The 56,371-nt window shown below is 70.3% G+C and carries 50 protein-coding genes and 1 pseudogene (2 of these 51 only partly in view); 29 read left to right on the top strand and 22 right to left on the bottom strand.

All coding sequences use genetic code 11. From position 1 onward, the window contains the following. Positions 1-666 carry the 3' portion of a M14 family zinc carboxypeptidase gene (locus BKA14_RS40105; RefSeq protein WP_184955944.1) on the top strand. The gene continues 1,386 nt to the left of window position 1, outside the view, so 666 of the gene's 2,052 nt are visible here — the last part of the coding sequence; its start codon lies beyond the left edge, outside the window; its stop codon occupies positions 664-666. A 78-nt stretch (positions 667-744) separates the two neighbouring features. Next, positions 745-936 (top strand): hypothetical protein, encoded by a 192-nt coding sequence (locus BKA14_RS40100; protein WP_184955943.1) that lies wholly within the window; start codon positions 745-747, stop codon positions 934-936. On the opposite strand, the gene BKA14_RS40095 is transcribed toward BKA14_RS40100, so the two are convergent. The 3 genes from BKA14_RS40095 to BKA14_RS40085 are packed head-to-tail and all read right to left on the bottom strand — an operon-like array spanning position 933 to position 3,096. Next, on the bottom strand, positions 933-1,862 hold the full coding sequence (locus BKA14_RS40095) for a sugar kinase (RefSeq protein WP_184955942.1): 930 nt from the start codon (positions 1,860-1,862) through the stop codon (positions 933-935). The two genes, BKA14_RS40100 and BKA14_RS40095, sit on opposite strands and share 4 nt — an antisense overlap. Beyond that, positions 1,859-2,506 (bottom strand): bifunctional 4-hydroxy-2-oxoglutarate aldolase/2-dehydro-3-deoxy-phosphogluconate aldolase, encoded by a 648-nt coding sequence (locus BKA14_RS40090; RefSeq protein ID WP_184955941.1) that lies wholly within the window; start codon positions 2,504-2,506, stop codon positions 1,859-1,861. Before BKA14_RS40090 ends, BKA14_RS40095 begins: the two co-directional genes overlap by 4 nt. After that, complete coding sequence (locus BKA14_RS40085; RefSeq protein WP_184955940.1) at positions 2,503-3,096, bottom strand: hypothetical protein; 594 nt, start codon at positions 3,094-3,096, stop codon at positions 2,503-2,505. Before BKA14_RS40085 ends, BKA14_RS40090 begins: the two co-directional genes overlap by 4 nt. Positions 3,097-3,273: 177 nt before the next feature. Between BKA14_RS40085 and BKA14_RS40080 the strand changes: the two genes are divergently transcribed. After that, positions 3,274-4,179, top strand: a complete 906-nt coding sequence (locus BKA14_RS40080) for an NADP-dependent oxidoreductase (protein WP_184955938.1) — start codon at positions 3,274-3,276, stop codon at positions 4,177-4,179. Positions 4,180-4,191: 12 nt separating this feature from the next. Here the strand turns inward: BKA14_RS40080 and BKA14_RS40075 are convergent, their stop codons facing one another. Next, on the bottom strand, positions 4,192-5,097 hold the full coding sequence (locus BKA14_RS40075) for a TetR/AcrR family transcriptional regulator C-terminal domain-containing protein (protein WP_184955936.1): 906 nt from the start codon (positions 5,095-5,097) through the stop codon (positions 4,192-4,194). A gap of 80 nt (positions 5,098-5,177) precedes the next feature. On the opposite strand from BKA14_RS40075, the gene BKA14_RS40070 reads away from it, so the two are divergent. From BKA14_RS40070 to BKA14_RS40055, 5 genes and pseudogenes are all read left to right on the top strand, one after another. After that, positions 5,178-6,371, top strand: coding sequence for an FAD-dependent monooxygenase (locus BKA14_RS40070; protein WP_184955934.1), 1,194 nt, complete (start codon positions 5,178-5,180; stop codon positions 6,369-6,371). Between the two features lie 2 nt (positions 6,372-6,373). Next, positions 6,374-6,844 (top strand): NUDIX hydrolase, encoded by a 471-nt coding sequence (locus tag BKA14_RS40065; RefSeq protein ID WP_184955932.1) that lies wholly within the window; start codon positions 6,374-6,376, stop codon positions 6,842-6,844. A 73-nt stretch (positions 6,845-6,917) separates the two neighbouring features. Beyond that, positions 6,918-7,484: pseudogene (locus tag BKA14_RS45795) on the top strand (hypothetical protein); the annotation flags it as partial. A 768-nt stretch (positions 7,485-8,252) separates the two neighbouring features. Then, positions 8,253-9,731 carry an N-acetylmuramoyl-L-alanine amidase gene (locus BKA14_RS40060; RefSeq protein WP_184955931.1) on the top strand — a complete coding sequence of 493 codons (1,479 nt, stop codon included), beginning with the start codon at positions 8,253-8,255 and terminating at the stop codon, positions 9,729-9,731. 44 nt (positions 9,732-9,775) lie between these two features. Further along, positions 9,776-10,141 carry a VOC family protein gene (locus BKA14_RS40055; protein ID WP_184955930.1) on the top strand — a complete coding sequence of 122 codons (366 nt, stop codon included), beginning with the start codon at positions 9,776-9,778 and terminating at the stop codon, positions 10,139-10,141. Here the strand turns inward: BKA14_RS40055 and BKA14_RS40050 are convergent. Next, positions 10,130-10,762 carry a TetR/AcrR family transcriptional regulator gene (locus BKA14_RS40050; protein WP_184955928.1) on the bottom strand — a complete coding sequence of 211 codons (633 nt, stop codon included), beginning with the start codon at positions 10,760-10,762 and terminating at the stop codon, positions 10,130-10,132. The two genes, BKA14_RS40055 and BKA14_RS40050, sit on opposite strands and share 12 nt — an antisense overlap. A gap of 54 nt (positions 10,763-10,816) precedes the next feature. Between BKA14_RS40050 and BKA14_RS40045 the strand changes: the two genes are divergently transcribed. Further along, the gene (locus tag BKA14_RS40045) at positions 10,817-12,370 is read left to right on the top strand and encodes a CocE/NonD family hydrolase (RefSeq protein WP_184955927.1); all 1,554 of its coding nucleotides are present in this window, start codon (positions 10,817-10,819) and stop codon (positions 12,368-12,370) included. A gap of 56 nt (positions 12,371-12,426) precedes the next feature. Further along, complete coding sequence (locus BKA14_RS40040; RefSeq protein ID WP_184955926.1) at positions 12,427-12,573, top strand: hypothetical protein; 147 nt, start codon at positions 12,427-12,429, stop codon at positions 12,571-12,573. Here BKA14_RS40040 and BKA14_RS40035 read toward each other — a convergent pair. Next, on the bottom strand, positions 12,563-14,257 hold the full coding sequence (locus tag BKA14_RS40035; protein WP_184955924.1) for a glycoside hydrolase family 13 protein: 1,695 nt from the start codon (positions 14,255-14,257) through the stop codon (positions 12,563-12,565). The two genes, BKA14_RS40040 and BKA14_RS40035, sit on opposite strands and share 11 nt — an antisense overlap. Before the next feature lie 82 nt (positions 14,258-14,339). Between BKA14_RS40035 and BKA14_RS40030 the strand changes: the two genes are divergently transcribed. The 4 genes from BKA14_RS40030 (at position 14,340) to BKA14_RS40015 (ending at position 19,255) form a co-directional block, all read left to right on the top strand. Continuing rightward, positions 14,340-15,341, top strand: coding sequence for a glycosyltransferase family 4 protein (locus tag BKA14_RS40030; RefSeq protein ID WP_203722137.1), 1,002 nt, complete (start codon positions 14,340-14,342; stop codon positions 15,339-15,341). A 133-nt stretch (positions 15,342-15,474) separates the two neighbouring features. Beyond that, positions 15,475-16,623 (top strand): glycosyltransferase, encoded by a 1,149-nt coding sequence (locus BKA14_RS40025; RefSeq protein WP_184955922.1) that lies wholly within the window; start codon positions 15,475-15,477, stop codon positions 16,621-16,623. Beyond that, complete coding sequence (locus BKA14_RS40020) at positions 16,620-17,705, top strand: glycosyltransferase (RefSeq protein ID WP_184955921.1); 1,086 nt, start codon at positions 16,620-16,622, stop codon at positions 17,703-17,705. The genes BKA14_RS40025 and BKA14_RS40020 overlap by 4 nt, the downstream gene beginning before the upstream one ends. 8 nt (positions 17,706-17,713) lie before the next feature. Further along, entirely contained in the window at positions 17,714-19,255 is a 1,542-nt protein-coding gene (locus tag BKA14_RS40015) for a glycoside hydrolase family 130 protein (RefSeq protein ID WP_184955919.1), read from the top strand. Here BKA14_RS40015 and BKA14_RS40010 read toward each other — a convergent pair. Together BKA14_RS40010 and BKA14_RS40005 are read right to left on the bottom strand one after the other, a co-directional pair. Further along, on the bottom strand, positions 19,194-19,844 hold the full coding sequence (locus BKA14_RS40010; protein ID WP_203722139.1) for a response regulator transcription factor: 651 nt from the start codon (positions 19,842-19,844) through the stop codon (positions 19,194-19,196). The two genes, BKA14_RS40015 and BKA14_RS40010, sit on opposite strands and share 62 nt — an antisense overlap. Next, the gene (locus BKA14_RS40005; protein ID WP_184955918.1) at positions 19,832-20,935 is read right to left on the bottom strand and encodes a sensor histidine kinase; all 1,104 of its coding nucleotides are present in this window, start codon (positions 20,933-20,935) and stop codon (positions 19,832-19,834) included. The genes BKA14_RS40010 and BKA14_RS40005 overlap by 13 nt, the downstream gene beginning before the upstream one ends. 108 nt (positions 20,936-21,043) lie before the next feature. Here BKA14_RS40005 and BKA14_RS40000 point away from each other — a divergent pair, with 108 nt between their 5' ends. Continuing rightward, positions 21,044-21,706: a YqeB family protein gene (locus tag BKA14_RS40000; RefSeq protein WP_184955916.1), complete on the top strand. Its 663-nt coding sequence runs from the start codon at positions 21,044-21,046 to the stop codon at positions 21,704-21,706. Here the strand turns inward: BKA14_RS40000 and BKA14_RS39995 are convergent. Next, the gene (locus BKA14_RS39995) at positions 21,703-22,527 is read right to left on the bottom strand and encodes a methyltransferase domain-containing protein (RefSeq protein ID WP_184955915.1); all 825 of its coding nucleotides are present in this window, start codon (positions 22,525-22,527) and stop codon (positions 21,703-21,705) included. The two genes, BKA14_RS40000 and BKA14_RS39995, sit on opposite strands and share 4 nt — an antisense overlap. A gap of 150 nt (positions 22,528-22,677) precedes the next feature. Between BKA14_RS39995 and BKA14_RS39990 the strand changes: the two genes are divergently transcribed. Then, positions 22,678-22,803, top strand: a complete 126-nt coding sequence (locus BKA14_RS39990) for a type II toxin-antitoxin system Phd/YefM family antitoxin (protein ID WP_184955913.1) — start codon at positions 22,678-22,680, stop codon at positions 22,801-22,803. A gap of 239 nt (positions 22,804-23,042) precedes the next feature. Continuing rightward, on the top strand, positions 23,043-24,065 hold the full coding sequence (locus BKA14_RS39985; protein ID WP_184955912.1) for a Gfo/Idh/MocA family protein: 1,023 nt from the start codon (positions 23,043-23,045) through the stop codon (positions 24,063-24,065). Here the strand turns inward: BKA14_RS39985 and BKA14_RS39980 are convergent. After that, the gene (locus tag BKA14_RS39980; RefSeq protein ID WP_184955910.1) at positions 24,062-24,610 is read right to left on the bottom strand and encodes a TetR/AcrR family transcriptional regulator; all 549 of its coding nucleotides are present in this window, start codon (positions 24,608-24,610) and stop codon (positions 24,062-24,064) included. The genes BKA14_RS39985 and BKA14_RS39980 overlap by 4 nt on opposite strands. 52 nt (positions 24,611-24,662) lie before the next feature. On the opposite strand from BKA14_RS39980, the gene BKA14_RS39975 reads away from it, so the two are divergent. Next, positions 24,663-26,096 (top strand): MFS transporter, encoded by a 1,434-nt coding sequence (locus tag BKA14_RS39975; protein ID WP_184955909.1) that lies wholly within the window; start codon positions 24,663-24,665, stop codon positions 26,094-26,096. Between the two features lie 111 nt (positions 26,097-26,207). Here the strand turns inward: BKA14_RS39975 and BKA14_RS39970 are convergent, their stop codons facing one another. From BKA14_RS39970 to BKA14_RS39935, 8 genes are all read right to left on the bottom strand, one after another. After that, entirely contained in the window at positions 26,208-27,080 is an 873-nt protein-coding gene (locus BKA14_RS39970) for an alpha/beta fold hydrolase (RefSeq protein ID WP_184955907.1), read from the bottom strand. A gap of 68 nt (positions 27,081-27,148) precedes the next feature. Next, positions 27,149-30,691, bottom strand: a complete 3,543-nt coding sequence (locus BKA14_RS39965; RefSeq protein WP_184955905.1) for a galactose-binding domain-containing protein — start codon at positions 30,689-30,691, stop codon at positions 27,149-27,151. A 40-nt stretch (positions 30,692-30,731) separates the two neighbouring features. Next, positions 30,732-33,029: a discoidin domain-containing protein gene (locus BKA14_RS39960; protein ID WP_184955903.1), complete on the bottom strand. Its 2,298-nt coding sequence runs from the start codon at positions 33,027-33,029 to the stop codon at positions 30,732-30,734. 35 nt (positions 33,030-33,064) lie between these two features. Next, complete coding sequence (locus BKA14_RS39955) at positions 33,065-34,642, bottom strand: glycoside hydrolase family 13 protein (RefSeq protein WP_184955902.1); 1,578 nt, start codon at positions 34,640-34,642, stop codon at positions 33,065-33,067. A gap of 68 nt (positions 34,643-34,710) precedes the next feature. Continuing rightward, positions 34,711-35,583: a carbohydrate ABC transporter permease gene (locus tag BKA14_RS39950; protein ID WP_184955900.1), complete on the bottom strand. Its 873-nt coding sequence runs from the start codon at positions 35,581-35,583 to the stop codon at positions 34,711-34,713. A 4-nt stretch (positions 35,584-35,587) separates the two neighbouring features. Beyond that, positions 35,588-36,526: a carbohydrate ABC transporter permease gene (locus BKA14_RS39945; protein WP_239092661.1), complete on the bottom strand. Its 939-nt coding sequence runs from the start codon at positions 36,524-36,526 to the stop codon at positions 35,588-35,590. Between the two features lie 55 nt (positions 36,527-36,581). Then, a complete protein-coding gene (locus tag BKA14_RS39940; RefSeq protein WP_184955898.1) occupies positions 36,582-37,964 on the bottom strand; it encodes an ABC transporter substrate-binding protein in 1,383 nt (460 codons plus the stop codon). 187 nt (positions 37,965-38,151) lie between these two features. Continuing rightward, positions 38,152-39,138, bottom strand: a complete 987-nt coding sequence (locus tag BKA14_RS39935; RefSeq protein ID WP_184955896.1) for a LacI family DNA-binding transcriptional regulator — start codon at positions 39,136-39,138, stop codon at positions 38,152-38,154. Positions 39,139-39,383: 245 nt separating this feature from the next. Here BKA14_RS39935 and BKA14_RS39930 point away from each other — a divergent pair, with 245 nt between their 5' ends. Both BKA14_RS39930 and BKA14_RS39925 read left to right on the top strand, forming a co-directional pair. Continuing rightward, a complete protein-coding gene (locus BKA14_RS39930; RefSeq protein WP_184955895.1) occupies positions 39,384-39,791 on the top strand; it encodes a YchJ family protein in 408 nt (135 codons plus the stop codon). Between the two features lie 41 nt (positions 39,792-39,832). Further along, positions 39,833-40,687, top strand: a complete 855-nt coding sequence (locus tag BKA14_RS39925; RefSeq protein ID WP_239092662.1) for a tryptophan 2,3-dioxygenase — start codon at positions 39,833-39,835, stop codon at positions 40,685-40,687. On the opposite strand, the gene BKA14_RS39920 is transcribed toward BKA14_RS39925, so the two are convergent. Next, complete coding sequence (locus tag BKA14_RS39920; protein ID WP_184955893.1) at positions 40,684-41,262, bottom strand: QsdR family transcriptional regulator; 579 nt, start codon at positions 41,260-41,262, stop codon at positions 40,684-40,686. The two genes, BKA14_RS39925 and BKA14_RS39920, sit on opposite strands and share 4 nt — an antisense overlap. Before the next feature lie 193 nt (positions 41,263-41,455). On the opposite strand from BKA14_RS39920, the gene bdeA reads away from it, so the two are divergent. The 4 genes from bdeA (at position 41,456) to BKA14_RS39900 (ending at position 45,538) form a co-directional block, all read left to right on the top strand. After that, a complete protein-coding gene (bdeA, locus tag BKA14_RS39915; protein ID WP_184955892.1) occupies positions 41,456-42,349 on the top strand; it encodes a bis(hydroxyethyl) terephthalate hydrolase in 894 nt (297 codons plus the stop codon). Positions 42,350-42,460: 111 nt separating this feature from the next. After that, positions 42,461-43,069, top strand: a complete 609-nt coding sequence (locus BKA14_RS39910) for a DedA family protein (protein WP_184955891.1) — start codon at positions 42,461-42,463, stop codon at positions 43,067-43,069. 5 nt (positions 43,070-43,074) lie between these two features. Further along, on the top strand, positions 43,075-44,886 hold the full coding sequence (locus tag BKA14_RS44715) for a sensor histidine kinase (protein WP_184955890.1): 1,812 nt from the start codon (positions 43,075-43,077) through the stop codon (positions 44,884-44,886). A 7-nt stretch (positions 44,887-44,893) separates the two neighbouring features. Continuing rightward, on the top strand, positions 44,894-45,538 hold the full coding sequence (locus tag BKA14_RS39900) for a response regulator (protein ID WP_184955889.1): 645 nt from the start codon (positions 44,894-44,896) through the stop codon (positions 45,536-45,538). Here the strand turns inward: BKA14_RS39900 and BKA14_RS39895 are convergent. Further along, positions 45,535-46,110 (bottom strand): Rv1352/Rv1906c domain-containing protein, encoded by a 576-nt coding sequence (locus BKA14_RS39895; protein ID WP_184955888.1) that lies wholly within the window; start codon positions 46,108-46,110, stop codon positions 45,535-45,537. The genes BKA14_RS39900 and BKA14_RS39895 overlap by 4 nt on opposite strands. Positions 46,111-46,628: 518 nt before the next feature. On the opposite strand from BKA14_RS39895, the gene BKA14_RS39890 reads away from it, so the two are divergent. From BKA14_RS39890 to BKA14_RS39880, 3 genes are all read left to right on the top strand, one after another. Then, positions 46,629-47,453, top strand: coding sequence for an SDR family oxidoreductase (locus BKA14_RS39890; protein ID WP_184955887.1), 825 nt, complete (start codon positions 46,629-46,631; stop codon positions 47,451-47,453). Between the two features lie 13 nt (positions 47,454-47,466). After that, positions 47,467-47,925, top strand: a complete 459-nt coding sequence (locus BKA14_RS39885; protein ID WP_184955886.1) for a MarR family winged helix-turn-helix transcriptional regulator — start codon at positions 47,467-47,469, stop codon at positions 47,923-47,925. 129 nt (positions 47,926-48,054) lie between these two features. Further along, the gene (locus BKA14_RS39880; protein WP_184955885.1) at positions 48,055-48,693 is read left to right on the top strand and encodes a maleylpyruvate isomerase family mycothiol-dependent enzyme; all 639 of its coding nucleotides are present in this window, start codon (positions 48,055-48,057) and stop codon (positions 48,691-48,693) included. A 93-nt stretch (positions 48,694-48,786) separates the two neighbouring features. Here BKA14_RS39880 and BKA14_RS39875 read toward each other — a convergent pair whose 3' ends face one another. Both BKA14_RS39875 and BKA14_RS39870 read right to left on the bottom strand, forming a co-directional pair. Further along, entirely contained in the window at positions 48,787-50,907 is a 2,121-nt protein-coding gene (locus BKA14_RS39875) for a SulP family inorganic anion transporter (RefSeq protein WP_184955884.1), read from the bottom strand. Positions 50,908-51,006: 99 nt separating this feature from the next. Continuing rightward, positions 51,007-52,077, bottom strand: a complete 1,071-nt coding sequence (locus BKA14_RS39870) for an NAD-dependent epimerase/dehydratase family protein (RefSeq protein ID WP_184955883.1) — start codon at positions 52,075-52,077, stop codon at positions 51,007-51,009. 185 nt (positions 52,078-52,262) lie between these two features. Here BKA14_RS39870 and BKA14_RS39865 point away from each other — a divergent pair, with 185 nt between their 5' ends. Next, positions 52,263-54,842: a carboxylate--amine ligase/circularly permuted type 2 ATP-grasp protein gene (locus BKA14_RS39865; protein ID WP_184955882.1), complete on the top strand. Its 2,580-nt coding sequence runs from the start codon at positions 52,263-52,265 to the stop codon at positions 54,840-54,842. Between the two features lie 58 nt (positions 54,843-54,900). After that, positions 54,901-56,371, top strand: the 5' portion of a protein-coding gene (locus BKA14_RS39860) for an N-acetylglutaminylglutamine amidotransferase (RefSeq protein WP_184955881.1). It continues 302 nt past the right edge of the window; only the first 1,471 of its 1,773 coding nucleotides appear in the window; it begins with the start codon at positions 54,901-54,903; its stop codon lies off the right edge, out of view.

Here is a 56,371-nt window from a genome sequence, read left to right as displayed (position 1 = left end):
AACTTCCAGCGCAAGAACCTCGTCAACCACTGCACGGGCACGTCGCGCGACCCGCGCAACCGGGACTCGTGGGGCGTCGACCTCAACCGCAACTACACGGTGGGGTCGTACTTCGACGGGTATGTCGGGGCCAGTGCCAACTGCCTGTCCGGCACGTACGCGGGCACGGCCGAGCTGTCCGAGGCCGAGAGCGGCAACGTGATCGCCCTGGCCAAGGCACATCCGAACATCGGGCTGGCGATGAACGTGCACAGCTACGGCGGGTACTTCATGTGGCCGCCCGGCGCCTACCGGGCCGACGGGCGGGTCACACTGCCCCGGCCGTCGATCGACGAGTCGAAGTTCTTCCTGGACAGCGCGCGGCGGATCGTGAGCGCGATCTCGGCCGAGCGCGGCACGGTGACGTGGCCGTCGTACACGGGGCCGGTGGCCGACGTGCTGTACTCGGCGGCGGGCAACTCGGCCGACCAGCTGTACTACGAGCTGGGCATCGACGCCTGGGACTTCGAGGTGGGCAACGACCGGTGGAACGAGACGACCCAGCAGTGGGAGGGGGTCGGGTTCCAGCCGCCGTTCGACGAGGCGCACGGCGAGTCACAGGAGTACGCCGGCGGGCTCGTGGAACTCGTACGGGTGGCGCGGGACAAGGCGGCTGCCCAGGAGTAACCGCTCACATCGTTTGGTGCCGTGCCGATAGTTGGGGTACAAATTATTGGCACGGCAACGAACGGAGAGGGCACTGACATGAAGGTTCGCCAGTGGTTCCACGAGACGTTCGACGACTGGTGGTTCCGGTCGCTGATCGGCCCGGCCCAGACCAAAGGCGCCGTGCAGGGTTGCGACGAGGGCGCCCGCGAGCAGTGGAAGCGTGACCTCGAGCGGCGCAAGGCCTACACCCGTGAGCAGCGCGAGCGTAAGCGTCAGGCCCGGCTCTAACGTCTGACGTCGTCCCCGATCAGCGCGGCCAGGTCGTCGCGCGTCGGGGCACCCTCACAGTCGCCCGGGACGGTCACCGCGAAGGCGCCGGTGGCGATGGCAGTGGTCAGCCGCTCCTCGGGGGCGGCCCCGGCCAGCCGGTCGGCGAGATAACCCGCCACGAACGCGTCGCCGGCGCCGACCGGGTCGACCACGGTGACGGACAGCGCCGCCTTGCTCAGCCGCACACCCTCGATCAGGGCCGAGCAGCCCCGGCCGCCGTCCTTGACGATCACCTCGGCCGGGCCCAGTTCGGCCAGGTTGGCCGCCACGTCGCCGGGGTCGACGAACAGCTCCGCCTCCTCGGGCGAGGCGAAGACGATGTCGGCCCGCGAGACCAGGTCACGCAGCACGGGCGCGGCGTCGAACCGGCTCCACAGCTTGGCCCGGAAGTTCACGTCGACCGACACGGCGACGCCGGCCGCCCGGGCGGTCTCGACCGATTGGAACACCGCCGCGCGGGCCGTCCCGCTCAGCGCCGGCGTGATGCCGGTGACGTGCACAATCGACGCGTCTTGCAGCTCGTGGGCGGGGACGTCGGCCGGGGAGAGCCGCGAGCCCGCACTGCCCGCCCGGTGATAGTCGACCTGGGCGAACTCGCCGGACCGCCGGTGGCGCACCATCAGGCCGGTGAACGACTCGTCGGTGACGGCCAGCGTGCGCACACCGGCCGCGGCGATCCGCGACGCGATCAGCGCGCCAGTGGCGTCGGGACCGACCCGGCCCAGCCACGTCGCCTCGCCGCCCAGCCGGGCCACGCCGATCGCGACGTTGCTCTCGGCGCCGCCGATGCCGAACGAGAAACTCTTGGCGTGGCCCAGGGGGCCGATGCCGTCCGCGGCGACCAGGCCCATGGTCTCGCCAAAAGTGAACAGCCCGGGGCTCATGAGCGGGCGAACTTGACCGCGCTCACCGCGTGGCGGGCGCGGTTGGCCAGGGCGGCCAGGCTGCCCCCGGTGACCGCGTCGCCGAGCAGCGGGCCACCGACACCGACCGCCTTGGCCCCGGCCAGCAGCCAGTCGGCGATGTCCTCGATCTTGACGCCGCCGGTCGGCATGACGTTGACCTGGGGCAACGGGCCGCGTACGTCACGCAGCCAGCGCGGGCCGAGGCCGGCCGCGGGGAACACCTTGACCAGCGGAGCGCCGGCCAGGTGGGCCTGATACATCTCGGTCGGGGTGGACGTGCCCGGATAGAAAGGCAGCTCGGAGCCCCGTACGAGCTCGGCGTCGAGCACCGGGGAGACCAGGAACTCGGCCCCGGCGTCGGCCGCGGCCTTCGCGTCGTCGGCGGTGAGCACCGTGCCGGCGCCGACCGCCACCGAGGCCGGCAACTGGCGGCGCAGACCGGCCAGCGCCTCGATGGCGCCGCGCGAGGTGAGCGTCACCTCGAGGGCGGTGATGCCGTTGCCCGCCAGCACTTCGGCGACGGCGGCGAAATAGTCAGCCGTGGGAGCCCGCAGGATGGCGACGATCCCGCTGTTGACCACGGCGGCGGACACGGCGTCGAGGGGAGCGCTCTGGTCTGTCACACCTTTCGATCCTGCCCGATCTCCGCCAAACCCTCCAGGGGCTCCGACCGTGCGGGACGTCTCAACAATCCCCGGGCCCGGCCGTTCGGCGCCGCGGGCGGCGCGGGTGGTGTCGTATCGATGCCCAGCTCCTCGCGGATGGCCGCCTCGAACTGCTGCACGACGAGCGGCACCTGGGTCAGCAACTCACGGAAATGAATCTCGGGCTGCACCCCGACCACGGCGGCCGGGTTCATCTCGCCGTGCAGCTTCTGCAGCAGCAAATGCACGGCCAGGGCGGCGCTGCGCACCGGGCCCGACGCGAGCAGCCGTACCTGCATCAGGGGCGCGCCCACCTCGTCCAGGTAGACGAGCGCGGACACCGGCTTCTCCCCCGCGTCGTAGGCCGCGCGCAGGCGGAAGGTGTCGCGCTCGAAAACGGCGAGCAACGCGACATATGCCGCCTTCCGTTCCTCGTACCACCTCCGGGTGCGCCGGCGGCGGCTGAGCAGGTAGTCGTTACGGGCGGACGTGAGCTGGACCGCGGCCGCTCCGGCCAGGGCGAACAGTGCTGCGATGAGGGGCAGCCCCCACCACGGGACGTTAGACACGCGCTAACGGTAGCGACGCCGCGCCCGGCGGTCGCGCCACGCCGTCCGATCGTGACCGCCCGGCGACCAAAGCTGACCTATCCGGCCATCCGGGACAGCTCAGCGTCGATGACGCGTGACGCTTCGTCGCCCTTGTCCGCTTGACTTCAACCTCGGTTCAGCTTGCAGAGTCGCTGCATGAGAGCTGCTGTGTTCGACAGGTTCGGTCCGGCCGACGTGTTGCATGTGGTGCACATCCCCGACCCGCAGCCGGGGCCGGGTGAGGTGCGGGTGCGCGTGCTCGCCGCCGGTGTTCAGCCCTTCGACGTGGCCGTGCGGCAGGGGAACATGCCGTGGGCCAAGGTGGAGTTTCCGCAGACCATCGGTCAGGAGTACGCCGGGGTGATCGACGCGCTGGGTGCGGGCGTACGGGATCTGGCCGTGGGTGACCCCGTGCTCGGGTCGACGATGCTCAACGGTCACGCGGAACTGGTGGTCGTGGCGGCCGAGAACGTGGTGCGCAAGCCGCGCGAGGTCGACTTCCCGACCGCCGCGGCCCTGGTGGCCGCGGCCCAGACCGCCGGTGGCGCGCTGCTCGAACTCGGGGTCGGCCCGGGTGACGTGCTGCTCGTGCACGCCGCCGCGGGCAGTGTCGGCACTGTCGCCACGCAGCTCGCGCGTCTGGCCGGGGCCACGGTGATCGGCTCGGCGAGCCCGGAGAACCATGACCGCGTGCGGCGGCAGGGTGCTGTGCCGGTCACGTACGGCCCGGGGCTGGTGAGCGAGGTGCGCGAACTCGGACTGCAACCGACGGTCGCGCTGGACGGTGCGGGGGCGGAAGCGATCGCGCAATCCGTGCAACTCGGCATCGCCCCCGAGCGCATCGGCACGGTCGTCGACGACAAGGCCGCCGCCGAGCACGGCGCCCGGGTGGTGCGCGCCGGCCGCGACCCGAAACGCCTCGCGCACGTGATCGACCTGGCCGCGCAGGGCAAAGTGCGCATGCCGGTGCAGGCCTTCCCGCTCGCCGACGTGGTCGACGCGCACCGGGCCGTCGAGTCCCGCCACAGCCACGGCAAGGTCGTGCTCATCGTCGAGCCGTAACCGCCGGCCGCGTCAGCTGCGGGCCTGGACGAAGAGGTCGATGCCGTCGAGAAGGCGGGCCAGGCCGAACTCGAAGAGCTGGTCGAGGCCGAAATCGAAGCCGTGCTCGGTCAGTTCGCGGAAGTGATCGATCGCGCCGGAATCGATCATGCCGGTGAGCAGGCCGGATTGCGTTTGCAGCCACTGTTCGCCGGTCATGCCGGTTTCGCGGACGGCCTCGTTCTCGATCTCCAGGGCGGTCGAGAGGCCCCGCACGAACGTGAACAGCAGAATCTGGACGTACATGCGTTCGCTGCCGGTCAGGGTCGTGCCGTCGAACGCGGTCAGCACCCACTCGGTGAGCAGCACCCCGTTCGGCGCGAGCTGCGGACGGGTCAGCGACATCGACGGGCCCAGCCACGGGTGGCGCTGGAAGACGGCCCACTCCTCGCGAGCGCACACCTCGAGCGCAACACGCCAGTCGGCCGGAGGCCGGGGCGGCAGCCGCACCGTTCCCAGAGCCACATCCATCATTGCCAGGACGAGTTCCTCCCGCCCCGGCACGTGCCGGTAGAGCGACATCGTGGCCACGCCGAGCTCGGCCGCCAGTCGTCGCATGGTCAGCTCGGCCATGCCGTGCTCGTCGGCGATCGCCGTCGCGACCCGCACGATCCGGTCCCGGTTCAGCTCGTGCTCGCGGCGTGGCACCGGCCCGGCGACGACCGTGCCCACGCCGGGCCGCGAGATCGTCAACCCCTGTTCGCGCAGCGTGGCGTGCACCTTGGTGGCCGTGGCGATCGCGACGCCCCACTCGCGGGTGATCGCCCGAGCCGACGGCACGCGGTCCCCCGGCTGCAGCAGGCCGGACTCGATGCGCCGGCGGATCTCGCCCACGATCCGCCGGTACGGGGCCTCCGTACTAGTACGCTCGCTCGCCATGACGGCACTGTACTAGGGCACTTTGCGTGCGGACAGGCCCACTTCTAACGTCCTAGTACATGCGAGGACACAGTACGCAGATGCGAGTCCTGATCTCCGGTGGCGGCATCGCGGGTCCGTCCCTGGCCTGGTGGTTGCACCGCGCGGGGGCCGACGTGACCGTCATCGAGCGGGCGCCCGGCCCGCGCCCCGGCGGCCATGCGGTCGACGTACGGGGAACCGCCCGCACGGTCGTCGAGCGGATGGGACTGATGCCCGCCGTGCTGACCGACCGGGTCGACGAGCGTGGCGTCGCGCTGGTCGACGCCCGCGACCGCCGCCTGGCGTCGATGCCGTCCGACCTCTTCGGTGGCGAGGGCATCGTCGCCGACATCGAGATCTCCCGGGGCGACCTGTCCCGCATCCTCCTCGAGGCCACCGCCACGACTACCGACTATCGCTACGGCGACCGGATCACGGCCCTGCGTCAGGACGACGGCGGCGTCGACGTCACGTTCGCGAGCGGCGGCACCGAGCGTTTCCACATCGTCGTCGGCGCGGACGGCGTCCACTCCGGAGTGCGCGCGCTCACCTTCGGCTCCGAGCCCGAGTTCGTCCGCCCGCTGGGCGGTTACGGCGCGTACTTCACCGTGCCCGACCCCGGCGACCTCGACCACTGGTTCCTGATGTTCAACGCGCCCGGCGGCCGGGTGGCCGGGCTGCGCCCCGAACGCGGTGGGACGGCCAAAGCCAGCCTGAGCATCCGCACCCCCGAACGCCTGGGCCGGCTCGACCGCGCGAGCCAGAAACGGCTGCTCGCCGAACGGTTCGCCGGGGTCGGCTGGCGGGTGCCGTCGTTCCTGGCCGCCCTGCCCGGGGCCGACGACTTCTATTTCGACTCCATCGACCAGGTGCGCGTGGACCGCTGGGCGCGCGGCCGGGTGGTGCTGCTGGGGGACGCCGGCTACTGCGGCTCCCCACTGGCCGGCCTGGGCACGAGCCTGGCCCTGGTCGGCGCGTACGTGCTGGCCGGCGAGCTGGCCGAGGCGACGTCGCCGGAGGCCGCGTACGCCGCCTACCAGTCCACGATGGCCGCGTACGTGGCCGACGGCATCCAGTTGCCCCCGGGCGGCATGGCGGCCTTCGCCCCCAACAGCCGGCTGACGATCCGCCTGCGCGCGCTGTCGATGAACTCGATGAGCCGCTGGCCGATGAAACACCTGCTGGCCGGCCACTTCACCAAAGCCGAAGCGATCACGCTGAAGGACTACGCGGCCCTGACCCCTAACCTGTGATCATGAGCGGCTCCTACGTGGCGCGGATGCGGGCGCTGGTCGGCCACGAACCACTGGTCGTGGCAGCGGCCGGTGTGCTCGTCCGTGACCACCGGCATCGGGTCCTGCTGCAGGAACGCTCCGACGACCGGACCTGGTGCCTCCCCGGCGGTGCCGTGGAACCGGGCGAGCAACTCGAGGATGCCGCCCGCCGGGAGCTGCGCGAGGAGACCGGCCTTCTCGCCGGGGCGCTGACCCTGCTCTCGGCACGGTCGGGCCCGGACTGCTTCCTGGTCTACCCCAACGGCGATCAATGTCAGGTGATCTCGCTGATCTACCGGGCCGAGTCCTGGTCCGGGCACCTCGACGTGACGGACCCGGAGACCGCGGACCTCCGGTTCTTCGACCCGCTCGGCCTGCCCGCGATGAACCCGTTCAACCGCGCGCTCTTCGCCCACCTGGCCGCGGACGGCCACCTGAACCCCGGTGGTTGATGATCCCATTTCCGGCATAAATGTCTGAGCTACTTCGTGATTCCCGGGACGGACCAGGGCGTGACCCCGCAAGGTGTCACTTGGCCGATCAACCAGGACCACGGGGGGACACGTGCACCGGAATCGGACGAAACTTCTTGCTGCCTCCGGACTGGTAGCCCTGACCGCAGCCACCGGCGGCATCCCGGCGCGAGCAGCCGAGCCCGAACCGCCGCAGCTGCTCGCCCTGCCCCTGCAGACACTCGCTTTCACCACCATTGCCGGTCGTGCGGCCGGCTCCGGGTTCTCCGCCACCACCGAGCCGGCCTCGAACGCCACGGCGTCGCTGAGCAGAGCGGTCCTGCCCGGCAGCGAGACAGCACCCGGCAGCACGGTCTCGTCGGGCAGCACAGCTTCGTCCGGTGGCGGGGTCTCTTCTGTTGTCCCGGTCACGCCGGCCGCGCCGTTCAGCCTGATCGGCGCCACCTGGGCCGACCCGCACGCCGAGGTCGACGGACAGGTGCAGGTGCGCACGCGCGCGATCGGCTCGACCCGGTGGACCCCGTGGCAAACGCTCGAGACCGACGGTCACGCTCCGGCCGACGTACGGGGTGCTTCCGACCCGCTGTGGGTCGGCCCCTCAGACGCGGTCGAGGCCCGAGCAACCGGCGCCGGCCACCCGCTCCCCCAAGGCCTGCGCCTCGACTTGATCAACCCGGACGCGCAGGACCAACCCGCGCGCGATCGGGCGCAGAACGACGCTTCGCGCGCACAAGCAACGGACAACTCCACGCACGAACGAGCACTGAGCGACCGGCCGTCGCAAGTGGCCGGCAAACGAGCACTGAACGACACTCCCCGCGCACAGGGGGGAGACGACATCGCGCGCAAACGAGCAGAGAACGAGTACGCGACCTCGTCGCGCACAGCTGCGCACGATTCGGAATTCATGGTGCGCGGGGCGGCACGAGGACCGGCGGACGTGGTGCGCGGGGCTACACAGGGGTCGCCCAACTTGATGCGCGAACCCGGGTTGTTGTCGCGTGGGATCGCGCGGAGGCCGCCCGATGTATTGCGCGGGACTGCGCGCGAACTTGGGCTGTTGCGCGGAAGTGCGCGCCAAACGACGGTCTTGTCGCTTCGGGATGAGCGGAAGCCGGCCGATGTCGCGCGCGGAGCGGCGGCGTTGTCGCGTGAGGATGCGCGAAAGCCCGCCGATGTCGCGCGCGGAACGGCGGCGTTGTCGCGTGAGGATGCGCGAAAGCCCGCCGATGTCGCGCGCGGAACGGCGGCGTTGTCGCGTGAGGATGCGCGAAAGCCCGCCGATGTCGCGCGCGGAACTGCGGCGTTGTCGCGCGCGACGGCGGCGGTGGCGCGTGGGGATGCGCGGAAGTCGGCGGTTCCGTTGCCGGCGCGGCCCGTGCCGCGGATGGTCACGCGCGGGGGTTGGCGGGCCAACGAGGCCATCGTCAAGGGCACCGCCGAATACACCGGGCCCACGCAGGTCTTCTTCGTGCATCACACGGCCACCGGGAACGGCTACAGCTGTGCGCAGTCGGCGAGCATTGTGCGTGGCATTCAGGCGTATCAGGTGCGCAGCCGCGGGTGGGACGACGTGGGCTACAACTTCCTGATCGACAAGTGCGGCACGGTGTTCGAGGGCCGCCGCGGCGGGGTCGGCCGCACCGTGCTGGGGGCGCACACCGCGGGGTTCAACGCCGACGCCAGTTCGATCGCGGTGATCGGCAACTACGGCGGTGTGCGGGTGTCGCCACGGGTGCGGACTGTGATCGCTGCCGTGGCCGCGTACAAGCTCGGGGCGTACGGGAACGCTCCTGGCGGCCGGGTCGTGCTCACCTCCGGCGGCGGCCCCCGGTTCCCCAAGGGTCAGCGGGCCACCCTGTGGCGGATCGCCGGGCATCGCGACGCCGGCCTCACCGCCTGCCCGGGTAACGCGCTCTACGCCCAGTTGCCGAGCATCCGCGCGGTCGCCGGGGCCGCCCCGGCCGGTGTGCACGTGCTGCGGATCGGCGGCACCGCGCTGGCGGCCCGGCGCTACTTCAGCCGGGGTCTGATCCAGCCGGTCTGGACGACCAGCACGCCGAGCGCGCTCATCAACCGGTTCGAGGTGTGGGTGGACGGTGTGCTGCGCACCGCGGTCCCGAACAGTCACCGCACGACCCGCCTGCGCCTGACGCCGGGCAGCCACACCTTGACTGTGCGGGCCATGCACCTGTCGGGCCGTTCGACCACGGTGAGCAGCCGGGTCGTCGTCGACGCGGACAGCCCGGTCTTCGCGGCCAAGCCGGCCCTCGCGTTGCGGCCGGGCACGGTCAGCGCCGGGGCGGTGCCGTTGCGGCTGCGGTGGAGCGTCGGCGACGGGGTGGCGCTGGGCTCGGTCGGGCTGACCCGGCCGCTGGCGATCGACTTGGGCTTGACCGCGCGTACGAGGGACGTGGCGGCGCCGCCCAACCGGGCCACGCCGTTCACGGTGCGAGCGCTCGACCGGGCCGGGAACGCCGCGAGCGCCACCGTCACCCGTACGCCGTGGGTGGTCTCGGAGGTCTCGGCTCAGCGCCGCGGGGCCTGGCGCGCGCTGCGCAACGGCGGCTATCTCGGTGGCACCGCGGTCGCTTCGAGCACGCGGGGGGCCAGTGCGAGCTGGACGTTCAGCGGGACCTCGGCCGCGCTGGTGTTCAGCCAGGGTCCGCGCGCGGGCCGGGTCGGGGTGTTCGTCGACGGACGGCCGCAGGGCATGGTCGATCTGCACTCGGCGAGTTCGGCGCCGCGCCGGGTCGTGTGGTCGCGTTCGTGGCCGACGGGCGGCGAGCACACCGTCCGGGTGGTGGTCGAGGGCACCAGCGGCCGTCCGGGGGTGGCGCTCGACGGTCTCGTGTATCTGCGCTGAGTAACTGACAGAAGATGTCAGCTTCCGGGGGAAGGATCGCGTCCATGAGGGGAATCGCAACACTGGCCATGATCAACCTGGACGCGTCCGATCCCGCCGCGCAGGCTCGCTTCTACGCCGCGGTGCTGGGCTGGGAGGTGCTGCACGCGCAGGACGAGTACGCGATGATCGGCGACGGTTCGACCAGCCTGGGCTTCGGCCGGGTGCCGGGTTATTCGGCCCCCGGCTGGCCCCGGGAGAGCGCACCTAAGCGCTATCACCTGGACTTCTACGTCGACGATCTGGACCGGGGCGAGGAGCAGGCGCTGGCCTTGGGCGCGACCAAGCCGGTCGAGCAGCCCCAGCCGGAGCGATGGCGGGTGCTGCTCGACCCGGAGGGCCACCCGTTCGACATCTGCCTAAAAAGCTAGGGCCTGCGTCACCAGGCCCGTCAGCATCCAATCGGCGATGCGGTCGAAACCGGGCTCGCGGCCCTGGCCCCCTTCGGCCAGGGCCGCCGCCAGTTCCGGGAAGTCTCCGCTGGCGACCGCCTCACCGATCAGCGCGATCTGCTCCTCCTGCGGCGTCGCAGGGCCCGTCTCGGCCGTGACGAACGAGGCCACGAAGCCGGTCATGAGCGCGATGATCTCCATCTTGGCCGGCCCGTCGAGGCCGGTCGGCGCGAGCGCGGCCAGACCTTTCTCCAGGTAAGCGAGCATGTTGCGCCCGGTGAGCCGCCGGTTGGGCAGGGCCGCGGGCAGCCACGGGTGTGTGAGCATCAACTGCCGCTGGGCCCCGGCCAGCGCGATCAGGTCCGTACGCCAGTCGCCGGTGGCCGCGGCGATGGTGAGGTCGCCGCCGGCCCGGTCGACCATCAGGTCGAGCAACCGGTCCTTGTCGGGCACGTACGTGTAGAGCGACATCGCGCCCGCCCCGAGCTCCTGGGCGATCCGGCGCATCGTGACCGCCTCCAGACCCTCGGCGTCGGCGATCCTGATCGCGGCCTCCACGACCTGCTCCCGGGTGTGCGACGGCGGGCGTCCGCGGGGCATCGATACCTCCTGCTAGTATTTCCGGTACGACGTACGATAAATGCGGGGGTAGCTATGCGAAGACTGCCACTGTCCCTTCGACTCCTGGCCCGCCGGGGCCCCGAGGCCCCGTACGAGGTCCGCCGTGAGACCGCCCTGACGGTTCCCGCAGCCGACGGAAGCCCGCTGATGACCGACCACTACGCCCCGGTGACCAGCGAGCCCTGCCCGACCGTGCTCGTCCGGGCCCCGTACGTGCGAAGTGGTTTCCCCTTCAATCTGTTCTTCGGCGTCCGCTTCGCCGAGCAGGGCTTCCACGTGGTGATGCAGAGCAGCCGCGGCACGGGCGGGTCGGGCGGCCGGTTCCACACCTGGCGCAACGAGACGGCCGACGGCCGGGCCACTGTCGAGTGGCTGCGCAAGCAGCGCTGGTTCACCGGCGACCTGTTCACTGTGGGTGCCAGCTACATGACCTACACGCAGGCCGCCCTGGCCGTCGACGCGCCGCCCGAGTGGCGGGGCGCCGTGATGCAGGTCGGCGTGACCGATCCGCACAAGTTTTTCTGGCCCGGCGGCGCGTTCGCGCTGGAGCGGTCGATCGTCGGCGGCCTCAGCCTGGTGCAGGGCGAGGTCACCGCGTGGGGCATGCTGCGCGGCGCGCTCCGCATGAGACGCCGGATGAGCCGGGCCACCCTCGGACTCCCACTCCTGGACGCCTATCCGTCGGCCATCGGGGGGCGGCGGCCGGCGCTCGAGGAGTGGCTCGACCACCCCGAGCCGGAGTTCTGGCAGGACGTCGACATGACCAAGGTGACCGCGGCCATGGACGTGCCGACCAGCCTGCTCACGGGCTGGTGGGATCTCGCGCCGAGCCAGGTCATCGAGCAGTACATCGCCATGCGGGCGGCCGGACGCGACGTCGACCTGCTGATCGGCCCGTGGACGCACACGAACTATCTCGAGCGGGACTGGCCCGAGGTGTTCGCCCAGGCGATGCGCCGGTTGCGCCGCGAGCCTCCGGCCTATCAGGTACGGGTGCACGTCGGCGGCGTCGGCGAGTGGCGCGACCTGCCCGCGTGGCCGCCGCCGGGCGCCCGCCCGCTGGCCCTGCCGCTCGACCAGCTCACGGCCGAGCGCGGGTGGTCGTTCCGCTACGACCCGGCCGACCCGACCCCGTCGATCGGCGGCCCGCTGCAGTCACCGACGCAGGGCCAGGTCGACAACGCGCCGCTGGAGAGGCGGGCCGACGTGCTGCTGTTCACCGGCAAGCCGCTGGAGGAGCCGCTGACGGTGATGGGCCCCGTCCGCGCCGAGCTGGACGCTTCGACGACGGCGGCCAGCGGGGATCTTTTCGTCCGGCTGTGCGACGTCGACCCGGCCGGCCGGTCGATCAACATCTGCGACGGGCTGACCCGGATCACGGCCGGCGCCCGGCACGTCGTCGACCTGGGCCACACCGCCCACGTGTTCCGGCCCGGCCATCGCGTACGGGTGCAGGTGAGCGGCGGCGCCCATCCGCGTTACCTGCGCAACTACGGCACCGGCGAGCCACCCGGCTGGGCCACCGAGCTGGTGCCGACCGAGACGACTGTCCACCCCGGCTCCATTCTGGAGTTGACCATGGTTTAGCCGTCCTCGGCGTGGGGGTAACACGTGCGCCGCTACCCCCACTATCGAGGAGTGTCATGTCCACCCAGGGCGTCTTCTACATCATCGCGATCATCCTGCTCGTGCTCGCGGCCCTGCCGATCACGACCCGCGGCGTGAGCCTGGCCCTGCTCGGCGCCGCTTTCGCCCTGCTCGCCTACGCCTGGCCCGTCCTCACTGCGTGACACGCCGGTAAATGACCGCCTGCCACGGCTCCAGCGTCAGATCCTGCGGGGCCGTGGCCAGGTTGGTGAGCAGCAGTTCCGCGCCCGACCAGTCGTCGTCCAGTTCGGCCTTGACCGCGGAGCCGGAGAAGTTGCCGATCACCAGCAGTTCCGTGTCGCCGAGGCGACGGGTGAAGGCGTACAGCTGCTCGTGGTTGGGCAGCACCATCGTGAAGTCGCCGTCGACGACCGTGGGCTCGGTGTGCCGCAGCTCGATCAGCTTGCGGTAGTAGTGGAAGACCGAGTCGGGGTCGGCCCGCGCGGCCTCGGCGTTGATCTCGGGATAGTTCGGGTTGACGGCCAGCCACGGCGTCCCGGTGGTGAAGCCGGCGTGCTCCGAGGTGTCCCACTGCATCGGCGTACGGGCGTTGTCGCGACCGCGGGCCCGCAGCACGGTGAGCACCTCCTCGGGCGAGCGGCCCTCCTGACCGGTGGCCTGCGCGTACTGCCCGAGCGCCTCGATGTCGCGGAAGTCGTCGATCGTACGGAAGGGGAAGTTGGTCATTCCCAGCTCTTCGCCCTGGTAGACGTAGGGCGTGCCGCGGTGCAGGTGCAGCACCGTGCCGAGCATCTTGGCCGACGCCACCCGGTGGTCGGGACTGTCGTCGCCGTATCGCGAGACCGCGCGCGGCTGGTCGTGGTTGTTCCAGTAGAGGCTGTTCCAGCCCACCTCGGCCAGCCCCGCCTGCCACCGGTTGAAGATCGCTTTCAGGTTCGTGAGCTGCAGCGGCATCAGCAGCCAGGGGTCGGCGCCGCGGTCGGCCCAGACGTGGTCGAACTGGAAGACCATGTCGACCTCGTGCCGCGCGGGGTCGGTGAACAGGATCGCCTCGTCCACCGTCACGCCGGGCATCTCGCCCACGGTCAGCTTGGCGTCGCGGCCGGCGAAGACCTTGGCGTGCATCTCCTGGAGGAACTCGTGCAGCCGGGGGCCGTTGATGAACCCGGCCGAGCCGTCTCCGTACGAGGAACCGGCGACCACGCGGCCGTCGGGCAGCGGCAGCACCTTGGAAATCATGTTGATGACGTCCATCCGGAAGCCGTCGATGCCCCGGTCGAGCCACCAGTTCATCATCGCGTAGACGGCCTCCCGGACCTCCGGGTTCTCCCAGTTGAGGTCGGGCTGCTTCTTCGAGAACAGGTGCAGGTAGTACTCGCCGGTCTTCTCGTCGAGCTCCCAGGCCGAGCCGCCGAACACCGAACCCCAGTTGGTCGGCTCGGCCCCGGGCGTGCCGGGCTCGAGGCCCTCGCGGGCGGGCTGCCACCAGTACCAGTCGCGTTTCGGGTTGTCCTTGCTCGACCGGCTCTCGACGAACCAGGGGTGCTCGTCCGAGGAGTGGTTGACGACCAGGTCCATGACCAGCTTCATGCCGCGGGCGTGCACCCCGGCCAGCAGCTCGTCGAAGATCTCGAGGGTGCCGAAGACCGGCTCGATGTCCTGGTAGTCGCTGATGTCGTAACCGTTGTCGTCCTGCGGCGACGGATAGATCGGGGACAGCCAGATGACGTCGACACCCAGTTCGGCCAGATGGTCCAGGTGGGCGATGATGCCCCGCAGATCACCCATGCCGTCGCCGTCGGCGTCCGCGAAGCTTCGCGGGTAGATCTGGTAAACGACCGCGCTCTTCCACCAGAGATCCGTCATGGGTCTTCTCTAACACGAGAACGCCCGGTCAAACCGGTGGGCATACTAAGCACGTGTTAACTACCGGAATGAGGCATTTGTCGTGAAGGTGGCCATGCTCGGCCCGATCGCGTGGCGAACCCCGCCCCTGCATTACGGCCCCTGGGAACTTGTGACCAGCCTGATCACCGAGGGCCTGGTGGAACGCGGCATCGACGTGACGCTGTTCGCCACCCTGGACTCGATCACCAAGGCCGGCCTGGACGGGGTCGCGCCGACCGGTTACGAGGAGAACGCCGAGCTGGACGGCCGGGTCTGGGAGGCGCTGCACGTCGGGCACGCGCTGGCCCGCTCGGGTGAGTTCGACCTCGTGCACAACCACCTGGACTGGCTGCCGCTGGCGTTCTCGCAGTCGTGCCGGGCGCCCATGGTGACGACCATCCACGGCTTCTCCGGATCGAACATCCTGCCCGCGTACCGCCGCGGCCGGTCCGCGTACGTGTCGATCTCGGACAGCGACCGCTCGCCCGACCTCGACTACGTCGGCACCGTGCACCACGGCATCGACCTGGACGGGCTGCCCGTGACCGAAACCGCGGGAGACGACCTGATCCTCTTCGGCCGCATCCACCCCGACAAGGGCACCGACCGGGCCATCGAGATCGCCGCGCGGGCCGGCCGGCGGCTGGTGATGTGCGGGATCGTGCAGGACCGGGCGTACTTCGAGGAGCTGATCGAGCCGCGGATCGACGGCGACCGCGTGGTCTACCGGGGCTCGGTCGGGCCGGACGAGCGCGGCGCGATTCTCGGTTCCGGGCTGGCACTGCTGCATCCGATCCGGTTCGCCGAGCCGTTCGGCCTGTCGGTGGTGGAGTCGATGGCCTGCGGGACGCCCGTGATCGCGTACCGGAAGGGCTCGATGCCCGAAGTGGTCGACGAGGGCGTAACCGGGCATCTCGTCGCGAACGTGGACGAGGCGGTGGCGGCCGTCGGCCGGGTGCACAACATCGACCGGGCAGGTTGCGCGCAGCGGGCCCGGGAACGGTTCTCCCGCGACCGGATGGTTGAGAACTACCTGGAGATTTACCGGAAAATCGTCGGCTGAATAGCGGTTCTTGTTAACGTCACTTTGTGAATTGCACGTTACGCCGAGCAATTTCGCGAAACTTCGCATTGCCGTTTGTACGCGGCCGCCGTCAGCCTGTCCGCGTGCCCTGAGCCGCGAGAAAGGCCTAGTCATGCCCGCGACGTACGGTTTCCTGAGCACTTACCCGCCGACCCAATGCGGGTTGGCGACGTTCAATGCCGCACTGGCCACGCACCTGGCCAATGGCGGCGGCTCGGGAGTCGTCCGGCTGCTGGCCAAGGACAGCGTGAGCGGCGGAATCGAACTCGACCGGGCCGCGCCGCGAACCGTGCACACCTGGCACACCGACACCCCCGGCGGGTGGCAGCCGGCGGCCGGCGTGCTCAACCGCTACGACGTGGCGATCATCCAGCACGAGTACGGTATCTACCCCGGCGACGCCGGCAACGAGGTGCTCCCGCTGCTGCGCGCCCTGACCGTGCCCTCGATCGTCGTGCTGCACACCGTGCTCAGCTCGCCCGACCCGCTGCAGCGGCAGGTGCTCGAGCGGATCGCGGCCACCGCCGACGCGGTCGTCACGATGACCGACACCGCCCGGCTACGGCTGACCACGGGCTACGACGTCGACCCGCGCAAGATCTCGGTGATCCCGCACGGCGCGGCCAGCCGCGGCGCCGTGCCCCGCGAGGACCACGACCGCCCCAACCTGCTGACCTGGGGCCTGCTCGGGCCGGGCAAGGGCATCGAGTGGGCGCTGCGGGCCCTCGCGCTGCTGGGCGACCTCGATCCGGCGCCGGTCTACACGGTGGCCGGGCGCACCCACCCGAAGGTGCTCGAACACTTCGGCGACGTGTACCGCGACTCGCTCAAGGACCTGGCGGCCACGCTCGGGGTGACCGGCGCGGTGCGGTGGGAGGACGCGTACCTGGAGGAGGACGAGCTGTCCCGGCTGATCCGCTCGGCCGACGTGGTGGTGCTGCCCTACGACTCCACCGAACAGGTCACCTCGGGGGTGCTGATCGAGGCCGTCGCGGCGGGGATCCCGGTCGTGGCGACCGAGTTCCCGCACGCCGTGGAGCTGCTGGCCGACGGACCGGGCCTGCTCGTGCCGCATCAGGACCCGGAGGCCATGGCCTCGGCGATCCGGCACGCGCTGGCCGAGCCCGGCCTGTCGCTCGGCCTGACCGGGCTGGCCGGCGGCCCCACCCTGCGCTGGCCGGCCGTCGCCGCCCGCTACCAGTCGCTGGCCACCCGCCTGCTCGCCACCCGTACGCCCCTGGTCGCGTCGGTGCCCGCGTGACGACGAACGGACTCCGCCTCGTCCCGCCGCCCATCCAGCTCGCCGACGCGCCCCCGCCCGACTGGTCGCACGTCGTCCGGCTCTCCGACGACACCGGCCTGCTCGAGCACGCCCGTAACGCGATCGTGCGGCGCGAGCACGGCTACTGCGTCGACGACGTGTCGCGCGGCCTGCTGCTGATCTGCCGCGAGCCTCGGCCCACGGCCCAGCTGGCCGGGCTGGCCGAGCGCTACCTGGCCTTCCTGACCCACGCCGCGGGCCCGGACGGCGGCTTCCGCAACCGGTTCTCGTACTCCCGGGTGTGGGAGGACGAGCCGTCGACCGGCGACTGGTGGGGGCGCGCCCTGTGGGGGCTGGGCACCGCGGCCGGACGGTCGACCGTCCCGTGGATCCGGCGCGAGGCGCTCAACGCGTTCCTGGCCGGCTGCCGTACGCGGTCGCCGTGGGCCCGGGCCATGGCGTTCGCCGGGCTGGGCGCGGCCGAGGTGCTGCGCAGCGACCCCCGGTCGGCCCCGGCGGCCGAGCTGCTGGCCGACGCGGCCACGGTGATCGGCCTGCCGTCGGCCCAGGCGGACTGGGTCTGGCCCGAGCCCGAGCTCACCTACTCCAACCCGGCCCTGGCCGAGGTGCTGATCGCGGCGGGCGACCTGCTCGGCGAGGAGCCGCTGCTGCGGGCCGGGCTCAAGATGCTGGCCTGGCTCTGCCGCGAACAGGACCACGACGGGCACCTGTCGGTCGTGCCGGTCGGCGGGTGGCGTCCCGGCGTGCCCAAGCACCGCTACGACCAGCAGCCGATCGAGGCCGCGGCGACCGCCGACGCCTGCGCCACCGCGGCCGCGGTCACCGGCGACGACCGCTGGGACGAGCAGCTGTTCCGGGCGATCGCGTGGTTCCTGGGCGACAACGACGGGCAGAAACCGATGTACGACCCGTTAACCGGCGGATGTTATGACGGACTGACGGTAAGTGGCCCTAATGTGAATCAAGGAGCCGAATCCACCCTCGCGCTCGTCTCCACGTTGCAGCACGCCCGCACGCTGGCGACCCGGAGCGCGACCCGACCGTCAGGCGGCCTAGCGTGACCGCAACCATGAACAAACAAGACACGATCATCAGGCACGACGTCGTCATGCAGCCGGATGGCCGACGCGTCGTCATCAAGCTGTTCGTCCCGGGCGAGGACTCGCACACCGTCAAGAACCGGGCCGGCCGTCTGATCGAGCGCATCATGCAGCTCGACGAGGACGAGATCAGCCGCATGCTGGACGACGTGCTGACCCGCTTCGGCGGCCGCCACCACGACCTGCTGGGCACGTTCCAGCACCACTACGACCTGGTGCAGCACCGGGTGCCGCCCGAGATCGAGCTGTCGCCGACCGCGCGCACGCTGATCGGGGCGTACTTCAGCCACGAGTTCGCCATCGAGGCAGCTGCCCTGTGCAACCCGTCGATGGTCGTGCACCCCGACCAGGCCGGTCTCGAACCGGGCGAGCTGCGGGTGGCGATCAGCCTGCGCCAGATCGGCGAGGGGCACATCTCGTCGATCGGGTTCTGCTCCGCCGTGCTCGGGCCCGGCGATCAGCTGCGGATGGAGGACCGCGACGGCCCGCTCACGGTCGGGCAGCGGGTCGACGCCACACACTGGAAGAACCAGCTGGCGGCGGCGCTGATCGACGCCGAGATCGACAACGAGGCGTCCTCGTACGTGATCTCGGTGCTGCCCGAGCGGTTCACCGACGTCGAGTTCGAGGACGTCATCTCGCACGTGCCGGGCGAACTGCTGGCCCGCCCGCACGCGCAGGAGACGATCGACCGGATCCGGCACGTCGTCTCCGAGGACTACGCGCTGCAGTTCCCGTGCGCGGTGCCGCTGCACCAGCGGGTCATGTGGCCCGCGACCCCGGCCGAGAGCAACGGCATGGAGGACGCCCGGTTCGTGCGCGTCACCGACCCCGACGGCCGGCACGTCTACCAGGCGACCTACACCGCGTACGACGGGCGGCAGATCTCGGGGCGGGTGATCTTCACACGCGACCTGCGGCACTTCGAGGTGACCCGGATGAGCGGGCCGGCCGCGCGCAACAAGGGCGTGGCGCTGTTCCCGCGCTACATCAACGGGCAGAAGATGGCGCTGTGCCGCAACGACGGCGAGACGCTGGGCCTGGCCGTCCGCGACGAGCAGCACCGCTGGCAGCTGTCGGCGCCGCTGCTCATGCCGCACCGGGGCTGGGATCTGATCCAGGTCGGCAACTGCGGCTCGCCGATCGAGACCGAGGCCGGCTGGCTGGTGCTCACCCACGGCGTGGGCCCGATGCGGCGGTACGCGATCGGCGCGATGCTGCTCGACCTGGAGGACCCGTCCAAGGTGCTGGCCGACCTGCCCGAGGGCCTGCTCGACCCGGACGACGTCGAACGTGAGGGGTACGTGCCCAACGTGCTCTACTCGTGCGGTGGGCTCGTGCACGACGGGCGGTTCTGGATGCCGTACGGGGCCAGCGACGTACGGATCGGGTTCGCCAGCATGCCGCTGGACGCGCTGCTGGCCCGGATGGTGCCGACCGGCCGCAAGGTCACCGGGCGTCGTGCACCAGCAGGGCGATCTGCACCCGGTTCGTCAGCGTCAGCTTCGTGAAGATCCGGGACACGTACGCCTTGACGGTGGCGGTGCTCATCAGCAGCTCCGTCGCGATCTCCTGATTGGTGCGGCCCTCGGCGATCAGCCCGGCGACATCACGCTCGCTCGGGCTGAGCCGCTGCAGGGCCGCGCGCGCCCGGTCCCGGCTGGGATCGACGCCGACCCCGGAGACCAGGCCGATCATTTTTCGCAGCACCTCGGGCGACATCATCGGTTCCCCGCCCGCGACCCGGCGTACGGCGTCGGCGATCTCCCGCGGCGGGGTGTGCTTGAGCAGGAAACCGCCCGCCCCGGCGCGCAGCGCCCGCAGCACGTGCTCGTCGGTGTCGAAGGTCGTCAGCACGATGACCTCGGGCGGGTCCTTGCGCTCGCGCAGCTTCTCGGTGGCGGTGAGCCCGTCGAGACCCGGCATCCGGATGTCCATCAGCACGACGTCGGGCCGGTGCGAGTTGACGGCCGCGGCCACCTCGGTGCCGTCGGCGATCGCCCCGACCACCTGAAGGTCGTCGAACGCGCCGAGCATCATGGTCAACCCGGCCCGTACGAGGGCGTCGTCGTCGACGAGCAGGACTTTTACGGTGGCCACGGCAACCAGGCTCGCAGACGGAACTCGCCGGCCGCCGTCGGGCCGTGCTCGATGCGCCCACCGGCCAGCGCGACCCTCTCCCGCAGCCCGGTCAGCCCCGCCCCCGCACCCGGCATGCTCGGCTCCTGGCCCTTCAACGCGTTCCGCACGGCCACCTCGAGCCCGTGCCGGGCGCTGCCGCTGATGGCCACCTCGACCGGGGCGCCGGGCGCGTGTTTGCGCGCGTTGGTCAGCGCCTCCTGCACGATCCGGTAGGCGTGCCGGCCCACGCTCTCGGGCACGTCCTGCTCGCCGTCCAGGGTCAGGCCGACCTCGGCCCCGGCCACCCGTGACTGCTCGACCAGGGCCGGCACGTCACCCAGCGTGGGCTGGGGCTGATCCTCGGTCGGAGCCCGCAGCACATGGATCACCGAGCGCAGATCCTCCAGGGCGTCGTACGCGCATTCACGGATCACCCCGGCCGCCCGCTGCTCCTCGGCCGAGGACTCCCGGCGCACCTCCAACGCCCCGGCGTGCACGGCGAGCAGCGAGATGCGATGGGCCAGCACGTCGTGCATCTCGCGGGCCAGGCGCTCCCGCTCGGCCAGGCGGGCCTGCTCGACGCGCAGCCGCTGCCCCTCCTCCGCCTCGCGGGCGCGGGCCGCCCACGACGCCACCAGCTGACGGTGCGAGCGGGTCACCATCGCCGCCGCGACCGCGCTGACGTGCAGCAGGAGCAGGAACAGGACGGTCTCGTAATAGACGTCGGTCGTGCCCAGCGCGGCCCGGTAGATGACCGCGACCAGTGTGGCGTGCAGCGTGGTCAGGCCGGCCACGACCCAGGGCCGCCGATGGAGCCCGACCGCGAACAACGCGAACGGCAGGGCGCCCATGGGCATCGCGAACAAGATGGCCAGAGGCAGCAGGACCAGCGCGAGCGTGACGGGACGGGTGCGCCGGAACAGGACCAGCCCCAGGGCGGCCAGGGCACCGAGGGTGATTTCCAGCGCGAGCGGCGCCCCGCCCTCCTCCGAGAGGGAGTTGGTCATGAAGAAGGTGCCGAGCCCGGTGGCCGCCAGGGCCACCGCCGCGTCCAGCAGCCATCTCCTCATGCCGTCGACGCTACCGGCGGCGCGCACGCGCGGGCAGTCGACTTTGGTCTACGCCACGTCGACCCGAGTCGGTATCGGCCCGCCGAGGCCCGGGGAAGACTCGGTGGCGTGCTGGAACAGGAAACGACCGTGCCCACCCCGATGTGGGGCCGGGTGCTCGTGTGGCTCTGCCTGCCGCTGCTCGGCGCCGCCCTGCTGTGGGGGGTGCTGCTGCTGATCGACCGGCTGCCGTTCGGTGGGCCGCTCGAGCTGGTGCGGCGGCTGCCCGAGCCGTGGGACCTGGTGGCCGCGCTCGGCGTCGGGCTGATCATCGGGTTGATCTTCGCCGCGCTGGTCGACGCCGAGTCGCTGACCGTGCGGATCACGTCGATGGAGGTGGTGCTGACCCGGCCCGGTCATCGGCGGGCGGTGCCCCGGGGTGACATCGCCGTGGCCTTTCCCGACCGCGACCAGCTCGTGCTGCTCGGCCGCACCGGTCAGGAACTGGCCCGCGAGCCGTCACACCTGTCGCACCAGCGGCTCCGCACGGCGTTCGGGTCGCGCGGCGTGGCCTGGGCCGAGCAGGATCCCTACCTGGAGGCGTACCGGCGCTGGGTTCCGCGGCTGCCCGAGGTGCCGGACGCCGCCGACGCCGTCTTCACGGCCCGGCAGAAGGCCCTGAACTCGGGCGACGACGAGGACGTGCGCGAACTGCGGGAGGAACTGGGCCGGCTGGGTTTCGTGGTGCGCGACGACAAGAAGAAGCAGTACTGGCGGCGGGTCCCGTCCTAGGCGACGGTGCCGGTGACGGCCCAGATCGTCAGCACGGCCAGGAAATCGCCCCGCGCCCCCGCCTCCTCGACGTGCGAGAACCACTTGTCCCGTACGCCGGGGGGCGTCATCCAGGCCTGCTCGGGCACCATCGGATTGACCATGGGCAACACCACCGCGGCCGACGCCGGATCGCCGAACAGGCACGTCACCGGGGTCGCGCTGAGGTTGCGCAGCCCCTTGGCGACCAGCCGGCGGCGCAGCGTGCGACCCATGTCGACCTGCCGCGGGGTGAGCCGGCCGTGCATGGCGGCCACCACCGTGCGGGCCAGGTGGGCGGGCACCCCGTCGAAAGCCAGCGAGCTCCAGTCGGTGTCGATCAGGCAGATCCGCCCGCCGGGCCGGGTCACCCTGGTCAGCTCGGCGATCGCCAGGTCGGCGTCGTCGACGTGCTGCAGCACCCGCTCGCACCAGACCCCGTCGACGCTGTTCGCGGGCAGGTCGATCGCCGACACGTCACCCGTCGTGTACCGCACGTTGCTGCCGTCGTGCCGCTCGATCGCGGCCGCGATGGTGGCCGCCGAATAGTCCAGGGCGATCACCTCACCGTCCGGGCCGACCACACCGGCCATCCAGCGGGCCACGTCACCCGCGCCGGACCCCGCGTCGAGCACCCGCCAGCCCGGGGCGGGGCGGAGCGCGTCCATCGCCGTACGCCGGACCCGGCGGATCTCCGGGTGGCGGCCCATCGCCTCCAGCGCGGCCAGCAGCATCGCGGTCATCTCACGCGGCTGCCGATCGAGGTCGGCGAACGGGGTGCGTTCCATCTGTGCGGGCTTCATGCGGCAAATGTTGACTCATCAGAAGCGTACGGCGAGAGCACCGGTCACTCATCCGACAGGAGCGGATCACAGCCCGCACTTAGGTCCGGGTCGCCCCACGTTGTAGGTACAATTCGACTGAAGTAAGCACACCCGTCAGGGAGATACCGGATGAGCTCCGTCTCGGTTCGCGAGTTCTCCTACAACCCGAGCGCCATGTTCACACGCGTCGAGCAGGGCGAGACGATTGAGGTCACCCGCCACGGCAAGGTCATCGCCGTACCGAGATCCTGCTGACCGAGGAGGTGCGCGATGCGGCCGCTCGCCTTCCCGGTGGCCTCCGCACCCTCGACGCCGTCCACGTGGCCAGCGCTCAGATTCTCGGTGACGCCCTGGACACGTTGCTCACGTACGACAAGCGGATGTTTGACGTCGCACGCGCAGCGGGGTTGCCCACCGAGGCTCCGGGACTCTTCTGACCGCGGTGCCGTGAGGCACTGGCGAGCAAGCTGCGGGCGTGTGGCAGGCTTTCGGGAATGAGTGACTCGGTGAAGTTCGGGCTGGTCGGCTACGGCTCAGGCGGGCGCATCTTCCACGCCCCGCTGATCGCCGCCGCGGCGAACATCGAGTTTCTCGGCGTGGTCACCACCAACGAGGAGCGCCGCAGGGAACTGGCGGCCAACCTGCCTGCGCAGGCCGCGTTCGACTCGATCACCGCGCTCAAGGAGGCCGGGGCCGAGGCGGTGGCGATCTCCACCCCGGTCACCACGCACGCCGAGCTCGCGCTCGAGGCGATCGAGCACGGGCTGCACGTGGTGGTCGACAAGCCGTTCACGCTGACCGCTGACAAGGCCAAGGAGGTCGTGGCCGCGGCCAAGGCCAAGGGCGTGCTGCTGAGCGTCTATCAGAACCGGCGTTACGACTCCGATTTCCGGACACTGCGGCGCCTGATCGACGACGGCCAGTTCGGCACGGTCCGGCGGTTCGAGTCCCGCTTCGAGCGCTGGGCCCCCGAGCGTAAACCGGGCGCGGCCGGCGGCGGCACCCTGCTCGACTTCGGCTCGCACCTGGTCGACCAGGCGCTGCTGCTCAACGGGCCGGCCGTCCGGGCGTACGCGGAGGTCCGCGGCAGCGGCGAGCTCGACGACGACTTCTTCCTCGCGCTGCACCACGTGAACGGCGTCGAGTCGCACCTGTGGGGCAGCTGGCGGCAGGGCGCCCCCGGCCCGCGTTACCGGGTGGCCGGCACGACCGGCACCTTCGTGATCACCGACGTCGACGGGCAGGAGGCGGCGCTCAAGGCCGGCCACTGCCCCGCCGAGCTGGGCGACGAGTGGGGTGTCGAGCCGGAGTCCGCGTGGGGCCGCATCTACCGAGGTGACGACGGCACCCCCGTACGCAGTGAGCGCGGCCGGTGGGATCTTTTCTACCCGGCGTTCGCCGCGGCCGTACGGGGTGAGGGGCCGCTGCCGGTCGAGCCGTCCGACGTCGTACGGAACATGACTGTGCTCGACGCCGCGCGGGAGAGTGCGCGCAGCGGTCAAGCGATCCGGCTCTAGTTCTTTCTCAGGCCGCTCAGCGCGAAGCCGATCACCCGGTCGCGCTGTGCCGCGTCGACGAACGCGCCCGAGGTCAGTCCCGAGATCATCCGTAGCGTGTCGTCGAAGCTGGCGTCCTCGCGCACCTCGCCGGCCGCCTGCGCCCGCAGGAAGAGCGGCTCACCCGCCTCGTACATGGCGGCGCGGCACGACTTGAACATCTCGGACTCGCGATTGAGGGCCTCGATCACGGCTCGCTTGGTCGCGGCGTACGAGACGAACTGCTCGAACCACGTCGTGAGGGCCTGCCACGGCGGCAGCTCCGCGACCGCGGCCGCGACCTGGCCCAGCTGGTCGATCTCGTCGACGTAGACGGCCTCGAACAGATCCTGGCGCTTGGGGAAGTTGCGATAGAGCGTGCCGATCCCGACTCCGGCCCGCCGGGCGATGTCCTCGAGTGACGCCTCCGTGCCGTGCTCGGCGAAGGCGTCGCGGGCTGCGGCCAGGAGCGCGTCGAAGTTACGCCGCGCGTCCGCCCGCTGCGGACGGCGTACAGCAATCGCCATGAGACCCACCCCACATTGCGTACCGGAGGCACCCCTCCGCTAATGTGGAGGCATGCCTCGACTTTATCAGAGCAGCCCGCGCGCCACCTTCGCGGTGCTGGCCGCCGCCGCCGCGGCCTTCTCGCTCATGCAGTCGCTGGTCACGCCGGTCCTCCCGACGATCCAGCAGGATCTGCACACCTCCACCGGCACGGTCACCTGGGTGCTCACCGCCTGGTTGCTGGCCGCCTCGGTCGCCACCCCGCTGATGGGCCGCATCGCCGACATGACCGGCAAAGACCGCGCGCTGCTGGTCGCGCTGGCCGCCATCGCCGTCGGCTGCCTGCTCGCCGCGATCGCCCCCAACGTCACCGTGCTGATCATCGCCCGCGTCGTCCAAGGCCTCGGCGGCGCGATCTTCCCCGTCTCGTTCGGCATCGTCCGCGACGAATTCCCACCTGCCCGCGTCACCTCCGCGATCGGCGTGCTGGCCGCGGTCATCGCCACCGGTGGCGGCCTCGGCATCGTGCTGGCCGGCCCGATCGTGGGCGCGCTGAGCTGGCGCTGGCTGTTCTGGCTGCCGATGGCGGTGGTCATCGTGGTCGGTCTGCTGGCCTGGCGGTTCGTCCCCAAGTCACCCGTACGCACTCCCGGCCGCGTCAACTGGCTCTCCGCGGCGCTGCTGTCGGGCTGGCTCGTGGCCCTGCTGCTGCCGTTGAGCAAGGCCGCCGCCTGGGGTTGGAGCTCCCCCCGTACGCTCGGACTCTTCGCCGCCGCCGTCGTGCTGCTCACCGCCTGGCTGCTCGCGGAACTCCGCTCGGCCGAGCCGCTGATCGACATGCGCATGATGCGGCTGCCTGCCGTGTGGACCGCCAACCTGGTCGCCCTGCTCTTCGGGGCCGCCATGTTCGGCGTGTTCGCCTTCCTGCCCCAGCTCATGCAAGTTCCCGCCAGCTCCGGCTACGGTTTCGGCGCCACAGTCACCGGGGCCGGCCTGCTGATGCTGCCGATGCTGGTCACGATGGCGGTCTTCGGCTCCCTGAGCGGCCCCCTGACCCGGTGGGCCGGCAGCAAAGCCCAACTGCTGTGGGGCGCCGGCCTGAGCACCCTGGCCACCCTCTCCCTGGCGCTCCGCCACGGCGAACAATGGCAGGTAGCCGTAGCCGGCGGCGTCTTCGGCATCGGACTCGGCCTGGTCTACTCGTCCCTGGTCAACCTGATCGTGCAGAGCGTCCCCCGCCACCAGACAGGCGTGGCCAGCGGCATGAACACCAACATCCGCACCATCGGCGCCTCCCTCGGCACAGCACTCGTCAGCTCGATCATCACGAGCCACCCGGGGGCTCAAGGACTGCCCGCCGAGTCCGGCTACACGACGTCGTTCCTGGTGCTGACTGTCGTGGCCGCGGCTGCTTTCCTGGTCGCCCTGCTGGTGCCGGTGGCTCGTGAGGCCGAGCCCGAGCGGCCTGCCGAGGTACTGCCCGAGCTGTCCCCGGTCGAGGCCTGAGATCCGCTCCTCGGCCGGCCCGGCGGCGTCCGTGCTTGATGGGGGGCCTTACGTTCGGTCCTGCGGGGTGCGACACCCGGCGTAGGGGCCCCGCGGCACCCGGCGAGCGGCTCAGACGGTCACGTGGGCCAGCAGGTTGCCGACGATCTCGTCGATGCCCGCGATCAGCGACAGATGTCCCTCGGCCGGCAGCAGGTGCACTTCGGCCCCCGGCACGTGCCCGGCCAGCCAGTGCCCGTGGGCGGGCGGCACCATCCGGTCCTGGTCGCCTTGCCAGATCGCTACGGGCACTCTGATGTCGCTGAGCGGGAATCCCCAGTCGGCCAGGAAGGCCAGGTCGTCTTCGCGCCACCCGGCGATGCCGGCGGACACGGAGTAGCGGGTCGACTCGGCCAAGTACGCGGCGAAACCCCCGGTGAGGGCGCGCTTGTCCACCTCGGACAGCAGGTCGCCGTAGGCTTCGATCACGTCGTCGGCGGTGACCCGGGCCAGGCCGTCGGCGATCCCGGTCAGGAAGGCGTCCAGCGCTTGCACGCCTTTCGCGGCGGCCTGGAACTCGGCGATGTTCTCTTCGCCCATGCCGTCGAGCCAGGTCAGGCCGGGCGCCTCGTAGGGGGCCACGCCCGCGATCACCGAGGCGCCGACGCAGCGGCCGGGCAGCAGGGCGGCGCAGGCCAGGGCGTGGGGGCCGCCGCCGGACCAGCCGACGGTGACGAAGTGGCCCGCGGACAGGCCGTCGAGCAGGGCGGCCGTGTCGGCGGCGACGTCGGCCACCCGCCGGCCGGGGTGGGGCGTGGAGCCGCCGTAGCCGGGGCGGCTGGCCAGCACGATGCGCAGGCCGTGGCGCAGGGCCGACTCGAAGATGGGCGCGTAGCGGATCGCGCCGGAGGGGGTGCCGTGGTGCAGCACCAGCGGGAGGCCGCCGGGCGGCCCCTCGACCAGGTATTCGAGGATGCGGCCGTCGGGCAGGACAATACGTTCCACGGGGCCGAATCTACGCGAACGGCACCGTGGAGGGGCCCGCGTACGTGACGCGGGCCCCTCGAAAGAAGCTAGTTGCGGGTGATGGTGAACGTGGACGTCGTGTTCTCGATGTCCCTGTAGTTGTTGCTGAACTGCAGGTTGGTGAAGGTCGCGGAGCCCACCGCGGGCCCCTGGTTCGCTTCGGGCAGCGGGTTGACCCAGATGCCGAAGCCGCTCTTGGCGTCGAACTGGTCACCGCTCTTGCGGGCGCCGCTGATCGTGACGTTGGTGAAGACGCTGTCCTTGATCGGGTTCACCGGCTGGCCGCCGATGTACTGGGTCTGGAACATGATTCCGGAGTAGGTCGGGTCGATGATGTCGACGTTCGAGACCCGGATGCCCTGGAACACCTTCGACGCGCTGAACATCCAGATGGCCGGGAAGGTCTGCGCGCCCCAGAAGTGGCCGCCGGCCCGCACGATCGAGATGTTGTCGAAGACCGTGGGCGGGTTGGCGCCGAACCCGTTCATCGGGTAGCCGAAGTCCAGCGAGCTGATCGTGATGCCCGAGTAGACGAGGGTGTCCGCGATGTAGATGTTCTTGAACGTGTTCGCGTAGCCGCCGTAGACCGCGATACCCGCGGCCCGCCAGGTCAGTGTGCTGGTCAGGTTGGAGTACGTGTTGTTGATCTCGTCGGCGCCGCCCGCGTCGATCGCCGAGAACAGCGCGAAGCTGTCGTCACCGGTGGCTCGGGCGTCGTTGTTGTCGACGAGGTTGCCGGTGCTGCCGTTGGTCATGTTGACGCCGTCGGCGAACGTGTTCCGGATCCGGCTGTTCTTGATCACCATGTTGTCGGTGTTGGCCCCCCAGTAGAGGCACACCACGTGTTCGGTCCAGATGTTGTCGATGGTGATGCCGCTGACGTTGGCGAAGTCGAACACCTTGCCGGGGCCGTCGATGCGGATCGTGTAGTTGCCGAAGAACGCGAAGTCGGCGAACGTCGACCCGTTGGCGGTGCTGTCGGCCCGGAAACCGGCGTCCGTCTCGGTCTGCGACGACGGCGTGGAGAACCGCGTGTACCAGGGGCCGGCCCCGACGACGCGCACCGGCTTGCCGTACACCTGGAACTTGGACGAGGTCTGGTAGTCACCGGCGGGCAGGTAGACGCCCAGTTTCGACGTGTCCTGGCGGGCGGCGTCCAGCGCGGCCTGCACCGACTGCTGATCGAAGCCGCCGGGGACGACATAACGTGAGCTGTCGGGGTTGGCCTTGGGCGCGACCTGCTCGGTGTTGACGAAGTCGATCGTGATGGTGCCCGAGTTACCGCCATCCTTCTGCAGCTTGATGGTGGAACCGGCCGGGAACGAGCCGGTCAGCAATGCGGAAGCCTCGTCGTAGATGTGCCGCGGCCCCGAACCCGAGTTCTGCGGCGCCGCCTCGTCGCCGTAGAGCCAGGCGTACTTGGAGGTCAGCGGCAGCGTCTTGTTCAGCGTGCCGTTGACGTACACGTTGATCGAGCTGGTGGTGCCGTCCGGGATGGAGAAGCGCGCCACGATCGTGTTGGTCGCCGCCCGCGTCGTCCACTGCACGTACGCCCCGGTCTGGTTGAGCGTGACCGCGCGCCGCCCGGAGGCCTCACCGGCGAGGTCGCCGACCGTACGGTTGGGCCCGACGACCGCCGCGCCGCCGCCGGTCGTGCCGTCCTCGGCCTCGTACATGTCGTACGGCATGTTCGCGCCGCGGCCGACGAAGAACGGCTTCTCGCTCGTGTTGTTGGCCTGCTTCACGGGCAGCTCGTTGGCGTCGTTGGCGATGACCGTCCGTACGGTGTACCGCCCGTTGGCCGCCGTCCACGTGCCCAGGTTGATCGCCGGCGAGGAGGCGCCCGCGGCCAGCGTCCCGGTCCACGAGCCGGTGAGCGTACGCACCACCGACGAGCCGTTCAGCACGGTGAGCGTGACGCCGTGGGCGCCACCCGCCGAGGCCGCCGAGCCCTGGTTCTTGAGCGTCACCGAGAACGTGACCGTGTTACCGGCCGTCGGGTTGCCCGGCGACCAGCTGACCGCCGACGCGACCAGGTCGGAGCTGCTGACCGGGGTGACCGTCAGCGAACCGGTGAAGCTGTTGTTGGCCTCGTTGGACTCGATGACCGTGCCGGCCTCGTCCACCTTGGCGACCACCGCGTACGAACCCGCGTCGCGGGCGCCGATGGTGGCCGAGACGGTGGCCGAGGCGCCCGCCGCGAGCGCGGCCACGTTGGCGGTGCCGACCTTCGTCGTACCCAAATAGAAGGTGACGCCGGAGGCCGGTGAAGCGAGCCCGCCCGCGTTGCGCACGGTCGCCGAAAGCGTGATGGTGTCCGTCTCGACCGGGGCCGCAGGCGAGGCCGAGGTGGCGGTGACGGTCAGGTCCGGGTTGGGCGCCGGGGTGCCGATGACCTGCAGCTCGGCCACCTGCCCGCTGGGCGCGCCGCTGTTGGCGGTGAACGACAGCCGCACGTCGGCCGTGGTCGCGCCGACCGGAATGGTCACCGTGTTGCCCGAGGCCGGGTTGAAGCTGTACGTGTTGGAGCCGGCGATCGTCGTGTAGGCGCTCGCCCCCTGGTCCCGCCCGAGGACCGCGAACGTCTGCTGCCGCGCGCCCCACGAGCTGTCCGGGTTGAGCTTGACCACGACCGACGACACGGCCGCGTTCGCGCCCAGCTTGACGGTCAGGGTCGCCGGGTAGGAGCCGCCTTCCCAGTACGTCGTCAGGCTCCCGTCGTTCGCGTTGGTGGCCACGAACGTGTGGACGGTCGAGGAGGCCTCGATCGGCTTGCCCTGGGCCAGGTTGCTGCCCGGCTGGGTGGTGCCGTTGCGGGTCACGGCGTTGCTCAGCGCCGACGTGTTGCCCGCGGCATCCTTGGCCCGCACCTGATAGGTGACGGTGGCCGAGGCCGGTTGGGTGTCCGTGTAGGTCAGCACGGTGCCCGCGACGCTGGTGCGCAGCACGCCGTTGGCGTAGACGTCGTAGCCGGTGACGCCGACGTTGTCGGTCGAGCCCGACCAGGTGAGCCGGATCTGGTCGCCGCCCGGCTGGGTGAAGGCCAGGTTGCCGGGCACGCTCGGGGCCTGGGTGTCGCCGCCGGAGACGGGGCCGTAGACCTCGACCTCGGAGAGCTGCCCGGCGGGCCAGCCCGTGTTACCGGTGACATTCACCCGTACGAATCGGGCACTGGCCGCGGAGAAGTCGATGGTCACGGTGTTGGCGCTCGCCGGGTTGAACTGGTAGCCCGCGCTCGCCTTGAGCGTCGCGAACGAGCCGCCGTCGGTGCTGCCCTGAATGCTCAGCGTCTGGGTGCGGGTGGCCCAGGCGGTGGCCGGTGGCAGCTTGAGGACGACCTGGTTGACCTGCTGGGCGGTGCCCAGGTCGACCTGGACCCACTGCGGGAACGCGTTGTTGTTGCTTTCCCAGTACGTGTTGGCGTTGCCGTCGCCGGCGTTGCCCGCGGAGTAGACGTCGGTGAAGCTGCTGGCGCTGAAAGTCTTGCCGGCGGCCAGGTTGGGGCCGGCGGCCATCGCCGCCGGGGCGTGCATCAGAGCGGCGACCACGGTCGTGGCGACCGCCGCGGCTATGAATCTCCATCGGGACATGTGGGGGCGCACCTTTCTTCGAGGCAGAGCGGGGACGGGCTCAGGAGGAATGGACCTCGAACTCGGAGAGCTGACCGGCGGGCCAGCCGGTGTTACCGGTGAAGGTCAGCCGCACATAGCGCGCGGTCGACGCGGGGAAGGTGACGGTGGCGGTGTTGGCGCCGGCCGGATCGAAGACGTATCCGGAACTGGACTTGAGCGTCGTGAAGGAGCTTCCGTTGGTGCTGCCGAGAACGGACAGCGTCTGGGTGCGGGTTGCCCAGGCCGAGGCTGGTGGGAGTTTCAGAACCAGCCGAGCCACCGAGCGGTTCTGGCCCAGATCAACGGTGATCGACTGAGGGAAGGAGCCGTTACTGCTTTCCCAGTACGAGTTGGGGTTGCCATCAGTCGCATTGGCGGGCACATAGACGTCGACCTGGGAGGTCGCCGAAGCGGGACGGCCGGCGGCGAGGTTGCCCGCGGGCGGGGTGGTGGGAGGCGTGGTGGGAGGAGTGGTCGGGGGTGTCGTGGGCGGCGTAGTGGTCCCGTTGTTCCACTGCGGCGCCGGCCACGGACCGCAGTACGAGTTGGCCGTCGACCATCCGGAGTTCCCGCCCCCGTCGGCGATCTGCAGTCCCGCGCCCGCGCAGTTGTAGACCGTCTGCGCCTGCGCGATCCCCGATGCCCGTACGTTGGTGAATCGAGCCGACGCCGGCGCCTGGGCCTGCAACGCGAACGTCCCCGCCCCGGCGATGGTGACGTTGGTCAGGTTGAGCCCGCTCGTCTGGTTACCGATCCACTGGATCCCCGCGTACGAGCTGTCGAGGATGTCGGTGTCGGTGACGTTGATCGTGGCCCCGGTGATCGGTGCCGAGTCACCCCAGAACCACAGCGCGCCGATGCCGAAGTTCCAGTTGTAGTCGGAGTTCCCGGCGCGGATCAGCGTGTTGCGAGCCAGCGTCCACGTCCCCGCGACGGCAGTCGCCCCGTTGACCCCGGGATACCGGTTGCCCACGTGGATGCCGCCGCCGTTCGAGACCGACTCGCTGACCACGTTGTCGGTCATCGTGATGTCCCGCCCCCCGTACGAGACCAGGTGGTTGGCCAGGATGGGAGCGACGATCGTGTTGCGGGTGAACGAGTTGCCGACGTTGGGCACATTCTCGGCCCACATCGCCAGCGCGTCGTCCCCGGTGTTGCGGACGAACGTATTGGTGACCGTCGAGTTCGTCACGCCGATGTGGAAGTTCACGCCGTCCGCGGTCTGGTCCAGGATCCGGCTGTTCCTGATCGTGAACCGGTCCATCGGCCCGTCCATCCACGCGCCGACCTTGGTGTGCTGCATCCACACGTTGTCGATGGCCGAGTTCGACATGGCCCCGCCGAAAGCGTTCACCTGGTGCTCGTCCACCCGTTCGCGGATGTCACCGATGACCGCGAGGTCACGTACGACCACGTTCTGGCTCGGCCCGCCCTCCCCCACGTACTTGCCGTAAAGGCCCGCCGCGAGGTTGCGCTGGGTCGGGTGCCGCCCGCCGAGCACGCTGTACCAGGGTCCGGCCCCGGCCAGCGTGACCCGGTCGACGATGACGTGGCTGTAGAGCGTGAAGGTGCCACGCGGCACGTAGACGACCCGGCCCGACGACGCCCCGGCGTTGACGGCGGCCTGGAACTTGGCCGTCGAGTCGGTCGCGCCGCTCGGGTCGGCGCCGTAGTCGGCCACCACGTCGATGGCGTTCGCCGGTTTGGCGATCGGGTCGGGCACGAGCTCGAAGTCGGCCAGGTCGACGGTGAAGGACGGCGACTGCGCGGTCGACGACACCTGCAGCCGGATCTTCGTACCGGCCTGATAGGTGGTGCCGAAGAGCGCCCGCGCCTCGTCGTAGAAGTGGTGCGGCAGCGGGTCGCCCGGGTTGTTGGTGAACGGGTAGTAGCCGTAGTACCAGCTGTACTTCGAGGTCACCGGCACTGTCTTGATCAGCGTGGAGCCCGTACGGAGGTCGATCGTGGCATCCCGGCCGGCACCGTTGGCGCTGTCCGGGATGCTGTAGCGGAACGTCACCGCGTTGGCCGGCTTGGTCAGCGTGAACTCGACGTATTCGCCGGCCGCGTCGAGGGTCACCGCCTCGCGGCCCGACGCCTCCGAGGACAGCTTCCCGTACGTACGGTCGGTGCCGGTCGAGGTGCCGTTGTGCGCGGCCTTCTCCGCCTCCAGTTCCACGAAGGGCACGGTCGCGCCGCGGCCGGCGACATCGAACGGGGAGAGTCCGGCGGCGTGGGCCGACGGGGCGTGGACGGCGACGGCGACGCCCGCTGTGAGGGCAGCGAGCGCGCACCACGCCGATTTCCGGCTGGCCATGGGGATCCTTTCGAAGGTGGCCGGCCCCCGGGGTGTTACTGAGTCATGCGCAACCACACGGCGGTGTCCGGGGGGAGGCGGTCACCGTCGAGAGAGCCACTGGCGAGCAGAACGGACTTGTGGGTGGGCAGGGCGATGGGGGCGCCCGACATGTTGACGACGCAGGCGAAGGTCGCGCCGCGGCAGAAGGCGAGGACGGCCGGGTCGAGGTCGAGCCAGGCGAAGTCGCTCAGCGATTCCGCGCGCCGCAGGGCGATCGCCGACCGGTAGAGCTCGAGCATCGAGCTGGGGTCGCCGGTCTGGGCCTGAGCCGTACGGTCCTTCCACTCCGCGGGCTGGGGCAGCCACGGGGTGGCGGTGGTGAAGCCGAACGGCGCCTCGTCGCCGGTCCACGGCAGCGGCACCCGGCAGCCGTCGCGGCTGTGCCCGCGGCGGCCCCACATCGGGTCCTGGAACTGCTCGGGCGGGATGTTCTCGTTCTCCCAGAGCCCGAGCTCCTCGCCCTGATAGATGTAGGTGGCGCCGGGCAGCGACAGCGAGAGCAGGGCGGCCGCGCGGGCCCGGCGGGTGCCCCGTTCGAGGTCGACCGGGGTGCCGTCGAGGTTGTTGTCGAAGCTGAAGGTGGTGTCCTCGCGGCCGTAGCGGGTGACGTGCCGGGTGACGTCGTGGTTGGACAGCACCCAGGTCGCCGGGGCACCCACGGCCTTGTGCGCATCGAGCGTGCGGTCGACGCATTCGCGCATCAGCCGCGGGTCCCAGGCACAACCGAGGAAGTCGAAGTTGAACGCCGCGTGCAGCTCGTCGGGCCGCAGATAGTTGGCGAACCGCTCGACCTCGGGCATCCACACCTCGCCGATCAGTGCGCGGTCGCCCCCGTACGAGTCGGCCACTCGCCGCCAGGAACGGTAGACCTCATGCACGCCGTCGAGGTCGTGGAAGGGGTGCGGGTTGCCTTCGAGCACCTCGGGCAGGTCGGGGTCCTTGAGCAGCAGCGCGGCCGAGTCGATCCGGATGCCGTCGACGCCCCGGTCGAACCAGAACCGCAGAATGCTCTCGAACTCGGCCCGCACGTCGGGGTGGTCCCAGTTGAGGTCGGGCTGCTCGGGCGTGAACAGGTGCAAATACCACGAGCCGTCCTCCGTACGGGTCCAGGTCGTGCCGCCGAACTCCCCTCGCCAGTCCGTCGGCATCTCGTCGCCGTGCTCGCCGCGACCCGGCCGGAACCAGAAGTAGTCCCGCTCCTTGGCGTTCTGGTCGGCCAGGGCCGCCTTGAACCACGGGTGCTCACTGGAGATGTGGTTGGGGACGATGTCGACGATCATGCGGATGCCGGCCTCGTGGGCCTCGGAGATGAGCGCCTCCGCCTCGGTCAGCGTGCCGAATGCGGGGTCGATGTCGCGGAAGTCGGCCACGTCGTAGCCGGCGTCGGCCATCGGCGACGGATACCACGGGCTCATCCAGATCGCGTCGACGCCGAGGTCGCGCAGGTGTCCCAGCCGTGCCCGGATGCCCGCGATGTCGCCGACACCGTCGCCGTTCGCGTCGGCGTAGCTGCGCGGATAGACCTGGTAGATCACCGCGTCGCGCCACCACTGGGAGTCTTTTTCGGACACTGGAAACCCGCTTTCTGTGCACGCTGGGTTCGACGACCCCTCGAGAGGGCCGCCCGTATTGTCGGTTTCTAGCCTTTGAGGCTGCCGGTTGTCAGGCCGGACATGATGTTGCGCTGGAAAATCAGGAAGATGATCACCGTCGGGATCGCGGCGATGACCGAGGCGGCGATGACGACGTTCATCGGCGTCCCGCCGGAGAAGGCGTAGATGCCCACGCTCAGCGTCCGGGTCTCGGGGGACGGCATGACCAGCTTGGGCCAGAGGAAGTCCTTCCAGACCGCGGTCACCGCGAAGATCGAGACCACGCCCAGGATCGGCCGGGACATCGGCAGGATGATCGACCACAGCGTGCGCAGCGGCGAGGCGCCGTCGACCTGGGCCGCCGCGATCAGATCCTCCGGGATGGAGTCGAAGAACCGCTTGAGCAAGAAGATGTTGAACGCGTTGGCGACCAGCGGCAGCCAGATGGCCCAGGGCGAGTCGAGCAGGTTCACGTGGACGAAAGGCAGGTCGATCGCGGTCACGTACTGCGGGACGATCAGCACCATGGCCGGGATCATCAGCGTGGCCAGCATCAGCCCGAGGATCACGGTGCCCAGCACGGGCCGCAGCTTCGAGAGCGCGTACGCCGCGGCGGTGTCGAACACGAGCTGGAAGAAGACCGCGCCGGCCGCGTAGTAGAACGTGTTGAACAGCAGCTTGGCCAGGTCCAGGTTGTTCCACGCGTCGGCGTAGTTCTGCAGCTGCGGGTCGTGCGGCCACAGCGTGGGCGGGGTCTGCGCGATCTCCTGACCGCTCTTGAGCGCGCCGGTCACCATCCAGTACAGCGGCCCGAGGAAGACCAGGGTGAAGCCCGCGACCACGACGGTGAGCACGGTCCAGTAGAGGAAGCGGCCGCGGCCCCGTTGGAGTTGTGCCTGCGAGATGAGGGTTCGGGTCATCGTCCTAGTCCTGTTTCGTGGTCAGCCGGACGTAGACGGCGGAGAAGGCGGCCAGCACGATCAGCATGATCACGCCGAGCGCGGCCGCGCCGTTGAGGTCGTTCTGGAAGAAGCCGTGCTGATAGATCAGGTAGGCCACCGAGGTTGCCGAGTCCTGCGTGCCGGCCCCGTTGGCCAGGATCAGCGGCTCGATGAACAGCTGCATGGTGGCGACGATCTGCAGCATGGCCAGCAGCGCCAGGATGAGCCGGGTCTGCGGGATGGTCACGTTCCAGATCCGGCGCCACACGCCCGCGCCGTCGAGCTCGGCCGCCTCGTACAGCTCGCCCGGGATGTTCTGCAGCGACGCCAGATAGATCAGCACCGCGCTGCCCAGGTTCATCCAGGTCGACGCGATCACCATGGCCGGGATCGTCATGGTCGGCGACTGCATCCACTCCGACGTGGGCAGGTGCAGCGCCTTGAGGATCGCGTTGAACAGGCCGGCCTCGCTGGGGTCGTACGCGTAGTACTTGAACAGGAAGAGCGCCGAGGCCGGGGGCAGCATCACCGGCAGGTAGACCAGGATCCGCAGGTAGCCCTTGGCGTGCCGCAGCTCGTTGAGCAGGATCGCCACGAAGAACGGCAGCACGTACCCCACGACCAGGGCCAGCGCCGTGAACAGGAACGTGTTCTTCCAGGCGGTCCAGAAGCTGGGGTCGGCGATGATCCGGGTGTAGTTGTCCCAGCCGACCCAGGTGGTCTCGCCGCGGCGGGTGCGCTGGAAGCTCATCACGATGCCGCGGATCATCGGGAACCACATGAAGAGCGCGAAGCAGAAGACCGCTCCCAGCAGGAAAGCGTGGCCGGTGAGGTTGTCCCGCAGCTTGCGGCCCCGCCGGGAAACCGTCGGCGGCGCGGGCCTGATGGGCGTGGTGGCGCTCGGGGCGGTCATGATCGCCAAAGCGAACTCCTTCTGACAGCGCGGGAGCCGTCGCCGGCTCCCGCGCCCCCGTTGATCAGCTACCGGCGGCCTGAAGCTGGTTGACCTTCTCCTCGGCCGTCTTGAGCAGCGAGTCGATGTTCGCGTTGGGGTTGGTCAGGACCCCCGACATCGCCGAGTCGAGCACCGCGTAGATGGCCTGGGCGTTGCGCGGCTCCCCGACGATCGGCACCGGGTTGTCCTCGAACACTTTGAAGTTGGCCGTGTCCACGTTCGCGTTGGCCTTGCGCAGCTCGAGCTCCTGCTTCTGGGCCTCGGTGCCGTTGGCGAACAGCAGCGGCTGGGGCAGGCCGACCGGGTAGTTCTGCGGCTTGGCCCGCACGTAGTCGAGCTGGCCCTTGCCCGGCGTCAGCTTCTGGTAGGCGATCCACTTCAGACCGGCCTTGATCTGCGCCTCGGACAGGCCCTTCTTGAAGAAGTAGCCCTCGCCGCCGCCCAGCGTGCCCTTGGCCGGGCCGTCCTGACCGGGCATCGGGCCCATCGCCCAGTCGGAGTACTTGCCTTGGAACTGGCTGACGATGGCCTGGGTGGCGTCGGGCGCGCCGATGAACATGCCGACCTTGCCCGCGCCCGCGTTGGTCAGCAGGTCACCCCACTGCAGCAGCTGGCGGCTGCCCATGCTGTTGTCGCCGTACCGCATGTCCTTGAGGTTCTGCAGCACCTGCTTGCCCGCGGCGTCGTTGAAGGCCGCCTTCTTGCCGTCCTCGCTGAGGACCTTGCCGCCCTGCGAGTAGATCTCGGCGGTGAAGTGCCAGCCGCCGGTGTTGCCCGCGCTGTACTCCGAGAAGCCGGCCACGCCGCCGCCCAGACCGGCGATCTTCTTGGCCGCCGTCCGCACCTCGGCCCAGGTCTTGGGCGGGTTCTCCGCGTCCAGCCCGGCCTTTTTGAACAGCGCCTTGTTGTAAACCAGGCCCATCGAGTAGTTCTTGACCGGGATCGCGTAGAGCTTGCCGCCGTCGGTGAAGACCTCCTTGAGCGCGGGGTCGACGCTGTCCCAGGTCGGGATGGTGTCCTTGCTGACAGCCGCGGTGATGTCGGCCGCCTGACCCGAGTCGAGCACCTGCTGCAGGTCGGTCATGTAGCCGTAGAAGACGTCGGTCATCGTGCCGCCGGCCAGGCGGGCCGTGAAGTCCGGCGGGTTGTTGCACTGCTCGCCGACACTGACGCTCTTGATGGAGATGTCGGGGTTCTGCTTCTCGAACTCCGCGACATCGGCGTTCCAGTTCGCGAGTAGTTCCTTCTGCGCACCGACCGGCTGGCAGTCGACGGTGATGGTGACCTTGCCGCTGGCGTCAGTCCCGGAGTCGTCGCTGCTCTTGGTCGAGCACGCCGCCAGGCTGAACCCCAGGCCGGCCGCGAGCGCGAGCGCCGCCGCCTTCCGGTACCGCGGGTGGGACATCAGTCGATCCCTTCGGGGTTATGTGACGTGAGTCTCTCGTCATGTTTCGTGGAGGTGACGATACAAAGTCCAACGGGTCATCGCAAGAAGCCGACTGAAGGAAGAAAAAACTCGACTCCATCCTGGATGGGCGCGCACGACAAAGGGCGGGCCGATCGGCCCGCCCTCAGGTAAGGAAAGTTGCTGGTCAGCCCCGCTGGGGCGCCGGCGCGGTCGAACCGCGCACCACGAGCTCCGGCTCGAAAAGAAGTTCGTCCGGCTCGACGCCGCTGCCCTCGATCTGGTTGACGAGCAGATCGACAGCCGCCTGCCCCATCATCTCGATGGGCTGCCGCACCGTCGTCAGCGGCGGATCGGTGCACGTCATCAACGCCGAATCGTCGAAGCCGACCACCGAGATGTCGGACGGCACGTCGAGCCCGAGGCGGCGCGCGGCCCGGATCGAGCCCAGCGCGAGCACGTCGGAGGCGCAGATCATGCCGGTCACGCCCCGCTCGATCAGCTTGGCCGCGGCCAGCCGGGCGCTCTCCATCGAGAAATTCGTGCGCTCGACCAGGAACTCCTTGCCCTCGAGGGCGGCCAGCTTGCGGCGCGAGGGCACGTGGTCCTCCGGGCCCATGACCATGCCGACGCGCTCGTGGCCGAGCGACCGCAGGTGCCCGTACGCCTGCTCGACGGCCACCGCGTCGTCGGTCGAGATGTGCGGGAAGCCCAGGTCGGCCACGCCCGCGTTGACCATCACGACCGGCATCCGGCGGTCGGTCAGCGCGCGATAGTGCCCGTGCTCGGCCTCGGCCAGCGCATAGGAACCACCGGCGAAGACGACCCCCGACACCTGATGGTCGAGCAGCATCTCGATGTAGTCACGCTCGGGCACGCCACCGATCGTGCGGGCCGCCAGCAGCGGGGTGAAGCCACGCTGAGCCAGCGAGGCGGTCACCACCTCGGCCAGCGCCGGGAAGATCGGATTTTGCAGCTCGGGCAGCACCAGCCCGACCAGCCGGCCGCGCTCGCCGCGCAGCTTGGTCGGCCGCTCGTAGCCCAGCACATCGAGCGCGGTCAGCACCGACGCCCGGGTCGCCTCGCTCACGCCGCTGCGCCCGTTGAGCACCCGGCTGACGGTCGCCTCGCTGACGCCCGCCTTCTTGGCCACCTCGGCCAGACGTTTGGTCACGCGGCAACACTACGGCAGATCCCTGCAAATTCCGAACGGCAATTTGCAGCGGCGCCGATCCGGCCTGTCCAACCTTGCAGCCGCTGCCGCAAGCCTCCCCGCCCAGGGTCCGGCCGGCGCGTTGCGGGCCGGGTGGATGCCGACCGGCGACGACGACCCGCAAGTGGCCCAACGCGGGCGGGACGACGTGCGAAGGTGGGAGAGGATCGTCAACGAGCAAGGGGCGGGCTGACAAAATGGGGCTCATGGCGCAGAAGACCAAGCACTGTCCCTGCGGGCGCGGGCTTGCGTACTCCGAATGTTGCGGACCGGCCCACCACGGCGAACCGCCCGCCACGGCCGAGGCGCTGATGCGGTCGCGCTACTCGGCCTTCGCGCTCGACGACGACGCGTACGTGCTCAGCAGTTGGCACCCGAAGACCCGGCCCGCGCAGATCGAACCCGACTCGCGGCTGCGCTGGGTCGGGCTCGAGATCATCGAATCGACCGGTGGCGGCATGTTCGACAACGAGGGCGTCGTCGAGTTCCGCGCGCACTACCGCGACCACGGCAAGAACGGCGACATGGTGGAGCGCAGCCGATTCGTGCGGCACGACGGCAAATGGGCGTACTGGGGTCCGATCCTGGCCGACGGATCACTCGCGAACATCTAGATCGTGTGTTTCCCTTCAGGGTGAGACCCCTGGAGGCAACCGTGAGCTCCGAAAACCGGCCGATCGAGGACTCCGTCGTCCGCGACTTCAAGGTCAACCTCTCGTACGGGCGTTATCTGCACCTCGACCAGCTGCTGAACGCGCAGCACCCCGTCAGCGTGCCCGAGCACCACGACGAGCTGCTGTTCATCCTGCAGCACCAGACCTCCGAGCTGTGGCTCAAGCTGGTGCTGCACGAGCTGCGCGAGGTCATCCGCCGGCTGGCCAAGGACGATCTGCGGCCCGCGCTCAAGGGCCTGGCCCGGGTCAAGCACATCCAGCGCACACTGACCGAGCAGTGGTCGGTGCTGGCCACGCTCACGCCCAGCGAATACGCCGAGTTCCGCAGTTTCCTGGGCACGTCGTCGGGCTTCCAGTCGTATCAGTACCGGGCCGTCGAATTTCTGCTCGGCAACAAGGACGAGCGGATGCTGTCGCTGTTTCAGGACGACGCCGACGCCCTCGACATGCTGACCGAGGCACTCGCCGCCCCCAGCGTCTACGACGAGTTCCTGCGCTATTTGCACCGCCACGGCCACGACGTGCCGGTCGAGTTGCTGCAACGCGACGTGCGGCTGCCGTGGCGGTACCACGAGGACCTGGTGCCGGTTTTCGTGGCCATCTACAGCGACCCGGAGACGCACTGGGAAGCCTACGAGGCCTGCGAGGAACTGGTCGACATCGAGGAGAACTTCCAGCTCTGGCGGTTCCGGCATCTCAAGACGGTGGAACGGACCATCGGCTTCAAACGGGGCACCGGCGGCTCCAGCGGCGTGAATTTCCTCAAGGCGGCGCTGGACCTGACGTTCTTTCCCGAGCTGTACGCCGTACGGACGGAAATGGGGACGCCGCACTAACTCGCGGGCTCGAGCAGGGCCCGCAGCGACGGCACGAGCTCGTCGAAATCCGCCCGCCGGCCGGTGAAGAATTCCGAGTAGAGAAACGTGCCCACCATCCGGACGTACAGATAAGCCAGCCGGCCCGTATCGGTGCCCGCGGGCCACTGCGCGGCCACCCCGGTCTCCCGAAAGACTTCGGCCTGGGCCGCCACCGCGCTCTCGTGCACACCGCCCGCCGGTGTGAACAATATTCGCGCCGCGGCCTCCGGCTCCTGCCGCAGAAACCGGCCCAATATCGGTGACCGTAATTGTTCGCCGAAATGCCGCGACACCTCCACGACACCGTCGAATCCGGTGCGCGTACGGGCCTGCCTGGCCTCGGCGAACATGCGCTCGGTCAGAACCGCCAGGACGTCCTCGAGCAGGGCGTCATGGCTGCCCGCGACCCGATACAGGGTGGCCCGGCTGACCGCCATCTCGGCCGCCAGCGCCTCCATGTCGAGCGACGACCTGGTCAAAAAGTGATCAATTCCGGCCCGTACGACCTGATCGTGACTGACGACGCGCCTGCTCGCCGTTTTCTCGTCAACCATGCCGCCCCCACCTTTTCGCCGGCATACGCCTGTGTCCGAATAGTCGCGCCCCATCGAAGCTTCTCTCTGTGCGACCGCCGTCTCACGAATACCCGTCGGTCTTGAACACGGATCAGGACGCGTTCAGGATCGATTTCGGCGCGCGCCGTGCAATTTCCCTCCCCTGTCCGACGTAACCCCGAGAGGGCTTCCCATGTCCTACACGCAGACCGCCCCGGCCGTCCGGCGTCTGGTGAGTGCGGCGGCCGCCCTGGCCGTCGCCGTCGGCGGAGTCACGCTGGCGCAGTCCGCCGAGGCCGCGACCAACCCGTACGAGCGGGGCCCGGCCCCGACGCTGTCGAGCATCCAGGCCACCCGTGGATCGTTCGCCGTCTCCCAGACCAGCGTCTCGTCGCTCGCCGCCTCCGGCTTCGGCGGCGGCGACATCTACTACCCGACCAGCACGAGCGCGGGGACCTTCGGCGCGGTGGCGATCGCCCCCGGCTACACCGCGAGCAGGTCGAGCATGGCCTGGCTGGCCCCGCGGCTCGCCTCGCAGGGCTTCGTCGTCTTCAACATCGACACCCTGACCCGCTCGGACCAGCCCGCCAGCCGGGGCCGGCAACTACTGGCCGCACTCGACTACCTGACCCAGCGCAGCAGCGTACGCACCCGCATCGACGCCGACCGGCTGGCTGTCGTCGGGCACTCGATGGGCGGCGGCGGGACGCTCGAAGCCGCCAAGAGCCGCCCCAGCCTGCAGGCCGCGGTGCCGCTGACCCCGTGGAACCTCGACAAGTCGTGGCCCGAACTGCGGACGCCGACCCTGGTGATCGGGGCCGAGAACGACTCGGTGGCGCCGGTGGCGTCGCACTCGATCCCGTTCTACTCCAGCCTGCCGTCGTCGCTGGACCGGGCGTACCTGGAACTCAACAACGCGTCGCACTTCGCGCCGAACAGCAGCAACACCACGATCGCGCAGTACAGCATCTCGTGGCTGAAGCGGTTCGTGGACGACGACACCCGGTACGAGCAGTTCCTGTGCCCGATCCCCCGGGCCGGGCTGCAGATCTCGGACTATCGGGGTAACTGCCCGCACGCTTCCTGACTCGAGCGTCGCCTTCCGGGCCGCCGGCCTCTCGCGGGGTGTGGTTTTCCCCAGGGAGGTCGGCGGCCGCCCTCATGGCCCGGCGCCCCGCCGATCCCTAGCGTCGTGGCCATGGCACTCACCGACTTCGTCACCGGCCTGGTGGAACGGCTGGGCGGCCCCGGCGCCGGCCTGGCCGTGGCCCTGGAAAACCTGTTCCCGCCCATCCCGAGCGAGGTGATCCTGCCGCTGGCCGGCTTCACCGCGGGCCAGGGCCGGATGAGCCTCATCGGCGCCATCGTCTGGACAACCATCGGCTCGGTGGCCGGCGCGATCGCTCTCTACTACGCGGGAGTCCTGCTGGGCCGCGAACGCCTCCGCGCGACAGCCGCCCGCCTCCCCCTGATCAAGCTGAGCGACATCGATCGCACCGAGGCGTGGTTCACCCGCCACGGCCCCAAGACGGTCCTGCTGGGCCGCATGATCCCGATCTTCCGCAGCCTGATCTCGATCCCCGCCGGCGTCGAACGCATGCCCCTGGGGACCTTCCTGCTGTGCACCACGATCGGCAGCCTGATCTGGAACACGACATTCATCCTGGCCGGCTATGCGCTGGGCGCCAATTGGCACATTGTCGAGACCTACGCCTCCGTCTTCCAGAAACTGGTCATCGTCCTCTGCGTGACCGCCGCCGTCGCCTTCATCGCCGTCCGCCTGACCCGCCACCATCGCGTACGGTGACCGAGATGCCGCCCCACACCCGACTCCGAACCCTGGTGCGCAGAGCCGGGGAACCGCTGGCCGCGGTGGCGCTGGGCGGCCTGAGCGGCATCGCGGAGGGCCTGTTCCTCGTCGTGGCCGGCCTGGTGTGGGCTTCGCCGGGGCGGCCGGTCGTGGCCGGGCACGCTCGCGCGATCGCGGCCTGGGAACGGCGGCGTCTGTCGCTGGCCCCGGTGCACACACCGGACGAACGCAGGGTCGTGGCTTATCTGGCGGCACGGCTGTGGCCCGCTTTCCTCGGGGCGATCACGGTGGCGCTGTTCGTGATCGGGCTCGTGCTGGCGGCCATCGTGGCGCGGGCCTTCGCCATCGGCGAGCTGAGCCTGCTCGACCTGCTGGGTCAGGCCCTCATCGGCTCGGCTCTGCTCGCCATCAACGTCCAGGCCGTCGGGAGTGTGCTGCGGCTCGACCGCTGGCTGGCACACCGCCTGCTCGAGACGGGTTCCCGCGACGCGCTCGAACAGCGGATCACCGAGCTGACCGCCACCCGGGCCGGCGTCATGGCAGCAGTCGACGCGGAACGGCGGCGCATCGAGCGTGACCTCCACGACGGACTGCAGCAACGGCTGGTGGCGCTGGGCATGCTGCTCGGCCGGGCCCGGCGCAGCCGCGACCCCGACCGGGCGGCCACCCTGCTGGCCCAGGCCCACGACGACGCCCAGCGCGCGCTCGACGAACTACGCGAAGTCGCGTGGCGGGTCTACCCGTCGGCGCTCGACGACGGCACCCTCGACGACGCGCTGAGCATGGTCGCGCAGCGGTCCACGGTGCCGGTCCGCATCGGCTACCGGCTAGGCGAACGCCCGCCGCCACAGGTGGAGACCGTCCTGTATTTCGTGGCGTGCGAGGCCATCACGAACGCCGCCAAACACTCCGGCGCTACGGTGATCGACATCGAGATCGGCGCCTCCGCAACGGAGTTCAAGATGACCATCCGCGACGACGGCCACGGCGGCGCCGACCCCACCGGCAGCGGCCTCCAGGGCCTGACCCGCCGAGTCGCCGCCCTGGACGGCCGGCTCACCGTGCACAGCCCCCTCGGCGCCGGCACCACCATCCACGCCACGCTCCCGAACGACCCCCCACCACTGTCCACACCCCACCCGACGACCCCGGCTCCCCCCGCCCAACCACCAGCGCCCACCCACCCCTCGTCGCCCCCGCTATCAGCCGCGCCCTCTCCATCAGCACCAGCCCAACCAGCAGCGCCCCCATCAGCCACGCCCTCACAACCAGCAGCGCCCCCATCAGCCACGCCCTCACAACCGGCAACGCCCCCATCAGCCACGCCCTCACAACCGGCAACGCCCCCATCAGCCACGCCCTCACAACCGGCAACGCCCCGATCAGCCACGCCCTCACAACGGGCGGCTCCCGCACAGCCAGCAGAGCCTCCACCATCAGCTGCGCCGCCCCAACAGATCTCGCCTTCACATACAGTCGCGCCGCCACAACTAGTCGCACCCTCACATCCGGCGGAGCCCTCACCCTCGGCTGCACCCGCACAACCGTTGCCGCTGTCACCTGCGGTGGCGTCCTCACCGCCGGTGGCGCTCTCACCGTCGGCCGCGCCTTCACAACCAATGCCGCCCTCACCGCCGGTGGCTCCTTCATCGTCGGCGGCGCCCTCACCGCCGGCCGCGCCCTCACAACCGGCGGCTCCCTCACTGTCGGCGGCGCCCTCACAACCAATGCCGCCCTTACCGCCGGCGGCGCCCTCACAACCGGCGGCGCCCTCATCGTCGGCATCGGGGCCGGCGTCGGCTGGGCGGGGTTGAGGGCGCGATGCGCATTGTTCTGGCTGAGGACTCCACGCTTCTGCGGGAGGGGCTGGTGCGGCTGCTGGCCGACGAGGGGCACGAGGTCGTCGCCGCGGTGGTTGATGCGGAGCTGCTCGTTGCGGCCGTTGAGACCTACCGGCCCGATGCCGTGGTGACCGACGTCCGGATGCCGCCCGGTAACAGCGATGACGGACTGCGGGCGGCGATTGAGATCCGGCGGCGGTGGCCGGGCATCGCCGTGCTGGTGTTGTCGCAGTATGTGGAGAAGCGGTACGCCACGCAGTTGCTCTCCGACCGGTCCGACGGTGTCGGCTATTTACTCAAGGATCGGGTGGCCCAGGTCGAAGACTTTCTCGACGCGCTCGACCGGGTGGCCGCCGGGTCGACCGCGCTGGATCCCGAAGTCGTCCAGCAGTTGATGTCGCGCACCAGCCATGCCGATCCGTTGAGCCGGCTGACGCCGCGCGAGCACGACGTGCTGCGGCACATGGCTCAGGGTCACACCAACGCCGCGATCGCCGAGCGGCTGCACGTCTCGCAGAGCGCCGTCGAGAAACACGTCAACGCGATCTTCGACAAGCTCGGGCTGGCCGACACGGCCGGTTACAGCCGCCGGGTGCTCGCGATCCTCCGCTACCTCGGGTCTTAGGCGATACGTGTCCAGGTGCGGCAACCGCTGGACTGGAAGACGCCGCCGGGGGTGATCGTGACGAGCAGTTGGCCCTTGGCGAACTCGTTGGCGATCGTGCTGGCCGAGGCGCCGTCGGCGGAGCGGGCGCGTTCCCAGTAGCAGAAGTCGATGTTGCCGGTCGAACGGTAGGTGCCGGGCAGGAAATCCGAGCCGGCGAAGTAGACGCCGTTGCCGGCGATTGTTGTCTTCTTCGACTTCACGCTCATCGCCGCCGCGGTGACCCGCGTCCACGTCTTGCATCCGCTGGTCTTGAAGACTTTGTCGGTCGGTTTGACGTAGACGAGCCGCTGCCCGCCGCCGATGTCGTTGGCGATGACGCTGCTCATGGCGCCCGTCGCGTTGGTGGCGCGCTGCCAGTAGCAGGAGTCGTTGCCGACCGACCGGTAGACCCCGGCGTTGAAGTCCTTCCCGACGAGATAGGTGCCCGACCCGGGGATCGTGTTCTTGGCGGCCGCGGCGGCCGGGCCGGCGGGGGCGAGAACGGCCGCGAACGTCAACGCGGCGACGGCGATCCGGGACAGAGCGATCATGAGAGTCCTTCGAGCAGGCGAATCGGGCGATTGGAGTATCTCGGTCATATCGCTGCGGCGACCCGGCAACGCGCGCGTTCGAGCCGGTCCAGCCCAACGTCCGCCCGAACGGACGACACCGAATGAGCGCGAGGACACCCAGCGAGCGACCCCGCAGCCAGGTGGGCGGCCGGCACAGCCGGGTGCAAGGCCGGACACACCCAGGTGGGCGGCCGGCACAGCCGGGCGCGAGGCCCGGCACAGCCAGTGGAGCGACCCAGCACAACCAAGTACGCGGCCCGACTCAGCCAGGCGGGCGGCCGGAACAGCGGAGCGAGCGGGAGGGCGGGAGGGCGGAGCGAGCGGGAGGGCGGGAGGGCGGAGCGAGCGGGAGGGCGGGAGAGCGGAGGACGGGAGGGCAGAGCGAGCCGGAGGGCGGGAGGGCGGGAGGGCGGAGCGAGCGGAGAGGGCACGCCGGACGAGCAGGGGAGGTTGCGCAAGGCCACGACGGCGGGGGGCGGGAGGCGTACAAAAGGGGAATGAACTTGATCGTGGTGACGGGAGCCAGTGGACGCCTCGGCGGACGCGTCGCGCGGCAGTACGAGGGGTCGAAGCGCCTGCTCGTGCGGGATGCGGCCCGTGCCCCGGAGGTGGCCGGGGCCGAGGTGGCTGTGGCGGAGTATCGGGATCGGGCGGCGGTCACGAGGGCGCTCGACGGGGCCGGCACGGTGCTCATGGTGTCGGCGGCCGAGACGCCGGACCGGGTGGACGAGCATCGCAGCTTCGTGGATGCGGCGGTGGCGGCGGGTGTGGAGCATCTCGTCTACACGTCGTTCGTCGGGGCGGCGCCGGACGCCACGTTCACGCTGGCCCGTGACCACTGGGCCACCGAGGAGCACATCCGCCGGAGCGGGCTGGCCTTCACTTTTCTGCGGGACAACCTGTACGCGGACTTCATGCCGTTGCTGGTCGGGGAGGACGGCGTGATCCGCGGCCCGGCCGCCGACGGGCGCGCGGCTGTGGTGGCTCAGGACGACATCGCCGACGCGATCACCGCCGTCCTCCGGGCGCCGGGCGAGCACGCGGGCCGGACGTACGACCTCACCGGCCCGGCCGCGCTCAGCCTGACCGACGTGGCCGCGACGATCAGCGCGTCCACCGGGCGGGCGGTGCGCTTCCACGACGAGAGCATCGAGGAGGCGTACGCGTCCCGTGCGTCGTTCGGCGCCCCGAGCTGGCAGGTCGACGCCTGGGTCAGCACGTACACGGCGATCGCGGCCGGGGAACTGGCCGAGGTCACCACAGCTGTCGAGGACCTCACCGGCCACCCGGCAACCCCGCTGGCCAAGCTGCTGGAGACATGACAACATTGTTGTCATGTTGGTCGAGCGAAGAGGCACCCAGCTGTACGAGGTTCTGCGCACCGTCCGGCCGCTCGTGCTCAACTCGGCGCGCGTGGTCGAGGCCGACCTGGCGGCCGACGGGCTGACCGTGGGCATGCGCGCGGTCCTGGAGGTGCTGGCCGAGGGCGGCCCGGCCACCGTGCCCGCGATCGGTGACACGCTCGACCTGGCCCGGCAGGGCATCCAGCGCCACGTCAACGATCTCGGCCGGCTCGGGCTGGTCGAGGTCCGCGACAACCCGGCCCACCGGCGTTCGGTGCTCGTCGCCCTCACCCCGCAGGGCACGCGGCGCTTCGCGCGGATCAAGGAGGACGAGCTCACGCACCTCGACCGGATGGCCGCCGACTGCACCGACGCGGAGATCGACACGGCGGTCAAGGTGCTGCGCAGCCTCAACCGCGACGTCCGCCGCCGGGCCGGAGGCCAGCAGTGATCTCCGAGGACCAAGGCGTCCGCCGCCGGGCCGGGGGCCAGCAGTGATCTCCGAGGACCAAGGCGTCCGCCGCCGGGCCGGGGGCCAGCAGTGATCTCCGAGACGTCCGCCGGCGGGCGGGGCCGAACAGTGATCTACGAACTCACCACCGAGAACCGGCGCCGGATCGCCGACCTGCTCGAGGGCCTCGACGACGAGCAGTGGGCCGCGCCGACGTTGTGCGAGGGCTGGACCGTACGGGATCTGGCCGCGCATTTCGTGCAGCCGATGCTGGTTTCCTTCGGGCAGTTCTTCCTGGTCTCGATCCGCTATCGGGGCGACACCGCGCGGACCGTCGACCACTTCACCCGGAGGTTGGCGCGCCGGCCCCGGGCCGAGCTGATCGCCCTGCTCCGCGAGCACGCCGGCGACCATGTGGACCCGCCCCGGGTCGGGCCGATGGGCCCGTTCGCCGAGACCTGCGTGCACCTGCGGGACATCGCGCGCCCGCTCGGCCTGACCGCCGACGTGCCGGCCGAGCATTGGCGCCTGCTGCTCGACTATCTGGTCTCCGCGGGCGCCGCCCCGGGCCTGGTGCCACCGGGCCGGCTCGACGGACTGCGCCTGTCCGACCCGGCCACCGGCTGGAGCAGCGGCGACGGTGACCTGGTCGAGGGCCCGTTGGAGGCGCTGGCCATGGCCGCCACCGGGCGCCGGGCCGCGCTGAACGACCTGCGCGGCCCGGGCGTGGCGAAGCTCCAGACCATCCACCAAGCCGGGCCGCGCTGAACAACCTGCACGGCCCCGGCGTGGCGAAGCTCCAGACCATCCACCAAGGCGGGCCGCGCTGAACAACCTGTGCGGCCCCGGCGTGGCGAGGCTTCAGGCCTCCACCGGGATCGGCTCCCGCACCCGGCGCGCCGGGTCGACGGTGTACATGCGGGCCTCGGCCAGGTCGAAGTAGAGCCCGGTCAGCGTCAGCCGCCCGGCCGCCTCGGCCTCGCGCACCACGGGATACGTGCGCAGGTTGATCAGTTGCTGCGCCACGTTGGCGGTGACGCAGTGCTCCTCGCCGTCGCATCCGGCGAAGTCGGTTCCCGATCGCCGTAGCCACGAGCCCAGCGCGCCGTCCATCGTCGTGACGCCTTTCATCAGGGCCTGCACCGCGCCGCAGCCGGAGTGTCCGCACACCGTGATCGTGCTGACCTTGAGCACGTTGACCGCGAACTCGATGCCCGCCCCGACCGAGTCGTCCGCCGAGGAGTACGGGGGAACGATGTTGCCCACGTTGCGCAGGCAGAACAGGTCGCCCGGCCCGCTCGTCGTGATCAGGTTGGGCACCAGCCGGGAGTCGGCGCATGTGATGAACAGCTGCTCGGGTTGCTGCCCGTCGCGGGCCAGCCCGGCCAGGTGTGGCCGTACGAGGGGGGCCACGCTGCGCTCGAACTCGCGGATCCCGGCCTCCATGGCGTCGCGCCGCTGCCGGTCCCGGTCCTGCCACTGGCTCCACGACCCGAAGCGGCGCGGCGGTGCGGTTTTGCCCGCCCCGAGCCGGCCGTTGGTGGCCCGCTGGAACCACCCGTCGTGCGTCTCGCGCACCGTGACGGTTCCGCCGCTTTTCTCGTACGCCTCCTGCCAGTCCTGGATCACCTGGAAGGCGCCGTGGTCGAGGTAGTCCAGGTGCAGGTGCACGGCCACCGTCCCGCCCTCGGGGATGCCGGCCAGCGCCCGCGCCACCCGCCCGGAGCCCACGAAGGCGAGGGTGCCGCTGATCGTCACGGTCCACTCGCCGGCGCCGCCCGGCACGACGCGGATCTCGCAGCGGACCAGCCGCCACAGCATCATCAGCACGGCCGCCGCCAACCCCAGCGCGACGCCGGTCAGCAGGTCCGTCGCCACCACCCCGACGGCGGTCACCACGTACGTGGGAAGTTCGCGATGCCGTGCGTAGGTGCGGATCTGGGCCAGGCTGATCAGCCGCAACCCGACCACGACGAGCACCGCGGCCAGGGCGGCCATCGGGATCGTCTCCAGCAGCGGCGCGCAGAGCAGCACGAACAGCGCGATCCAGAGGCCGTGCAGGATCGCCGAGTTCCGGGTCCTGGCGCCGGCGGCGACGTTGGTCGAACTGCGGACGATCACGCCGGTGACCGGCAGGCCGCCGAGCAGGCCGGAGGTCGTGTTGGCGGCGCCCTGGGCGACCAGTTCCCGGTTGAGGTCGGCCCGCGGGCCGTCGTGCATGCGGTCGACGGCCACCGCCGACAGCAGCGATTCGATGCTGGCGACCAGGGCGATGGTCAGCACTGCGACCGCGATCTGACCGGGCCCGGCGTCGGGCCACCGCGGGAGCATGATCTCGGCCAGGGGCGAGTCGGGCAGGTCGACCCGTTTGGCGTCCGAGCCCATCACCGCGGCCGCGCCGGTGGCGATCACGACCGCGGCCAGGGCGGCGGGCAGCAGCGACGTCTTGACCAGGCGCGGCCAGAGCAGCAGGACGCCGATGGTCAGCAGGCCCAGCAGTGTCGAGTGGCCGTGGCTGCCGGCGATCTGCGCGGGCAGGTCACGCAGGTTCTGCCCGGCGTCGCTTTGGGCGTCCCCGCCCAGCAGCACGTGGACCTGGCTGAGCGCGATGACCAGCCCGATGCCGGCCAGCATGCCGTGCACCACGGCGGGTGAGAGGGCGAGCGCGGCCCGGCCCAGGCGGGCCAGGCCGAGCAGGATCTGGACGCCGCCGGCGAGCGCCACGATGGCGGCGGTGGCGGCGAAACCGTACTGGGCGATGGTGCCGGCGACGATCACGGTGAGCCCGGCGGCGGGCCCGCTGACCTGCAGCGGCGCCCCACCGAGCAGACCCACGACCACGCCGCCGACGACCGCGGCGATGAGGCCGGCCATCAGCGGCGCGCCGGAGGCGGCGGCGATGCCGAGCGAGAGCGGGATCGCGATCAGGAAGACGACGATCGAGGCCGGGACGTCGTGTCTTAATGCCTTCAAGACGGACATTCCGGAAATGTACCGAGCACGGGTTAACCCGTTGTTACGACGCTCTCACCCTCAGGCAAGGCACAGCGACTTGCCCGGACCTTCCCAGGCACGTGGGGATCAGGGCTTCCAGACGTCCTGATTCGCCTCGTACATCTCGCGCAGGATGGCCGGCACGTCGTAGGTCAGCTTCCAGTCCGGGTAGTGCTGCTCGAAGCGGGCCGTGCTGCTGATCCACCACTGGTGGTCGCCGGTGCGGGCCTGGTCGACGTAGTCGGTGCGAGCCTCGAGACCGGTGATCTCCGAAGCGATCGCGAAGGCCTCGATGTGGCTGCAGTTGGAGAACCGGCCGCCGCCCATGTTGTAGACCTCGGCGATGCGCGGGGCCCGGTAGAACGCCTCGAACGCCGACACCAGGTCGTGGGAGTGGATGGCGTCGCGCACCATTTTCCCCTTGTACCCGTAGATGTGGTACAGCCGCTGCTCCATCACGCAGCGCATCACGTACGCCAGGAAGCCGTGCAGTTCGGCCGCCGAGTGGCCCGGACCGGTCAGTGTGCCCCCGCGGAACACCGCCGTCGGCATGTCGAAGTACCGGCCGTACTCCTGGGTCAGCACGTCCGCCGCCACCTTGGACGCGCCGAACACCGAATGCAGGGTCTGGTCGATCGACATCTGTTCGTCGATGCCGCCGTGCCACTGGTGGCCCTCGGGCAGCTCGTAACGCGTCTCTTGCTCGATCAGCGGGAGCCGGTTGGGGGTGTCGCCGTAGACCTTGTTGGTCGACGTGAAGATGAACGGGGCGGTGGGCGCGTGCTGCCGGGTCGCCTCGAGCATGTTGAGCGTGCCGACCGCGTTGACGTCGAAGTCGGTGAACGGCTCCTTGGCCGCCCAGTCGTGCGACGGCTGCGCGGCGGCGTGGATGACCAGGCCGATGTTCTTGCCGAGCTTGGCGAACAGGGCGGCCAGGCCGTCGCGGTCGCGGATGTCGATCTCGTGGTGGGTGTACCGGTCGCCGACCTCTTTGGTCAGGCGGTCCAGGTTCCACCGGGTGGACCCGTCCTTGCCGAAGAAGTAGCTGCGCATGTCGTTGTCGATGCCGACGACGTCCATGCCGAGGGCGGCGAAGTGCCGCACCGACTCGGAGCCGATCAGGCCGGCCGATCCGGTCACCACGACGACATTGCTCATCAAACTACCTCCCGGTGAGAGTTCGGCCCGAGGTTACAGGGTGTGCGCACCGACGCCGGGCACCGCCTGCCATGTCGTCACAGTCATGCATGCCTCCAGGCCGAAACGGGCACGGAACAGGATCGGCACATGTGATGGCAAGGCTCCGACCAGGCAGGAGTTCGGGCCATAGGAAGGGCGGTCCCATGACGGAGTCTCTGAGCGTCACGTCGGGCAACACGACGAGCAATGACGGTCTCGACCTCGGCGCCGAGGAGGAATTGCATGTCGTCGACCTCGTGACCAGGGAACTCGTCCCGCGGGCGCAGGAGATCCTCGACCAGCTCAACCCCGAGCACTTCTCGGCCGAGCTGCACCGCTCGGTGGTCGAGACGAACACGCCGGTGGCCGTCACGCTTGACGGTCTGCGCGACGCGATCGTCGAGCGCCGGCGCACGGCGATCACGGTGGCCGAGTCGCTGGGCCTGGGTCTGGTCGCCGCGGGCACCGTTCCGCTGGTCGATCTGGAGTCACTCCCCGTGACGCCCACCTCGCGCTACCGGCGGATGCTCGACGACTATCAGCTGCTGGCCCGCGAGCAGTTGATCTGCGGCGCCCAGGTGCACGTCGGGGTGCCCGATCGGGACGAGGCCGTCGCCGTCGCCCAGCGGGTCGCGTCGGCGCTGCCCACCCTGCTCGCGCTGAGCACCAGTTCCCCGTACTGGATGGGTGAGGACTCGGGTTACGCCAGCGTGCGGTCGCTGGTCTGGCTGCGCTGGCCCACCGCGGGCGACCCCGGCGTGCTCAACAGCGCCGCCGACTACGACGAGCTCGTGGCCGACCTGCTGGCCTCGGGCACCATCACCGACCCCAAGATGGTCTATTTCGACGTCCGCCCGTCGGCCCACGTGCCCACGGTCGAGCTGCGGGTCACCGATTCCAGCCCCGACGTCGACACGGTCGTGCTGCTGGCCGGCCTGTTCCGCGGGCTGGTGCGGCGGGCCCAGCAGGACTACCGGGCCGGCCGCCCGTTCACACCGTCCAAGCCGCCGCTGCACCGCGCCGCGATGTGGCGGGCCGCACGGTCCGGGCTGGAGGGCGACCTGCTGGACCTGGTGCGTGGCGCGCCCGAGCCGATGCCGGCCCCGGTCGCCGTGGAGCGGCTGGTCGGCGACCTGCGTCCGCAGCTGGAGGAGCTGGGCGACTGGGACCAGGTGTTCGACCTGTCGGTGCGGGCGTTGAGCCGGGGCAGCTCGGCCGCGCGGCAACGCCGGGCCATGACCCGCCGGGGCCGGATCTCCGACGTGGTCGACCTGCTGGTGGCGGACACCCGGGGCGGCGCCACCGGCATCGGGCCCGAGGGCCAGTCGGTGCCGGCCGGCCTGTTCCCGTACGCCAAGGCCGGCGACGAGGCCTTCCCGGGCGGCGAGGCCGACGAGTCGTACGGGGGAATCATGAATGTCCTCACGGCGCTCGGCTCGGGCGGTCTGCGCCGCCGCGAGGACGCGCGGGACGACGAGCAGCGTCAGCGGGGCATCACCTTCAGCGTGGCCGGGGAGGCCGCCACCCGCCTGTTCCCGTTCGACCTGGTGCCACGGATCGTGCCCGCCGGCGACTGGGCCGCGCTGCGGGTCGGGCTGGTGCAGCGGGTGCGCGCGCTCGACCTGTTCATCTCCGACGTGTACGGCGAGCGGCAGGTCGTGCGGGACGGCGTCATGCCCGAGTGGGTGATCGACGGCTCGCCCGAGCTGCGGCCCAGCGGCGCCCTGGTCGACCACGCGGGCGTACGGGCGCAGGTGGCCGGCGTCGACCTGGTGCGCGACGCGGACGGGCAATGGTGCGTGCTCGAGGACAACCTGCGGGTGCCTTCGGGCATCGCGTACGCCATGCAGAACCGCCGCCTGACCCACGCCGTGCTGCCCGAACTGCCGCTGCCCGACAACCTGATCCCGGTCGAGCGGACCCCGGAGATGCTGCTGCGCGCGCTGACCGAGTCGGCTCGCCCGGCGGCCGGCGACGACCCGCGGATCGTGGTGCTGAGCCAGGGCCCGGACGACTCGGCCTGGTTCGAGCACCGGATGCTGGCCGAGGAGATGGGCGTGCCCGTCGTCCGCAGCACCGAGCTGTTCGTCGACGACGGCCGGGTGTTCCGGCTGCGCGACGGCAAGCGCTACCCGGTCGACGTGATCTATCTGCGGATGGGCGAGGACAGCCTCGTGCACTCCCCCGGCGCGGACGGCATGCCGCTCGGCCCCAGCCTGATCACCGCGCTCCACGCCGACACCGTGGTGCTGGCCAACGCGCTGGGCAACGGGATCGGTGACGACAAGGCCGTCTACGCCTACGTGCCCAAGCTGATCGAGTACTACCTGGGCGAGAAGCCGCTGCTGGCCGATGTGCCGACCTACCTGTGCGGCATTCCCGAGCAGCGCGACGAGGTGCTCGGCCGGCTCGACCAGCTGGTGTGCAAGCCGGTCGACGGTTACGGCGGCGACCGCATCGTGATCGGTCCGCACGCGACCGAGGAGGACCTTTCCGCCGTACGACGGCAGATCCGCACCGCCCCGCACCGGTGGGTGGCGCAGGAGGTCGTCCAGCTCTCGACACACCCGGTCTTCGACGGTCACCAGCTCGCGCCCCGGCACGTCGACCTGCGCGCCTTCGTCTTCACAGGCACCGAATCGGTGGTCGCACCGGCCGCCCTGACCAGGGTCGCCCCGTCCGGCTCGATGATCGTCAACTCGTCGCGCGGCGGCGGCTCGAAGGACACCTGGTTGCTGGGGTGACGCGCCCGTTACGGCGGCTTCACCTGATCGAAATCGACAACAGGGAGGTTCAACAATCATGTGCGGAATCGCGGGCGAACTGCGGCACGACGGGCACCTGGCGGATCCGGAAGCGGTCCGCCGGATGTTGCCGTGCCTGGAGTCGCGCGGTCCGGACGGTGAGGGCCTCTGGGCGCGCGGCCCGGTCGCGCTCGGCCACCGCCGCCTGAAGATCATCGACCTGTCCGAGGCCGGGCACCAGCCGATGATCGACGAGGAGCTGGGCCTCTCCCTGGTGTTCAACGGCTGCATCTACAACTATCAGCAGTTGCGCGAGGAGCTCCGCGGGCACGGCTACACGTTCTTCTCCACGTCCGATACCGAAGTCATCATCAAGGCGTACCACCGCTGGGGCGCCGACTGCGTGCAGCACTTCCTCGGCATGTTCGCCTTCGCGATCGTCGAGCACGGCACCGGCACGGTCATGCTGGCCCGTGACCGGCTCGGCATCAAGCCGCTCTACCTGGCCGAGACGCCGGGCCGCCTGCGCTTCGCCTCGACGCTGCCCGCTCTGCTGGCCGCGGGCGACGTCGACAAGTCGATCGACCGGGTCGCCCTGCAGCACTACATGACGTTCCACTCGGTCGTGCCCGCGCCGCGGACCATCGTCAGCGGTGTCCGGAAGCTGCCCCCGGCCACCGTACGGATCATCCGGACCGACGGCACCTCGACCGAGCACGTCTACTGGGAGGCCTCGCACACCCGGCGGCCCGACATCGCCGACGCCGAATGGCCCGAGCTCATCCACGAGAAGCTCAAGCTGGCCGTCGAGCGGCGCATGGTGGCCGACGTGCCGGTGGGCGTGCTGCTCTCGGGCGGCATCGACTCCAGCTACATCGTGGCGCTGCTGGCCGAGCAGGGGCAGCGCGGGCTCACCACGTTCAGCATCGGGTTCGAGTCGGGCGGCGGCGAGCAGGGCGACGAGTTCGCCTATTCGGACATCGTGGCCAAACAGTTCGACACCACGCATCACCAGATCCGGATCGGGAAGGACAGGTTCCTGCCCGCCGTCGACCGTACGGTGGCGGCGATGAGCGAGCCGATGGTGTCGCACGACTGCATCGCCTTCAACCTGCTCAGCGAGGACGTGTCGAAGGCGGTCAAGGTCGTACAATCGGGTCAGGGCGCGGACGAGATCCTGGCCGGCTACAGCTGGTATCCGCCACTCGCGAACGTGCCCTACGCCGAGGCCGTGGACGCGTACGCGAAGGAGTTCTTCGACCGCCCGCACAGCCGGCTCGCCCAGCAGCTCAACCCGGAGTGGCTGGTCGAGACGGATGTCAGCCGGGAGTTCGTCGCCGCGAGCTTCGGCCGGCCCGGCGCCGAGACCGCGGTCGACGCCGCCCTGCGGCTCGACTCGCAGGTGATGCTGGTCGACGATCCGGTCAAACGGGTCGACAACATGACTATGGCGTGGGGCCTGGAGGCTCGCGTACCGTTCCTCGATCACGAGTTGGTGGAACTGGCCGCGGCCTGCCCGCCGGCTCTGA

This window comes from Paractinoplanes abujensis, assembly GCF_014204895.1.
GTDB lineage: Bacteria > Actinomycetota > Actinomycetes > Mycobacteriales > Micromonosporaceae > Actinoplanes > Actinoplanes abujensis.
Note: the sequence above shows the minus strand (reverse complement) of the source record. Positions and strands in the feature narration are given on the sequence as shown.

Excerpts from the sequence above, each read along its gene's own strand:
- BKA14_RS40035 (WP_184955924.1), bottom strand. The coding sequence starts at position 14,257 with ATGACGGATCTCTGGTGGAAGAGCGCGGTCGTTTACCAGATCTACCCG.
- BKA14_RS40080 (WP_184955938.1), top strand. The coding sequence starts at position 3,274 with ATGAGAGCTGCTGTGTTCGACAGGTTCGGTCCGGCCGACGTGTTGCAT.
- BKA14_RS40015 (WP_184955919.1), top strand. The coding sequence starts at position 17,714 with ATGAACAAACAAGACACGATCATCAGGCACGACGTCGTCATGCAGCCG.
- BKA14_RS39950 (WP_184955900.1), bottom strand. The coding sequence starts at position 35,583 with ATGACCCGAACCCTCATCTCGCAGGCACAACTCCAACGGGGCCGCGGC.
- BKA14_RS40045 (WP_184955927.1), top strand. The coding sequence starts at position 10,817 with ATGCGAAGACTGCCACTGTCCCTTCGACTCCTGGCCCGCCGGGGCCCC.
- BKA14_RS44715 (WP_184955890.1), top strand. The coding sequence starts at position 43,075 with ATGCCGCCCCACACCCGACTCCGAACCCTGGTGCGCAGAGCCGGGGAA.
- BKA14_RS39870 (WP_184955883.1), bottom strand. The coding sequence starts at position 52,077 with ATGAGCAATGTCGTCGTGGTGACCGGATCGGCCGGCCTGATCGGCTCC.
- BKA14_RS40075 (WP_184955936.1), bottom strand. The coding sequence starts at position 5,097 with ATGGCGAGCGAGCGTACTAGTACGGAGGCCCCGTACCGGCGGATCGTG.
- BKA14_RS39900 (WP_184955889.1), top strand. The coding sequence starts at position 44,894 with ATGCGCATTGTTCTGGCTGAGGACTCCACGCTTCTGCGGGAGGGGCTG.
- BKA14_RS40055 (WP_184955930.1), top strand. The coding sequence starts at position 9,776 with ATGAGGGGAATCGCAACACTGGCCATGATCAACCTGGACGCGTCCGAT.
- BKA14_RS40095 (WP_184955942.1), bottom strand. The coding sequence starts at position 1,862 with ATGAGCCCCGGGCTGTTCACTTTTGGCGAGACCATGGGCCTGGTCGCC.
- BKA14_RS39865 (WP_184955882.1), top strand. The coding sequence starts at position 52,263 with ATGACGGAGTCTCTGAGCGTCACGTCGGGCAACACGACGAGCAATGAC.
- BKA14_RS40040 (WP_184955926.1), top strand. The coding sequence starts at position 12,427 with ATGTCCACCCAGGGCGTCTTCTACATCATCGCGATCATCCTGCTCGTG.
- BKA14_RS39885 (WP_184955886.1), top strand. The coding sequence starts at position 47,467 with ATGTTGGTCGAGCGAAGAGGCACCCAGCTGTACGAGGTTCTGCGCACC.
- BKA14_RS39985 (WP_184955912.1), top strand. The coding sequence starts at position 23,043 with ATGAGTGACTCGGTGAAGTTCGGGCTGGTCGGCTACGGCTCAGGCGGG.
- BKA14_RS40025 (WP_184955922.1), top strand. The coding sequence starts at position 15,475 with ATGCCCGCGACGTACGGTTTCCTGAGCACTTACCCGCCGACCCAATGC.
- BKA14_RS39940 (WP_184955898.1), bottom strand. The coding sequence starts at position 37,964 with ATGTCCCACCCGCGGTACCGGAAGGCGGCGGCGCTCGCGCTCGCGGCC.
- BKA14_RS40050 (WP_184955928.1), bottom strand. The coding sequence starts at position 10,762 with ATGCCCCGCGGACGCCCGCCGTCGCACACCCGGGAGCAGGTCGTGGAG.
- BKA14_RS39995 (WP_184955915.1), bottom strand. The coding sequence starts at position 22,527 with ATGAAGCCCGCACAGATGGAACGCACCCCGTTCGCCGACCTCGATCGG.
- BKA14_RS40005 (WP_184955918.1), bottom strand. The coding sequence starts at position 20,935 with ATGAGGAGATGGCTGCTGGACGCGGCGGTGGCCCTGGCGGCCACCGGG.
- bdeA (WP_184955892.1), top strand. The coding sequence starts at position 41,456 with ATGTCCTACACGCAGACCGCCCCGGCCGTCCGGCGTCTGGTGAGTGCG.
- BKA14_RS39895 (WP_184955888.1), bottom strand. The coding sequence starts at position 46,110 with ATGATCGCTCTGTCCCGGATCGCCGTCGCCGCGTTGACGTTCGCGGCC.
- BKA14_RS39960 (WP_184955903.1), bottom strand. The coding sequence starts at position 33,029 with ATGGCCAGCCGGAAATCGGCGTGGTGCGCGCTCGCTGCCCTCACAGCG.
- BKA14_RS39965 (WP_184955905.1), bottom strand. The coding sequence starts at position 30,691 with ATGTCCCGATGGAGATTCATAGCCGCGGCGGTCGCCACGACCGTGGTC.
- BKA14_RS40070 (WP_184955934.1), top strand. The coding sequence starts at position 5,178 with ATGCGAGTCCTGATCTCCGGTGGCGGCATCGCGGGTCCGTCCCTGGCC.
- BKA14_RS39920 (WP_184955893.1), bottom strand. The coding sequence starts at position 41,262 with ATGGTTGACGAGAAAACGGCGAGCAGGCGCGTCGTCAGTCACGATCAG.
- BKA14_RS40100 (WP_184955943.1), top strand. The coding sequence starts at position 745 with ATGAAGGTTCGCCAGTGGTTCCACGAGACGTTCGACGACTGGTGGTTC.
- BKA14_RS40060 (WP_184955931.1), top strand. The coding sequence starts at position 8,253 with ATGGTCACGCGCGGGGGTTGGCGGGCCAACGAGGCCATCGTCAAGGGC.
- BKA14_RS39975 (WP_184955909.1), top strand. The coding sequence starts at position 24,663 with ATGCCTCGACTTTATCAGAGCAGCCCGCGCGCCACCTTCGCGGTGCTG.
- BKA14_RS40065 (WP_184955932.1), top strand. The coding sequence starts at position 6,374 with ATGAGCGGCTCCTACGTGGCGCGGATGCGGGCGCTGGTCGGCCACGAA.
- BKA14_RS39875 (WP_184955884.1), bottom strand. The coding sequence starts at position 50,907 with ATGTCCGTCTTGAAGGCATTAAGACACGACGTCCCGGCCTCGATCGTC.
- BKA14_RS39890 (WP_184955887.1), top strand. The coding sequence starts at position 46,629 with ATGAACTTGATCGTGGTGACGGGAGCCAGTGGACGCCTCGGCGGACGC.
- BKA14_RS39930 (WP_184955895.1), top strand. The coding sequence starts at position 39,384 with ATGGCGCAGAAGACCAAGCACTGTCCCTGCGGGCGCGGGCTTGCGTAC.
- BKA14_RS39980 (WP_184955910.1), bottom strand. The coding sequence starts at position 24,610 with ATGGCGATTGCTGTACGCCGTCCGCAGCGGGCGGACGCGCGGCGTAAC.
- BKA14_RS39910 (WP_184955891.1), top strand. The coding sequence starts at position 42,461 with ATGGCACTCACCGACTTCGTCACCGGCCTGGTGGAACGGCTGGGCGGC.
- BKA14_RS39990 (WP_184955913.1), top strand. The coding sequence starts at position 22,678 with ATGAGCTCCGTCTCGGTTCGCGAGTTCTCCTACAACCCGAGCGCCATG.